Origin of the sequence: Maritimibacter sp. HL-12 (assembly GCF_900177545.1) — a bacterium.
GTDB lineage: Bacteria > Pseudomonadota > Alphaproteobacteria > Rhodobacterales > Rhodobacteraceae > Sinisalibacter.
On record NZ_FXBQ01000001.1, the window covers coordinates 940,773 to 995,968 of the forward strand.

Below are 55,196 nucleotides of genomic sequence, written 5' to 3' on the forward strand. Positions count from 1 at the left end.
TCGAGGGCGACTTCCAGTCTTTCAGACCATGCAATCTTTTCCACATGGTAAAAGTTCGACTTGTCCTGATTGCCCAGGGCATCGAGTTCAGCTTCGCCCACTGAGAAGAGCATTACCTCAAGGCCAGCGCGCAGAAACCGGTTCGCGGCAGCCGACGCATAAAGATCGGTGTAGAAACGGTGTGACATATTGATTTCGAGCACCTTCATCGCGCCGCGCTGAATGACCCTGTAAAACGGAGCATTAGGATGACTTGCGAACTCTACCTTATACGGGTGCTTCGCTTCCTCTTCTTGCGCCTCATTCCGAACCGTCTCCTCGGGGCGTTTCTGCTCCTTTGCTTTCTGCTTGACGTACTGTTCGAATTGCTCCCGTGCCTTGGCTTCACGCTCAGCCGAAGTGCCACCAGCGCGCTTGCGCCGGAATTTCTCGCTTTCCTTCATCGAAGCTTCAGACGCTCGATCTTTCTCGGGGTCCTCGGGCTTTGAGGCATCGGCTTTCTGCATTGCAGACACCTCTTTACGTAGAGTGCGGATGACACGCTCCACGCCCGCGTCCTGCAGCAAATCCCAGATCCGGTCGGACATGACCACGCCTTGCTTTGAATTCGCAATCGTGAATTCTTCATCAAGCTCGGCTGGAAAGTCGATCTCAAGCGCCCAATAGCGGTCATCGTTTCGGAACTTTTCTAATCCCCGCCAAGGCGTGCGCTCAACCACGTCGATCTGGCGTCCCATACGGCACACAATTACGCCACGATGATCATTCGCTACCTTGAAGCGGTTGTTGGAGTTCCCGTGCTGAGCATCTTTATCTTTGTCCCTAGAAAAGAAGCGATGGGGGAACAGCGCATACCGGATAGCGATCTTGACCTTCTTGTCTGGGTTGCGCTTGGACTTCACTTCAATTTCGGCTGGCTCCAACGCTTTCGCACGATCTTCGTCTTCATCGAAGTAGCGGAAACCGGGTGTGAGGAAGAGCGGGTCAAGCGGCTCAATGGAGGTGCCATCAAACTTTAGACCGACTTGCTGGAGGTAGTTCCGAAACATCACCCCGAAGTGCTGCAGGAGGTTGTCGCGCATCCCCTTTGTGGTCTTCCACTTGATCCGGTCCATTTTTTCCCACAGCACGATGGTTCCGTGCGTGAGTTTGCCGCCGGGCATGTGTTCCGAAATATGTTCCATGACCCATTTCGGTGGTTCGGTGCCCTCTACTTCGTCGGGCATGCGCACGGTATCCGTATTGTCCGTATATTTTCCTGCAGCGATGTCATCGAGGTCGACGGTAAGAGACCGCCAGTTTCCGCCCTCTGTGATCGAGAAAATTGAGTAGCGACGGGCTTGGTTAACGGATGCGCTAGGCAAGCCGAAACCAAAGCGCCCGAAGCCACTCCGGTTCTCTTCATTGTGACGATGAGTGCCACCCCACGCGGCAGCCGGCTGCAACATTCCTTTAGGCATGCCATGACCGTCATCGATCACGGCGAGTGCGTCGGGCGTAGCGGTGCTCTTGCCACTATACCCAAGCGCTATGCACACTTGCGTCGCTCCAGCTTCGATTGAGTTGTCGATCAACTCGTCGAGTGCGGTACCAGTGTGTTTGTAGTGAGTGTTCCGCATACTTTCGACAAAGGCCGTGCCGACGGCGAAAGTGTACTTGAAACCCTTTGCCGAAAGGCTCTCGGCATAAGCTTTCTGCTTGTCGAGATCAGATTTCGGGGCTTCAATCTTTGCTTCGATAGTCATGATATGCTGTCCTAAGCTTGTGCAGCCACTGTTCGGCCGCGTTTCAGGTTGGGCGCGTGCCCGGACAACCCGGACACGCCAAGTCGCCTTACGCGACGAACACTTCCAGATGATCGAAAACGATTTCGATCAGATCGCCACCAATCCATACATAACGGATCAGCAACTGCCGGAACACAAAAAAGCGCCCGAAGCCATAATGGCCTTCGAACGCGGTCTGATGCGCCAGTTGGACGAAAAGGTATGCGGTATCGGGGCCGCAAATCCCCATCATGCTGAACAACATGCCAGCCTCCATATGGTTTCAACCAACGGAGGCCCACCAGCTCTAGGTGACCTTCTCTGTCCGCCTTCATTCTGCAGTCGCTATGACCGCGTTGATCCGTCAGACCTCCGGTGCGAATAACATCTGCGCATCACTTGAGCATTTCAAGCCCCCTCGGAAAGAAAATTTCTACTCCCTTGGTCTGGGCGTTCCTTTTACGTGCGCCGAGCATCAGTCAGCAGACCGTCTACAGTGCTACCCAAATGATACCCACACCAACCTGCGCGGCCTCACGAGACCGGAAATCATTGGCTAAAAAATTGATTTAATTGAGTTTTAATGGTGCCCGGGGGCGGAATCGAACCACCGACACGAGGATTTTCAATCCACTGCTCTACCCCTGAGCTACCCGGGCACGGGTGAACGGCGATGCGTTCGGGTGGCGGCTTTCTAGTCGGGCACCGGGCTGGTGTCCAGAGGGAAAAGAGCCGCGGGATCAGTGCGGTTTCGGTGACGGTGTTGCCGATGGCAAAGAGCTGGTGTCGTCGTCATCGACAGGCTCGGCCGGGATCGCGTAGGCCCCCTTGAGCCAGCGGCCAAGGTCGACATCGGCGCAGCGGCGCGAGCAGAACGGGTGGTAGGCTTTCACCGCATCCTTGCCACAGATCGGACAGCTCATCCCAGAGCCTCCTCGAGCGGGCGACGTTCGCGTTTGCGCTGCATCTCGAAATGCCCCAGCGGCGTCCAGCCCGCAAGGGCGGTCTCGATCGGATCGGTACGGAAGGCGGCGCGCAGCGCCTGTTCGAACCCGCGCCGGTCTTTCTTGGGCATCGGTGCCAGATCCAGCGTGATCTGCCCGCCAAGTCCCTTGCAGCGCAGCAGCCTCGGCAGGGCGCGGGCGAGGGCGATGTTGGCCTTGAGACCGGCGGCGGGCGAGGTATCGTCGCCGGTGTTCACATCGACGGCGACGAGTGCACGGGTTGGTTCGATATGGGCAAATGCCCCCCCGGGAAGCGGGGCGAGAGAAGCACGCAATGCAGCAATCATCTCATCCGCGCCATGACGGGCAAAGCTTCCCGGGGTGTCGTCGAATTGATCCGGCGCGGCCCAGTCGCGCCAGGCGAGCAGATGGGCATCGGGGCCATCGACAAGCAGATCGGGCGCGCGCCCGTCGGCATCGGCGGCCACCGCCCGGGCAAGTTCATGCATCGCGGCAATATCGTCGGCGACCGCCGCATCGTCCCCCTCGACAGCCTCCGAGCGCAGGATCAGCCCGGTCTCACCGGCCTCACCCGCGGCCTCGTGCGCGATGTCGAGCAGGCGCACCCGTTCTTCCTCGTCATGGATCCGGCGCGACAGGTTGATCCCCGGCGCGCCGGGGGTGATGATCGCGTAGCGCGACTTGAACAGCACCTTGGCCGTCAGCGGCACCGCCTTGCCCGGCTCGGCCCAGCCGGTGACCTGCACCAGCACGGCCGCGCCCGGCTTCAACCCTTGCGCCTGCCGCAGGTATCCCGAGACTTCCGGCAGACGCACGAACATCCCGCCCTGCCCTTTCACCGGACGGTCGCAGATCGCGCGGTAGATCGCGCCGGGACGCGGGGTGGCATCCTCGGGGGCGGGGTCGATCAGCAGATCGTCGAGCTGACCATCGATGATCCGCGCCGCAGCCTTGCGGCCGGCGATCTCGTCGAGTGCGATCACGCTGCCCTTCATGCCCAGCCCTCGTGCACCGGGTAACCCGCTGCCACCAGAAGCGCGGCGGTCTCGGCCACCGGCAGGCCCATCACGGCGGTGTAGCTGCCCTGGATCCACGGGATGAAGGCCCCGGCCGGGCCCTGGATGGCATAGGCACCGGCCTTGCCGCGCCAGTCGCCGGAGGCAAGGTAGGCGGCAAGCTCGGCATCGCTGAGCCGCTTCATCTTCACGCTGGTCACCACGTCGCGGGCAAAGCTCGTGCCTTCGTTGCGCACAACCACCGAGGTTATTACCCGGTGACGCCGCCCCGAGAGCCCGCGCAGGAATGCTTCCGCCTCGCGTTCATCCCCGGGCTTGCCAAGGATGCGGCGGCCCAGCGCCACGGTGGTATCGGCACAAAGCACCACCTCGCCCGCGCCCACCGCCATCGCGGCAGCCTTTTCGGCGGCGATGCGGCGGCAGTAATGCAGCGGGATCTCGCCCTTGGCCGGGGTTTCATCGATCTCGGGCGGGCGCACCGCGTGCGGCGTTATCCCCAGCGTCAAAAGCAGTTCGGCCCGCCGAGGCGAGCCGGAGCCGAGGATCAGTTTGGACGCAAAGGGCACGCCCACGTCACTTGAAGCGGAAATTGATCCGGCCCTTGGTGAGGTCATAGGGCGTCATTTCAACCTGAACCCGGTCGCCGGCCAGAACACGGATGCGGTTCTTGCGCATCTTGCCTGCCGTATGCGCAATGATCGTATGGCCGTTTTCCAGCTCGACCAGGAATGTCGCGTTCGGCAGGAGTTCCTTCACGACGCCTGGAAATTCGAGCAGTTCTTCCTTGGCCATGGTCACTCCGTTATTGATCGCCCACCATGCTGCGGGCGCGATCTAAATGGCCCCATTGACCCGGATTTTCAAGCTCTAATCACGCCAGCGTCACGCATCGCACCGATTGCAGCCGGGGAGGCTGCTCGGACCAATGCGCCATGGTCAGCACGTTGCCGTCGGCGCGGGCGGCGCGCACGCGGGCAAGATCGACCTCGGCGATGGTCCAGCCCGGCGCGTTCATCGCGCCCTCGGCAAGAATGCCGGTGGCGGGAAAACCCCGGTCGGGCGGGCCATAGATACTGGCAGCGCCAGTGTTTTCATCGACCACCGGATTCCACGGCGCGGCCCCCAGGGTCGGGGCGTGGACCACCACGCATTGCCCTTCGAGCGCGCGCGCCATCGCGCCCACGCGCACCCGGCTGAACCCCTCCAACGCCTCGGTCGCGGAGGGCACGAGGATGATCTCGGCCCCTGCCTCCACCAGCGCCCGGGCCAGCAGCGGAAACTCGGCGTCGTAGCAGATCAGCACGCCGATCCGGCCCAACGCGGTTTCCATCACCACCAGCGGGTCGCCGGGACGCACGTCCATCGGGTCACGCTCCCAGCGGGTCATGATCTGCTTGTCATGCGGCTGGCGCTTGCCGTCAGGGGTGAAGAACATCGCCCGGTTTACCGCGTGATCGCTTGCGAAATACGGGCCGGAGGCCGCGAGAATGTGCACATTGTGGCGCGCGGCAAGCTCGGCGTGCAGATCCCAGGCGCGCGGCAGGGCCACGCTGACGGCCCGCATCGAGCCTTGCGTATCGGCCGCCACCGCGCGCCCGGCGAAAGCGGCCAGTTCCATCGCGCCATACTCGGGAAACACCAGCAGATCGGCCCCCTGTCCTGCTGCATCGGACACCCATGAGGCGAGCTTGTCGGCGTAGCAATCGAAGCCTTCCATCCAGTCGATCGGGTAGCAGGCGGCGGCGAGTTTCATGGTTCGAGCTTTCGTATCCAGAATTGCAGGGGTTTGCGGCTTTGTTCCGTCTCGCCGATGTCTTTCCAGGAAAACTCGGCCATCACACCGGCAAGCGGGTAATACCCGCGTTTGCGCCAGAATCCGTCGAGCGGCAGGTAGTCCTCCGGTCGGTCGGGGTGGTCGTTCGACCGCACCACACCGCAGAAGGCGGCGAAACGGCGCCCCAGCGCGCGGGCATGGGCCTCGCGCTGATCGAAGAAGGCATGGCCGATGCCCTGCCCCCGGTAGTCGGGCAACAGCACCGACTCGGCACAGTAGAAAATCTCGTCGAGCGGATAGCCGGTATCTTCGAAGGCGCGGGCGAAATCCTCGGCGTGGTCTTCCATCGGGGTGCCGGTTGCCGCGCCCACCAGCCGGCCTTCATCGAAAGCCCCAACCACGATCGCCGCGTCCGACTCCCGGTAGCTTTGCAGGTAGCGCTCTTCATAGGCGAGATCGCCATCGTAAAGGTAGGGCCAGGCCCGGAACACCTCGATGCGCAGCCGCGCCACCTCGGGAAGCGCGCGGGCGAGATCGTCGCCGGTGAGCGGGCGGACCTCGATCACGAGACCTGCCTCAGCCAGTCGGCAAGGTTGTAATAGGTTGTCACCCGCGCGATCTTGCCGTCTTCGAGCGTGAAGAACGACCCGGCGGGGAGAACGTAGCCCTGCTCCTGCGCCTCGGGAAGCCCTTCATCGGTGGCGAGGTAGGTGCCGTGCACCACGTATTCCGCCGCCGCCCGGTCGCCTTCGGCGAAAACCACCATGTCGCGCAGCTCTTCGCGGTAACAGCGCGCCATGTGCTCGCAAAAGGCCCGGAAGAGATCCTTGCCGCACCGCACCTGCCCTTCGTTGACGTGATGGGCTACGTCGTCGGAAAGGACTGCCAGCATCCCGTCGATATTACCCCGGTTGAAGGCGTCGAAATAGCGGGCGATCACATCCTTGCTCATAGCGCTCAATCTCCTTCGTAGTCGGTGTCGGGCAGCGGCGGGCCGAAGCGGGCGATCATCCGGTCGCGGATCTGGTCGCGCGCCTGGCGGTAGGCCGAAAGCTTCTCGTCGCGCTTCGTTCCCAGCCCGGTCGGATCGAGCACCGGCCAGTATTCCACCTCGAGGTGATGGTAACGGGTCAGTTCGAGAACCCGGCGCTGGCTTGCCGGGCTGAGTGCCACGATCAGGTCATAGGCCGACAGGTCGTCGCCCCATTCCTGCATCTCGTCGAAGGAGCGCACCTTGTGCTGGTGCAGCGGCACGCCGATCTCGTCGCAGACGGTCACCGAAAACCCGTCCACGTCGAGCTCGCTTTTCACCCCGGCTGACTGCACATAAACCCGCTCACCATAGAACTTCTTCATCATGCCCTCGGCCATCGGCGAGCGCACTGCGTTGTGATCGCAGCAGAACAGCACCGACTGGGGGAGCGCCGCACCCACCGCCTCAACCCCAGTGCAACACGCAGATGAGGGTGAACAGGCGACGCGCGGTGTCGGTGTCGACATCGGCCTTGCCTTCGAGCCGCTCCTGCACCACCCGGGCACCCTCGTTGTGAATGCCGCGCCGGGCCATGTCGATGGTTTCGATCTGGGCAGGGGGCAGCTTCTTCACCGCGTCGAAATAGCTCTCGCAGATCTGGAAATAATCCTTCACCACCTGCCGGAACGGCCCGAGCGACAGGTGAAACTCGCCGGCCTTTTCGCCCGCCTCGGTTTCGATATCGAACACCAGCCGCTTGTCGCGGATCGACAGGCGCAGCGCGTAGGGGCCTTCCGGCAGCACAGCTTCGCTGCGCGCCACGGGTGCGAAACTGTTTTCCTCCAGCAGGTCGAATACCGCCACCCTGCGCTCCTGCTCGATCTCGGGCGTGGGCGCGGCGAGGCCGGTATCGTCTATCTCGATCCTTGCAATGCGGTTCATTGGGCCTTTCCGGTCTGGTCCTGCCGGAAAGGGGTAAACCATGCGCCCCGCGGGCACAATCGCGGCCAGCGCCAACCCTCGGGGTCGCAACCCTGCCCCGGCATCGCGCCGGGGCAGGTGCTGGACTCAGTGCATCTTCTCGCTGAGGTTGATCGACACCACCTGGTTGTCGATCCCGTCGATATGCATCACGCGTCCGGCCGCTTCCGCGTCGAGCCCGCGGCGGCGCGCCCAGCGCGGCCAGTTTGCCGGGATCAGGCCGAGCACCCGGGTGGCCCCAAGGTCGCGGGCGGCTTTGGTCATCTCCTCGATCAGATGCAGATGCACCACCCGGCGCAACTTCTGCGGCGTGTCATGGGCCACGAAGACCCGCGAGCTTTCCCACACGTTCTCCGCCACCGGGGCCTCCTCGTAGAGCAGATCGGAGGGGATCGAGTCGAGCAGCCCGCGCTGGGCATCGCGGATCATGTAGGTGTAGATCCCCACCCGCGCCGTGGTCGGCGTGAGGCGGATACCGGCATAGACGCGACCGAAGTCGTGCACCGCCACCCAGCGGCTTGCAGGGGTGTCGTATTGATCGAACTCCATGCCCATCGCTTCGGGCAGATCCCAGTTGTTCTGGACGATGAAGCTCTGCCGTCTAGCGCGAAGCAGGTTGGCAAAAAGCTCGCCATGGTTGTGCAGATTGGCGAAGGAAAGTGTGGTCGTTTGCATGGTCTTTCTCCAAGTCAGGGTTGAACAGCAGCTATCCGCCGCCCCCGACCTGGGCCCCGCGTACCTTCGAAAGGTTTGACCGGTAGCCTGACAGGCTCAGAGCAACCGGTAATCCTTCGCGCGTTGTATGGCTTCGGCAGAGGTGCGGGCGAATAGCTTCCTGCGCGCCGACGCCAACCGGGCCTTCAGCGCAGACTCGGAAATTCCGAGCCGCGCGGCACCGGCGGCATAGCGCTCCCCTGACGCGACGATCCGCAACGCCTCGATCTCGGCGGGCGTGAGATTGTCGGGGGGTTCGGTCTCGTGGTGCAGGCGCAGAACAATGCCGGTGATCGTCGCGATCTCCTCGTCGCTGAATTCCCGGTCAGCACGCGCCACCGAGGCGATGGTGCGCGACTTCATCGGCCCGCAGGAGATACAAACACCATAAACCAATCCGAATTGCCGGGCCTCGATCATGATGCCGAAGGGATCGGGGAGGTCTATTTCGCTCCAGCGGGTGGCACCAGTCCGCGAGATACCCCAGGCGACAATCGGGTCGCGCAGGGCATAGGCATTCTGGGTATAGTGGTCGATCCAGCGCGGATCATAGGTCTGAAACATCATGAGCGGCGCGGCGAACCTCACGTGCAAGGCGAGATAGTAACCCGACGGGGCCTGATCGCCGAGGTCCACCAGAAATTCATCTATGTTTTGATTCCGACCCATGGTCTTCAGGTAAGATCGCCAGACAAGCGCGCACAACCCCAAATTGCTAACCCGCGAGAAATAATCCCGCCCCATGCGTCTCTCTGTTGCGGAACGGCCAACAGTTTGCCCGGTCGATCGGGTCCAGTTCAGCGCATCGAAAAAGCGGGGTTTCGGCGGCCGGACCAGCATCCCTTCGGTGTGTCGATCAGGATCGGAGTCCGCGCAATCATCGCGTTCGACCTTGCGGCAAGTGCCGTCTCAGCGCGCGAGCCAGCCCCCGTCCACCGGCAGGACCGCGCCGTGAACAAAGTCCGCCAGACCGCTTGCGAGAAACAGAACCGGCCCGACGATGTCTTGCGGCGTACCCCACCGGCCGGCGGGCACCCGGGCCATCAGGGCGGCGCTGCGGGACTCGTCGGCTTTCAGAGCGGCGGTATTGGCGGTATCGACATAACCGGGGGCCACGGCGTTTACATTGACGCCAAAGGGTGCCCATTCGTTCGCAAGGGCCCGCGTGAGTTGAGCGATCGCGCCTTTGCTTGCGGCGTAGCCGGGAACCTGGATGCCGCCCTGGAACGACAACACCGAGGCGACGAATATGATCTTGCCGTGCTTGCGTTCGACCATCTGGCGACCAAGTTCGCGCGCGAGCAGGAACGGCGCGTCGAGATTGACGGCCATCACGTCATCCCAATCCGCGTCCGCATGATCCACAGCCCGCGCACGACGAATGACACCAGCGTTGTTGACCAGGATATCGACCTTCCGCCCTTCCGCCGCCAACCTGCTGATCAGTGCGCGGATCTGGGATCGGTCCGCAAGGTCGCAGTCCACCGCGTGGAATTCCTTCCCCAGCTCTCTGATTTCAGCGCCAAGGCCGTTGTCTTTGGCCTCGATGTTTCTGCCAACCGCGATGATGTTCGCCCCGGCTCGCGCCAGTGTCAGGGCGATCTCGCGTCCGATCCCGCGGCTCGCGCCGGTCACAAGCGCGGTCTGCCCGGCAAGGTCGATATGTATGCCGGTCGTTTTCATAGATCCGTGAGAGTCCCGAGGGCGCGCTCGGCGGAAAACGCCACGGTTTCGGACAATGTGGGATGGGCATGCACCGATAGCGCCAGATCTTCGAGCGTCGCGCCCATCTCCATGGCCAGCACCAGTTCCGCCAGCAGTTCGCCCGCATTGCGACCGACAACGGTGGCCCCCAGCAGGCGGTGCGTGTCGGGGTCGTAGACGATCCTGGTGAGCCCGTCGCTCCCGCCCGAAGCGAGGTTGCGGCCACTCGCCGCCCAGGGGAAGCTCGTGAGCTTGTGGGCGATGCCCGCCTCTTTCGCCTGCGCGGGTGTGAGTCCAGCCCAGGCCAACTCGGGATTGGTGTAGGCGACCGAGGGGATCAGGGCATCCAGCCCCGCGGCATGGCCAGCGGCGACCTCGGCGGCGACGTGGCCCTGGTGGGTGGCCCGGTGGGCGAGCATCGGGTTGCCGGTGACATCGCCAATGGCGAAGATGTCCGGCACCTGCGTCCGGCATTGCGCATCCACCGCTATGACGCCGCGCGCGTCCACCTCCACCCCGGCCGCCTTCGCGTTCACCAGCGATCCATTGGCGCGGCGGCCAACGGCCTGGATCGCGGCGTCGGCCTTGATCTCGCCCTCGAAGGCACCTTCGCATGCGAGCGTCAGCGCCGCCTTGCCGGCCTTCACCGCGGTAACCCTGGTGGCGCTGTGAATCGTGACCCCCTGCCCTTCCATCGCGGCGCGCAGGATTTGCACCGCCTCGGCATCCGCGCCGGGGGCGATCTGGTCGAGGAATTCGATCACCGTCACGGCGCTGCCGAGGGCGGCGTAGATCGTGGCCATTTCCAACCCGATGATGCCGCCTCCGACGATGGCAAGGCGTTTGGGCACCGACCGCAGTTCGAGCGCGGCGGTGGAATCCCAGATCCGCGCATCCTCGGGCCAACCCGGCAACTGCACCGGGGCCGAGCCCACCGCGATCACCGCCCTGTCGAAGCTCCACGTCTCGCCGTCAATCTCAAGGCTCTTCGGCCCGGAAAATACCGCCGCGCCACGCACCACCCGCACCTTGCGACGTCGCGCGAGCCCGGACAAGCCATCGGTCAACTGACGAACAATGCCATCCTTCTTTGCCCGGAGCGCGTCGAGGTCCAGCTTCGGATCGCCAAACCCGATCCCCCAAGCGGCCATATGCGCCGCCTCGCGGATCACCTCGGCGGCGTGCAGCAGCGCCTTTGACGGGATGCAGCCTTCGTTGAGGCAGACCCCGCCGAGGCTCGCGCGCGGGTCCACGAGGGTGACATCGAGGCCAAGATCGGCGGCGCGAAAAGCGCAGGCGTAGCCACCGGGGCCCGCGCCCAGCACGATGAATGGCGCGTGTTTGTCAGCCATGCGGGCCCTCCTCAGACCATGATCCGGCGCGGATCGGCGATCAGCCCGGCGAGGTAGATCATGAACCGCGCCGCATCCGCGCCGTTGATCACCCGGTGATCATAGCTCAGGTCGAGCGGCACCATCGGCACCGGCTGGAAGGCCGCGCCATCCCAGACCGGGGAAATCTCGGTGCGGGTGATGCCGAGGATCGCCAGTTCCGGCGGGTTCACAATCGGTGAGAATGCCGTGCCGCCGATGCCGCCGAGGTTGGTGATCGTCATCGAGGCCCCGCCCATCTCCTCGGGGCGCACCTTGCGCTCCTGCGCCCGACCGGCAAGATCGGCGATCTCGCCCGCGATCTGCCACAGGCCCTTCTTGTCGACGTTGCGCAGCACCGGCACCATCAACCCGTGCGCAGTATCGACGGCGATGCCGATGTGGACGTAATGCTTGAGCACCAGCGTCTCGCCATCGGCCGAGAGCGAGGCGTTGAACCTGGGAAACTCGCCGAGCGCGCGCGCCAGCGCCTTGACCTGAAAGGCCAGCGCCGTGAGCTTGATGCCGCGCGCCTGCGCCTCGGGCTTGAGCTCTTTGCGCAAGGCTTCGATGGCGCTCACGTCGGCGCGGTCGTGATGGGTCACCGCCGGGATCAGCGCCTGCGCTGCGGCGAGGTTCTGCGCCGCCACCTGTGCGAACCGGCTGAGCGGCTCCTCGGTGACCGGGCCGTAGTCGCCATGGTTCACCTGCCAATAGGAGGTGTCGCCTGTCGGGCCGGCCGCGGCGGGAGCGCCCTCAAGATCCTCCCGCGCAATGCTGGTGCGGCCCAGTTCGGCGGCCAGCTTCTCGAGGTCGATACCCTTCTGGCGGGCCAGCGCCCGGACCGAAGGCGGAGCTATCAGATCTGCCATATCCGCCTCCTCACCAGCTTGCCGAGATGTATTGCGTTTCCATGAATTCGAGCATGCCCTCGTGGCCGCCCTCGCGCCCCAGCCCCGATTGCTTGACCCCGCCAAACGGTGCGGCGGGATCGGAGACGAGGCCCCGGTTCAGCCCGACCATGCCGTATTCGAGCCGCTCGCAAACCTGCAACCCGCGCTTCATGTTCTCGGTGAAAACATAGGCGACGAGGCCATATTCGGTGTCGTTGGCCCGGGCGATCACGTCGTCCTGCTCGGTGAAGGTCTGGATCGCGGCGACCGGGCCGAAGATCTCGTCGCGCAGGCAGTCGGCATTTTCAGGCACCCGGGCGAGCACGGTGGGCGGGTAGAAAAAGCCCGGCCCGTTCGGCACTGCGCCGCCCAGCCGCAGCTCGGCCCCCTTTTCCACCGCGTCACTGACGAAGTAGGCCACCTTGTCGCGGGTATCGGCGTTCACCAGCGGACCGACATCGACATCGTTCTCGATCCCGTTGCCCATCTTCAGCGCCGCCATCGCGGCGGTGAAGCGCTCGGTGAACACCTCGGCCACGTCTTCATGCACATAGAAGCGGTTGGCGGCGGTGCAGGCCTCGCCGAGGTTGCGCATCTTGGCCAGCATCGCGCCCTCGACCGCCACGTCGATATCGGCATCTTCAAACACGATCAGCGGCGCGTTGCCGCCCAGTTCCATCGCCGGCTTCAACACCTGGTCGGCAGCCCCGCGCAGCAGCTTGCGGCCGACACCGGTGGAGCCGGTGAAGCTGACCACGCGCACGCGCGGGTCGTGCAGCATGTGATCGACGAGCGGGCCCGACTGCGTGGTGGGCAGCACGTTGACGAGCCCCGGCGGCACGCCCGCCTCGGCCAGCAACGGCATCAGCGCCAGCATGGTCAGCGGGGTCTCCCCCGCAGGCTTGATGATCACGCCGCACCCCGCCGCGAGCGCCGGGGCGATCTTGCGGGTGCCCATCGCGGCGGGGTAATTCCACGGCGTCACCAGCACGGCAAGCCCGGCGGGCTTGTGCTGCACGATGATCCGCGCGCCGGAGGCCGGCGCATGGGTGATCATCCCGTCGGCGCGCACCGCCTCCTCGGCGAACCAGCGGAAAAACTCCGCGGCATAGGTGGCCTCGCCCATCGCATCCGTGCCCGCCTTGCCGTTTTCCAACGTGATCAGCCGGGCGAAATCGGGCAGACGCGCGGTCATCAATTCCCATGCCTTGCGCAGCACTTCCGCCCGCGCGCGCGGCGTCCGGGCGGCCCAGTCGGCCATGGCCGCTTCGGCGGCGTCAAGCGCGAGATCGGCGTCGGCAATCTCGGCGGAAGCAACCGAGGCAAGCACGGTTTCGTCGGCCGGGTTGATCACATCGAAGCGCTGGCCCGCGGCACCTTCGCGCCACGCGCCGTTGATGTAGAGATCTGTGTGGTCCATGTCGTGAGCCTTTCGGGTCAGAGAAGGTGCCTGAGCGGCTCGGCGAGCCGGCCGGCAAATCCATCGATCAGCACGATCGCCGCATCGGCGTCGAGCGCGCCGGGGGCGAAGTCGAGGCTGAGCGCGTAAGCCTCGCCATCTTGGGTGATGGTCAGCACCGGGGCCTCGGCAGCGCCCAGCGCGCCGCCGGTGATGCGGCTGCCGGTGAGGTCGCGCAGGATCAGAGCGGGCGGGCCCGGATCCTCCGCAGGGGCCGTTTTGGATAGCGGTCCGAAGTCGGGATCAGCGAAAAAGACCGTCGTCGCGAGGGTGGGTTGATCGACGCGCACCACGAGCGCCTCGGCCCCGGTCGACGCCCTGAGGCTGGCCCCGGCGAAGGCAGCCCAGACCGCGCCTCGCGTCGCCGCGCCATCGAGGAACGCGGTGAAGCCGGCAAAGCCCTCGGCAGGCACGCGGGCGGTGAGATGCGCCGACGCGGCGCTGCCGGTCGCGGCCTTGGACGGCAGTGCCCGCAGCCTGTCGAGATCGGCCACGTGGTAGGGCATCGGGTGGCCTTCATCCGCAAGACGCGCAAGATCGAGCCCCTGTTCCAGCGCCAGCCGCCGGGCCTTGGGCGATGCGAGGATGCGCCCGCCCGCCTGTTGCGGGGCGGCGGGTCTGGGGGCCGGTCCCGGCTTCGGCCCTGCTTCTTGCCTTGTCGGCGCGGCCGCAGGCTCCGGGGACACGGACACCGACACGGATCGTGCCACCGGGTTTGCGGGAGCCTCATCGCTGATGATGGCCACCGCGCCGCCCACCGGCACCTCTTCGCCTGCCTCGGCAAGGGTCGCGGCAAGGTAGCCGTCACGGCCCGCCTCGACCTCCATGGTGCTCTTGTCGGTCTCGACCTCGAACAGAAGATCCGCAGCCGCGACCGCATCGCCGGGGGATTTCAGCCAGGCAACCAGCACCCCGGTATCCTGCGCCATGCCCAGTTGCGGCATGGTCACCGAATGGCCCCGGGGCAAGGCGTCCTCGTCGGCTTTGGGAGCCTCCGCCGCCCCGGCGGGCGCTGCAGCATCCTCCTCCGCACTGTCCGAGATCCGGGCAATCACCGCGCCCACCGGCACATCGTCGCCTTCAGAGGCGGTCACGCCGGTCAGAAACCCGTCGGCCTGCGCCTCGACCTCCATCGTGGCCTTGTCGGTTTCCACTTCGAACAGAGCCTCGCCCTTGGCCACGGCATCGCCCGGTGCCTTGAGCCAGGACACGATCTTGCCGGCATCCTGCGCCATGCCAAGCTGAGGCATAGTCACGTCATGCGGCATGGATCATCTCCCCCGACATCAGTTTGCGGGCGTACTCCACCACGCCCTCGGGCGTCGGCACGGTGATGTCTTCGAGTGCCGGGCTGAACGGCACCGGCACGTCCATCGCGCCCATCCGCAGCACCGGCGCGTCGAGGTGGTAGAAGGCCTTCTCGTTGATCCGGCTGGCGATCTCGCCGGTGATGCCGTAGCTCTGGTGGCCCTCGTCCACCACGATCACGCGGCTGGTCTTCCTGGCCGAGGCCAGCAGCGTGTCTTCGTCGAGCGGCACGATGGTGCGCGGGTCGATCACCTCGGCGCTGATGCCCTCCTGCGCGAGCATCGCGGCCGCCTTTTCGCAGACCTGCACCATCGAGGACGTGGCGATCAGGGTGATGTCGGTGCCCTCGCGCAGCACATTGGCCACGCCGAAGGGGATCAGGTATTCCTCCTCCGGCACCGGGGCCTTGTCCTGATACATCAACTTGTCTTCGAAAATCACCACCGGGTTGTTGTCGCGGATGGCGGTTTTCATCAAGCCCTTGGCCTCGTAGGCCGACGAGGGCATCGCCACCTTCAGCCCCGGAATATGCGCCACCAGCGCCTGCAGCGATTGGCTGTGCTGCGCCGCCGAGCGGCGGGTCGCGCCCATGTTGGTGCGCAGAACCATCGGCACGGTCAGCTTGCCGCCCGACATGTAATGCTGCTTGGCCGCCTGGTTGCAGAGCTGGTCCATCACCAGGTAGATGAAATCGCCGAACATCAGATCGACGATCGGCCGCGCCCCGGTCATCGCCGCGCCCACCGCCATGCCGACGAAGCCGGGCTCGGAAATCGGCGTGTCGATCACGCGGTCGGTGCCGAACTCCTCGACCAGCCCGGACAACACCTTGAACGGCGTCCCGGCCTCGGCCACGTCTTCGCCGAGCAGGAACACCGTGTCGTCACGGCGCATCTCCTCGGCGATGGCCTCGTTCACGGCCTGCGACAGGGTAATCTCGCGCATCTTGTCTCTCCTCAGTCCGCGTAGACGTGCATGTCCACCTCGGACACGTCGGGGTAGCGGGCGGCCTCGGCATAGGCGACGGCCTCGGTCGCGTCCTGTTCGATCTCGGCATTCATCGCCTCGATCTCCTCCTCGGACGCGAGCCCTTCCTGCACGAGGTAGGACCGGAACCGCACGATCGGGTCGCGGTTGTCCTTCCAGTCGCGCTCCTCGTCCTTCGAGCGGTAATACGCGCGGTTGATGTCGCCGACGTGGTGGCCGTGGTAGCGATAGGTCATCAACTCGATGAAGAACGGGCCTTCGCCCTTGCGGGCCCGCGCAACCAGCTTTTGCGCCAGTTCGTTGACCGCCAGGACGTCCTGCCCATCGACCTTGTGCGCCTCGATTCCGAAGGCTTCGGCGCGTGCGGTGATCGACCCGGCGGCGATTTCCTCGGTCTTGGTGTATTCGGAATAGCCGTTGTTCTCGCAGGCATAGATCACCGGCAGCTTCCACAGCGCGGCCATGTTCATGACCTCGTACATCAACCCCTGCGCGGTCGCCCCGTCGCCGAAAAAACAGACCGTCACATCGTCGGCCCCCTGCAACTTGGCGCGCAGGGCCGAGCCGGTGGCAATGCCCATCGACCCGCCGACGATGGCATTGGCCCCGAGGTTGCCGTGGCTCTGGTCGGCAATATGCATCGAGCCACCCTTGCCGCGGCAATAGCCTTCCTCCTTGCCCAGGAGTTCGCAGAACATCTCCTTGAACTCCGCCCCCTTGGCCACGCAATGGCCGTGGCCGCGGTGGGTGGAGGTGATCCGGTCGCTGTCGGTGAGCGCCTCGCAGATGCCCACCGCCACCGCTTCCTCGCCGGAATACATGTGCGTGAGCCCCGGCATCTTGGCCGAGAGGTAGAGCTGGTTGGCGTTGTCCTCGAAGGTGCGGATGCGGACCATCTGGCGGTACATCCGCAGGTAGTCCTCGGCGTTGGATTTGGTCTTGGCTTTGGCCATGGAACGGTCCTCGATCGGACGGTGGGGACTTTCCACCAGTCAATAACGGTGGGTGATCGGCAGGTCTTCGGCCGGGAACAGGGAGATCACGGTGCAGCCCTTGTCGGTGACCACGACCTCTTCCTCGATCCGGGCCGCCGAGTAGCCGTCGGTGGCAGGGCAATAGGTCTCCAGTGCAAAGACCATGCCGGTCTGGATTTCCATCGGGTTATCCAGACTGACCGCGCGGCTGATGATCGGGCGTTCATGCAACGCGAGCCCGAGACCGTGGCCGAATTGCAGCCCGAAAGCCGAAAGCTCGTCGGGAAAGCCGAACTCGTGGCATTCCGGGAACGCCCGGGCGACCACGTCGGTCGACACGCCCGGCCGGATCAGCGCGATGGCGTTGTCGAGCCATTCGCGGCAGCGGATATAGGCGTCGTTTTGCGAGGGTGTCGCGCGGCCGATGTTGAACGTGCGGTAGTAGCAGGTCCGGTAGCCCTGGTAGCTTTGCAGGATGTCGAAAAACGCCTGGTCTCCGGGCCGGAACAGCCGGTCGGTGAAGTTGTGCGGATGCGGGTTGCAGCGCTCGCCGGAGATCGCGTTGATCGCCTCGACATCGTCCGACCCCATCTCGTAGAGCAGCTTGTTCGACATCGCGACGATATCGTTTTCGCGCACGCCCGGCTTCAGCTCCTCCCAGATCATGTGGTAAACGCCATCGACCATGCTGGCGGCCTGGTTGAGAAGCTGGATCTCGTCGACGTTCTTGATCTCGCGGGCCGAGAGCATGACCTGCTGGCCATCGACGACGTTGAGCCCGGCCTCCTGCAGCGCGAAGAACATCGCGGTTTCGGCGTAGTCCACGCCCACCGGCATGTCGGCCATACCGGCCTTCTTGATCAGCGCCGCAATCTCCTCGGCGTAGCGCTTCATCAGGCCGAATTCCGGCGGGATGGTGCCGCGCATGCCGGTGACACCGGCAAGCTGGCGCTGGGGGTCGAGCCAGTCGCAATATTCGCGGTGATGCACCACGGCCGAGCCGAAATCCCACACATAGGGTTCCTCGTCGCCTGCCAGCAGGCAGAACCGGCACAGCTTGTCGCGCTCCCACTCGCCGATCTTGGTGCCCGAGACGTAGCGGATATTGTTGACGTCGAAGAGCAGGAGCGAGCCGAGGTTCGACTTTTTGAGCGCGTCCTTGGCGCGGCTGAGACGGTAGCGGCGCAGCCGGTCGTGATCGACGCGGCGCTCGAAATCGACGGCGGTGTGGCCGAGGGCGGGAATGTGCTTGTCCCAACGCCAGTTGGGGTCGATGTCGCCCGGCTGCAGGATGCGCGGGTTGAGAGCATTGGTATTCATGGCAGGTCTCCTTGCGCTTGTGGGCGCCGGTGTTTCAAATGCGATGGAAAGGGCTCAGCCCGGCGGCGTCACTGGATGCACCAGCCGCCGTCGATGTGGATCATCTGCCCGGTCATGTAGTCGCTGTCGTCGCTGGCGAGGAAAGAGGCGGTGCCGACGATGTCGTTCGGATAGGACACCCGCTTGATCTGCAAGGCGTCGCGCACGATGTCATCGTAGGCCTGCCCCTCGCGCTCCTTGAAGCCGATGTCGACAAGATCCTTGTCGAGCTGCTCCCACAGCGGCGTGACCACCACGCCGGGCGCGTAGCCGTTGACGGTGATGTTGTGCTCGGCCAGCCCGATCGCGCCACAATGGGTGAGCGCGAGGCAGCCGTATTTCGAGGTGCAGTAGACGGTGACATCCACCAGCGGCTTGCGCGAGGCGATCGAGCCGACGTTGATCAGCTTGTAGGGGTGCCCCTCCATCGGACCCTGGGCGATCATCTGGCGCGCGGTCTCCTGCATCCCGAGCCACATCGCCTTGGTGTTGACGTTCATGATCAGGTCCCAGTTGTCTTCGTCGATATCCATGAAGAACCGGGGCTTGTTCAGACCGGCATTGAACAGGCCGACATTGATGGACCCGAACGCCTCGACCGTGGCGGCGACGGCGGCGGCATTGTCGGCCCGCTTGGTGACATCCATCCGGACCGCAATGGCCTTGCCGTTCCCGGCGGCGTTGATGCGGTCGGCGACGGCCTGCGCCTCGTCCAGCGAAAGATCGCCCAGACAAACATTCGCGCCCTGGTCGGCAAAGCTTTCCGCATTCGCCGCCCCCATGCCGCGCGCGGCCCCGGTGATGAGGATGTTCTTACCTTTCAAGCGACTGGGGTCCATGGTGTCCTCCCTAATTAACCCGTTGATATTATGCGTTCTTCTGATCTGGCCTGGGCGCGTGCCAAGGCTTCGGGCGGGGTTTTGACCCCGCGGAGCATGTCGTGAAACTCTTCCCCGCAGATCGAGATGATCTCGCAGATCTCGGGCACCGGCGGGCGCGGCCAGAACTGCAGCTCGTCGCGCCATGACATCTGGTCGACCGCTTCGAAGATCGGCGACAGGCTGCGCACCTCCGGATCGGCGCCAACCGAGTAGCGCGGCGCCGTGCGGCTGCCGTTCTGGACGTAGAGCTTCTGCGCCTGCGGCGAGGTGAAGGCGATCAGCGCCTCGACGGCATCGTCGATCCGGTCGTCCGGCAGGTTGGCGGGTATGCCCAGCACGTAGCCGCCAACCGGGGCGAGCGGCATGCCGTGCGGCCCGTGCGGATGCGGCAGGTAGCCGGTGTTGCGATGCGCCGGCGAGGCCGGGTCGAGCTCGAAGTAGGGCGCGAGCAGGGTGTAGCCGTAGGCCATCGCCACCTTTCCGGCGGCATAGGGGCGCACCCGCTCGTACCACGACATCGAGAGAATATCGGGCGGCGAATACTCCAGCAGCGCCATCAGGTATTCCGCCGCATCCCGGCCGCGCGGCGTGTCGATCATGGGCACGAGATCGTCGCGGTCGAGATGATCTGCGTCGAAGCCGCCGGCGATCTCGGGCAGATTGAAGATCGGCTGGCCAAAATCGGCGCAGGTCATCATGAAGGTATGACCGAGCGCGGTGCCGCGCGCAGCGTTCCATGCGATGCCGTATTGTCCACGGGTCGGGTCATGGAAATGCCGGGCCGCGGCGAGCAGGTCTGCGCTGGTGGTCGGCGGTTCGATCCCGGCCTCGGCGAACAGGTCGCGGCGGTAGAACAGAAGCTCCGGCGTGGTCTGGCTCGGCACGCCGTAGGGGCGGCCCCCCCAGTGCGCGGCGCGCCAACCCGCGGTGTGAAAATCGCCGGGATCGAGCCGGTCGATATCCATCACCTTGTCGAGCGGCAGCAGCACGCCCTGCTTCACGAATTCTCCAACCCAGGGCAGGTCGACCGCGATAAGATCGTAGCGGCTTGCCGGTCGCTCGGCATTGCGCCGGGCTTCTTCATGCAGCCGATCGATCGAGAAGGCGCGCTGGCTGATCTTGGTGCCGACAATCTGCTCGAACTGGCGCTTGAGGTTGTCCATGACCATGAAGGTCGGATCGCCGTGGACGAGGATTCGCAGACCGCCCGACAGCTTGAGCGGCGACGGCAGCGCCCGCGGCGGCTGAATCTGCGACTGCGCCGGCATGTAGGAACCGCCGAAATAGTAATCGGCGGTCTCCGCCGTCTGGTCGGAGGTGCCGAACCGAACCTCGGCGAAGCGGTGGATCCGGTCGGCAAGCTGGCTCCAGTCGGACAGCAGCGCCCGCGTCGGGTGCAACGAAAAGCTCTTGCCGGTCTTCGACCGCGGGCGCTGGCGGATCAGCCCGGCCTTCTGCATCTCGGCAAGTTTCCGGTTCGCGGTGGCATAGGGCACACCCGAGGCCGCGATCACCGACGAGGCGGTTACCAGCCGTCCCTCGAGGTGGCTCTGGATCAGGTGCAGGCTCATGTTGAGATAGGGGTTCGGGGCGCTCGGCTCGAGCGTGGTTTCGACCTCGGCGCAAAGGTCCTGCATGAATTGCACGACCTGGTGAAGCACATCTCCCCGCTGCGGCTCGGACACGGCCTTGGCGATCACGCCATCGGCATGTTCATTTTGGATAAACTTGTCCACCGCTTTGTTCAAAGGCTTCGCATCCGCTAGGATAGGTTTGAGAGTTTTCGACTCGCGCTTCATCACAGCCTCCTGTTTGTCCAATTTGATATCCGTCCAGTATCGCAAAAAAATCCATATCGGACAGATAAACATCCAGAATGAATATTTTTGGGCAGGTGCCGGAGGCGGTTTTCGGGATGAGTAACTGTCAGATTGTCGCAGGTGATTCCCGGGAGGGGGAACTGCGCAGTCACACAAAGGAATGATTGGGAGGAACCTTAGATGAACTTCACGAAGAAGGCCGTTCTCGCGGCCACAACGACGATTGCCGGGTCCGCCTTCGCGACTTTCGCGATGGCAGACTCTTACGTGATCGGCATCACGCAGAACAACGTCGGTGTCGACAGCTACCAGACCACCTATGAAAGGGCGTTCATCGCTGCCGCCGAAGCCAACGACGATGTCGAAGTCGTCGTGCTGGACGCAGGCGGCGACGTGGCCCGCCAGATCGCCCAGATGGAAGACCTGATCCAGCAGGAAGTTGATGCGATCATCATCTGGCCGACCAACGGCGAAGCGGTGATCCCCGCCGTGCGCAAGGCGCATCAGGCGGGTATCCCGGTCATCGTGACCAACTCGAACATCGCGGAGCAGGGTTTTGACTTCGTCGCGTCATTCTCGGGGCCCGACAACATCACCCAAGGGTCGCGCTCCGCCGAGATCATGTGTGACAAGTTCAAGGACATGGGCATCGAGGACGAAGCCCGCGTCGTGCAGATCTCCGGCCAGCCCGGCTACACCACCGCGATCGAACGGCAGCAGGGTTTCGATGAACGTCTGCCCGAAGTCTGCCCGAATGTGACCCTGGTCGAGACCCAGCCGGGCGACTGGAACCGCGAGAAATCGCAACAGGTGATGGAAGCCTTCCTCGTCAAGTACGACGACATCGACGGTGTCTATGCCGGCGATGACAACATGGGTGTCGGCGCGTTGAACGCCGCCCGGGCGGCTGGCCGCGAAGGGATCATCTTCGTCGGCGCAACCAACTTCTCCGTCGGCTACGAAGCCATGGAAGCCGGGGAATACTGGGGCTCGATCTACCAGTCGCCGGTTGATGACGCCGAGGCCGCGCTGAAAACCGCGCTCGACGTTCTGAACGGGGAAGACGTGCCCTTCCTCAACTACTTCGACACGCCGAAGATCACCCAGGACAACATGGACGAGTTCACCAAGCCGGTGTTCTGATCTCCTCCCGGGACGTGCGGGGCGGGTGCGTCTGCCCCGCGCGTCTCGAGTTTTCAGCAGAGTATCAGTCTCAGGAGGGGCGGCATGTCGCGTGTTTCGGGGCGATCGTGTATCGTGACAGGGGGAGCGCAAGGCATCGGGCGCGCTATTGGCGAAGCCTTGCTCGAAGAGGGCGCACAGGTGTGTTTTGCCGATATCAACGCCGACAAGGTGGCCGAAGTCGCAGACGCCAACGCCGCGCGGGCGGCGGCCGTCGGCAGCAAGGTAACCCATGCGGCGGTCGACGTGACCAACCGCGAACAGGTCCGGGCGATGATTGCCCACACCGTCGAACAATTCGGCCGACTGGACGTCAAGTTCAACAATGCCGGCGTGAACAGGCCGATGAATTTTCTCGACGTCACCGAAGACAACTGGAATTTCATAATGGGAATCAACGGGCTGGGCTGCATGATCGGGATGCAGGAGGCCGCTCTCCAGATGATCGCCCAGGGCCAAGGCGGCAAGATCATCAACACCGCCAGCATCGCCAGCCGGCAGGGCTTTGACAACGTGGCCCCGTATTGCGCGAGCAAATGGGCCGTGGTGTCCTTGACCCAATCGGGTGCCCGCGACCTCGCGAAACACGACATCACGGTGACCGGCTTTGCCCCCGGCGTGGTCGCCACCGAGATGTGGGAGCAGGTCGACCAGGACCTGATGGAGATCGGCGCGGCCGAGAGACCCGGACAGGCGATGGAGGAATTCTCTGCCGAGATCCTCAAGGGCCGTGTCGCAACGCCCAAGGATATCACCGGGACAACCACTTTTCTGGCGTCGCGGGACAGTGACTACATGACCGGGCAGATCATCATGATCGATGGCGGCATGACGTTGGTGTAGCGGCACGGCCGCGGGGAGGATGGAAAAATGACGCTCACGAAACAGGACATCGGCCGACTACTGGCCAAGCAGGGCATATTGATCGCCTTTGCCGTCTTCATGATCGGCTTCGCCCTGGCGAACCAACGCTTCATCGCGATCGACAACATCGCGGGGGTGATCCGGTCGTCCGCCATTCTGGGGGTGATGGCTCTGGGCGTCACCTTCGTCGTGATCGGTGGCAACCTGGATCTCTCGGTCGGGTCGATGATGTCTTTCTCGACGATCGTGGTGCTCGACCTGCACGACAAGATCGGCCCGACGCTCGCGATTCCGGCGATGTTCGGCCTGACCTTGCTTCTGGGGGCGTTCATCGGTTTCCTTGTCGGCTATCTGAAGCTGAATTCGCTGATCGTCACCTTGGGGATGCTGTCGGCCATTCACGGCCTGACCCTGACCTGGTCGGGCGGCAAGAACATGGATATCGCCGACAAGTCCGGCACCTGGTTCTCGTTCTTCGGGCAGGACCGCATCTTCGGCATTCCCATGCCGATCCTGATCTTCGCGCTGCTGGCGGTCTTGCTGAGCCTGCTGCTCGCCCGAACACCCTTCGGGCGCAAGGTCTACGCGGTCGGGGGCAATGGGCAGGCCGCCACCTTCTCGGGCATCCCGCGCGCACGCATCGTGTTCTTCACCTACCTGATCTCGGCCTTCTGCGTGGCAATGGCCGGCCTGTTGCAGGCCAGCCGCAGCCTCGGCAGCCAGAACACCGTCGGGCAGGGCATGGAACTCGAAGTGCTCGCCGCAGTGATCCTGGGCGGCGCGTCGCTGCTCGGCGGGGCGGGCACCGTGTTCAAGACCGTGGTCGGCGTTCTGATCCTCGGATTCATCCAGAACGGACTGCTGTTGGTCGGCCTCGACTTCTACGTCCAGTACATCGTGACCTGGGCCATCATCATCCTCGCCGTCTGGCTCGATGTTGCCGCCAAGCGGGGCCGCCTCTGGTCCCCGATTGCATAAGGAGCGCCGGACATGACGACGGACAACCGCAAGGAAATCCTGAAACGGGGCGCGATCTGGGCCTTTATCCTGGTGGAACTCGCGTTCTTCTCGATCATCGGAGACCGTCTTTCGGTATCCGACAAGGCGTTCATGGATTACGCCAACATGCTGTTGCTGCTGAAGCAATCGGCGCCGATCGGGATCATCGCGCTGGGCATGACCATCATCATGATCAACGGCAATATCGATTTGAGCGTGGGCGCGACCTTCGCACTCGCCGCGATCGTGTTGCTCGACAGCATGACATGGCCGTTCATGCAGGCGCTGGGCGATTGGGCGATCCCGCTGGCCTGGGTCTTTGCCCTGCTGACAGGTGCCACGCTGGGGGCGATCAATGGCCTGATTGTCTGGAAAACCGGGGTCGATGCCTTCATCGTCACGCTTGGCTCGATGCTCGGGTTTCGCGGGCTCGTCTTCATGTTCAACGGCGAACAACCCACGAGCCACCTCAACTGGACCCTGGTGGATTTTGCCGAGGGGCATTTCCTCGGCCTGCACACGCCAACCTGGTTCCTGCTTTGCGCTGCACTGGTGCTGTGGCTGTTGATGACGCGCACCGTGCATGGCCGCAACGCCTATGCCATCGGCAACAATCGCGAAGCGGCCGTGAATGCCGGCATCCGGGTGGGGCCGCACATGTTGCTGAACTTCATCCTGATCGGCTTTCTGGCCGCGCTGTCGGCGGTGGTGTTCTATTCCGAGAGCGGCTCGGTCAATCCCAATGACGGGATGCTCTTCGAGCTTTGGGCAATCACCGCCGTCGTGCTCGGCGGCACCAAGTTGGCTGGCGGCTATGGCTCCATCATCTCGACGCTGGGCGGAGTCATCGCGATCCAGCTCCTGCGCAAGGGGCTGGGCCATATCGGGGCAGATACGCAAACCGTCAACCTTGTGATCGGCCTGATCCTGATCGCGGTGCTGATCCTCGACCGGCAACTGAACCGCAAGGGTCAAGGGGAGTTGAAGATATGACCGATCCAACACCTGTTCTTCGCCTTGAGGGCATCGTCAAATCCTTTCCCGGTGTGCGGGCGCTCGATGGCGTGTCTTTCGATGTGCGCCCCGGCGAGGTTCACGCCCTGATGGGTGAAAACGGCGCCGGGAAATCCACCTTGATGAAGGTTCTGGGGGGCATCCACGCCCCGAACGAAGGCAAGATCTTCATCGCCGAAGAGCCCGTAGTCATGACCTCGCCGATGCAGGCCAAGGCCAAGGGCGTGGTCTTCATTCACCAGGAACTCAGCCTGGCAGATGAACTGACTGTTGCCGAGAACATCTTTCTGGGCGAACTGCCGTTGAAATCCTTCGGCCGGGTCGACTGGGCCAAGCTCTACGCCCGGACCGACGCCATCCTCAAGAAGCTGAACGTGCGCTTCACCGCGAAAACCCGTGTCGGCGATCTGTCCATCGCCAACCAGCAGATGGTCGAGATCGGCCGCGCCCTGACCGTGTCGCCCCGCGCGGTGATCTTCGACGAGCCAACCGCCTCGCTGACCGATGCGGAAAAGGTGGTGCTGTTCGACGTGATAGCCGATCTGCAATCGCAGGGCGTCGGCATCGTCTATATCTCGCACCGCATGGAAGAGGTCTTCAAGATCACTGACCGGATCAGCGTTCTGCGCGACGGACAATATCGCGGAACACTCATCACCGCCGACACCGACGAGGACGAGGTGACCAAGCTGATGATCGGCCGCAGCCTTGATCTGTCGCGCAACGAAAGCCATCACGAGATGGGGGATGTCGCGCTCGAGGTGCGCGGCCTGAGTTGCGGAACCTTGTTTCAGGACGTGGATTTTGCGGTGCGCAAGGGCGAGGTTCTGGGCTTCTACGGCCTTGTCGGTGCCGGGCGCACCGAGATTGCCGAGACGATCTTCGGCCTGCGTAACCCCACCGCCGGGCAGATCTATCTCAACGGGCGCGAGGTGCGCATCCACTCGCCGATCGACGCGGTGCGCATGGGCATTTCGCTGGTGCCCGAGGATCGCAAGGGCCAGGGCCTCGTGCTGAGCATGAATTGCCGCGACAACATGACCTTGCCGCAAGTCGATGACATGACCGCCGGGCCCTTTGTCAGCGACGGGGCAGAGATCGCCATCTTCGACCAGTACCGCGACAAGCTCGATATCCGCACCCCCGGCTGGCGGCAACTCGTCGGCAACCTGTCGGGCGGCAACCAGCAGAAGATCGTGATCGGAAAATGGCTGTCCATGCGCCCGGATGTGCTGATCGTGGATGAACCGACGCGCGGCATCGACGTCGGCTCCAAATCCGAGATCCACAGCCTGATCCGCGATCTTGCCGCGCAAGGCTTCGCCGTGATCGTCATCAGTTCGGAAATGCCCGAGGTGCTGCATGTCTCCGATCGCATCGTGGCGATGTACTCGGGCAAGGTGATGCGCGAATTCACCTCCGAGGAAGTGACCGAGGACAACCTGATCCAGGCCATCTCCGGGATCACCGAGAAAGTTGCCTGACATGCGGATCGGCTTCGCAGGCCTTGGCCGCATGGGCGTCGAGATGGCCGCCAACCTGGTGGCCGCCGGGCATGACGTTGTGGTGTGGAACCGCACCATCGACAAGGCGCGCGATTTCGCCGCACAGCATCGGTGCGGCGTGGCCGAAACCCCCGCGGAACTGGCGCAAGCGGTGGATATCATCGTCACGATGCTGGCCGACGATGCTTCGTCGGAGGCCGTGCATCTTGGCGACGCTGGCCTGTTCACGGCCCCGCGCGCGACGGTGTTTCTGCAAATGGGCACCCTGTCGCCCGATCATGTCGCAGCACTTGCCCATGCCGCGCCGCCGGGATGCCGCGTGATCGACGCCCCCGTTTCCGGCGCGACCGGCGCGGCAAGGGCCGCGACGCTGACCATCATGGCCGGCTGCAGCGAAGCCGAGGCTGCGCCGCTCCGCCCGGTGCTCGAGGCGATGGGACACCCCGTCCTGTGTCTTGGCTCTGTCGGCGCAGGGGCGGTCATGAAGCTCGCGGTCAATTCCATGATCCACGGGTTGAACCAGAGCCTTGCCGAGGCCCTGACTCTTGCCGAAGCTGCGGGCATTGCGCCCGAGCGCGCCTTCGACGTGATCGAAAACAGCGCCGCCGCGGCACCGATGCTGTCCTACCGCCGCCCGCTCTATCTCGACGAGACCAGCCACGACGTGACCTTCACCGTCGCGCTGGCCCGCAAGGACATGGACTTGACCGCAGCCCTGGCAAAACGCTTCGGCGTGGCCATGCCGCAGGGAGGCGTCACGCTCGACAATCTCAAAGAGGCCGAAGCCGCCGGCTATGCGGCGCGAGACATGGCCTCGATCCTGACATTCATGAGGGAGAAGTTACCATGAAAGCGGCGCTATTCGTCGGCGGCTGGCAAGGCCACGCACCGACCGATTTCAGCACCTGGTATGCCGACCTGCTGCGGCAGAACGGCTTCGATGTCGATATCTATGACACGCTGGAGCCGCTGGAGCACCCCGACACGCTCGCAGATCTCGACCTGATCACCCCGATCTGGTCTTCCGCCCGCTCCGGCCACAAGGACAAGTACGGCAACATGACCAAGCTGCAGGAAGACGGGCTCCTGCAACTGATCTCGAACGGCTGCGGCATCGCCGGTTGGCACGGCCACATGGGCGATGCCTTCCGCGACCGGCCGACCTACCATTTCCTGATCGGCGGCCAGTTCGTCGCCCATCCGCCGGGCTGGCCCGACAATCTCCAGCCCCGCGAAGACTACATCGACTACGACGTGACGATCTGCCGGCCGGCCGATCCGATCGTCAAGGGCATCAGGAGCTTCCGGCTGACCTCCGAGCAGTATTACATGCTGGTGGACCCCTCGAACGAGGTGCTGGCAACCACCACCTTCTCCGGCGAGCATCTGTGGTGGATCGAGGGTACGGTGATCCCGGTCGTGTGGAAGCGGCGCTGGAACAAGGGCCGGGTCTTCTATTGCTCGATCGGCCACGAACTCGACGACCTCAAGGTGCCGCAAGTGACCGAGATCATACGACGCGGCGCGATCTGGGCCGCCGAGGGACGCACCAAAGCGGCGCTTGCCTCCTAGGGGCACCAAGGCGGTATCCCGCCACTGAGGGATCCTGGCCGTGGCGGAACGGAGCGACCGGGACACCTCGGTCGGACCGTGCCTTTGCGCGGATGTTCAACGGCAGAAAGGGCGGGAGCGGGCGTTCACGTCAGCCTGCACGGCGGCCGGAACTGCAGATGTTCACTGCGACGGCGAAGTTTGGTGATCGGCGAACGCACATAGTGCAGGGCGATCCTGCCATTCGCTTTGGGCATTCGGCCCCACCACATCGGGTCACGTCGCGCGCCTGTCGCGGGCCGACGGCACGCGGGTCGAGCAGCCTTGTGCGCACTCACCTGCCATGCAGCGCGTCGAAAAAAGCCGCGCCAAGCACCCGAGGCTTTCGGTGGTGCGTCTCGTTTACCGGCGGTTTTCAGCAGGTTCGCACCGGCTGGGACAATCCGGTTTGCATCCTGTTAGGGGTTTGTTAACGTCAACGAGATCCGCTCGTGAACAAACACGCGAAAGCCCCTGCCAAGCAGGGGCGGGGAGGCAGCATTGTCAGATCGACAAGCCACCGAACCCGGAATACGACCGGAACGACCCAGTCGCCGCACCGAGTTGACCCGTTTTCTGGTGCTGGCCTTCGGTGTATGGCCTGTCATCGCAGTCGGCGTCGTCGGTGGCTACGGGTTTCTCGTCTGGATGTATCAGATGATCGCCAGTCCGCCCGGGCCGCCGGGACATTGAGGCGGGGTGGCGCGGCCGCCCACCATATCCCGCCGCGCTCTGCTGCGTGGCAAGCCGCGCCCGGCAGCGTTCAAGCCGCGCCCGCCCGGGGTCTTGCTCGGCTCCCTGGATGCCTGCACGAGGTGTGGCCTCTGCGTGACCGCATGCCCCGAACGAATTCTTGTTGTCTCTGGCGACGGGGTGGACCTGCATCCCGATCTGGGTGAGTGCACCTTCTGCGGTGCCTGCTCGGCGGCGTGTCCGGAACCCGTATTCGAGGCCTCCGCCGATATGGCGCACGTCATGGAGATCACCACGGATTGCTTCGTTCAGGCTGGCATCGCCTGCATGTCTTGCCGCGATTCCTGTCCCTATGACGCGATTACCCTGCAACCACGGATCGGCGCACCCTTCCTGCCGCGCCTCGACCCCACCGCCTGCACCGGTTGCGGAGCCTGCGTCGCATGTTGTCCGGCCGATGCCATCCGCGCGGTCGAGAGGGAGGTCGAAGATGCCTGAGGGTCGCTGGCATGTCTCGTCGGCCGTGGTGAACGTCGCCGCGGAGGAACGCGAACCCGTGCGCGCCCGCGTAGAGGCGCTGGACGGGGTGGAGGTGCATGGCGGCGACGCCACACGGATCATCATCACCATCGAGGGGACGAGCACCGGAGAGTTGGGCGACCGGCTCACCGAAATCAACCTGATGCCAGGCGTGCTGGTGGCCAACATGGTCTTCGAGCATGCGGAGGAAACGGAGGACTAGCCATGCCACTTGATCTCACGCGTCGCCAGCTTCTCAAGGCTCATGCCGCAGCGCTTGCCGCGTCCGCGGTCGGGCTCCCGCAGGATGCCCTCGCACAGCCCGTGCCGGGCGGGGTCGACGCGCTGGAAATCAAGTGGTCCAAGGCACCCTGCCGGTTCTGCGGCACCGGTTGCGGCGTGATGGTCGGCGTGAAGGAGGGCAAGGTCGTCGCGACCCATGGCGACATGCAGCACGAGGTCAACCGCGGGCTGAACTGCGTCAAGGGCTATTTCCTGTCGAAGATCATGTATGGTGAGGATCGGCTGACCACGCCGCTCATGCGCAAGTCGGGCGGCGAGTTCGACAAGAACGGCGCCTTCGAGCCGGTAAGCTGGGACGAGGCCTTCGACGTGATGGCCGCGAAGGTCAAGCAGGTGCTGGCCGAGAAGGGGCCGGAAGGCATCGGCATGTTCGGCTCCGGCCAGTGGACCGTGATGGAGGGCTATGCCGCGTCCAAGCTGATGCGCGCCGGGTTCCGCTCCAACAACCTCGATCCCAACGCGCGACATTGCATGGCCTCGGCCGCCACGGCCTTCATGCGGAGCTTCGGAATCGACGAGCCGATGGGCTGCTACGACGATTTCGAACACGCCGACGCCTTCGTGCTCTGGGGCTCGAACATGGCCGAGATGCACCCGATCCTTTGGACGCGGCTGGCCGACCGCAGGCTCGGCACGCCCGGCGTGAAGTGCGCGGTTCTCTCGACATTCACGCATCGGTCGATGGACCTCGCCGACATCCCCATCGTGTTCAAGCCGGGCACGGATCTCGCGATCCTCAACTACATCGCCAACTACATCATTGAGACCGGCCGGGTGAACCAGGAGTTCGTTGACCGGCACACGGTCTTCAAGAAGGGTGCCACCGATATCGGCTACGGGCTGCGGCCCGAGCACGAACTCGAGGCGGCGGCCACCGGTGCCGGCAATCCCGGCCTGATGGAGGACAGCGATTTCGCCGCGTTTCGGGACCATGTATCAACCTACACGCTCGATTACGTGAGCGAGCTTTCCGGAGTCGAGCCGGGGTTCCTCGAGGAACTGGCGGAGCTCTACGCGGATCCGGACAAGAAGGTCATGTCGCTCTGGACCATGGGCTTCAACCAGCATGTGCGCGGCGTCTGGGCGAACCAGATGGTCTATAACATCCACCTTCTGACCGGGAAGATTTCCGAACCGGGCAACTCCCCGTTCTCGTTGACCGGCCAGCCCTCGGCCTGCGGCACGGCTCGGGAGGTGGGCACCTTCGCGCACCGGCTGCCGGCCGACATGGTGGTGACCAATCCAGACCACGTGGCCATCGCCGAGAAGCTGTGGAAGCTGCCGAACGGCCTCTTGAACACCCGACCGGGGTTTCACGCGGTGCAGCAGGACCGGATGCTGAAGGACGGGGAGCTCAACTTCTATTGGGTGCAGGTGAACAACAACCTCCAGGCCGCGCCCAATTCCCAGAACGAGACCTACATCGGCTATCGCAACCCCGACAACCTGATCGTGGTCTCGGACGCCTATCCGACAGTGACGACCATGGCCGCCGACATCATCCTGCCGGCGGCGATGTGGGTGGAGAAGGAAGGCGTCTACGGAAACGCCGAACGACGCACACACTCCTGGCACCAACTGGTCGATGCGCCTGGCGAGTCCCGATCGGACCTTTGGCAGCTCGCCGAGTTTTCCAAGCGCTTCACCACTGACGAGGTCTGGCCGGCCGAGGTTCTGGAGGCCAATCCGGATTATCGCGGCAAATCCCTGTTCGACGTGTGCTTCGCCAACGGGGAGGTGGACCGCTATCCGCTGGAAGACGTCGATGCGGACTACGCCAACCAGGAGGCGGAGCATTTCGGGTTCTATATCCAGAAGGACCTGTTCGAGGAATACGCGGCGTTCGGGCGCGGCAAGGCGCACGATCTCGCGCCCTACGACACGTATCACCAGAACCGCGGGCTGCGATGGCCGGTGGTTGACGGGCAGGAGACGAAATGGCGCTTCCGCGAGGGTCATGACCCCTATGTCACCGAAGGCGCCGGCGTCGAATTCTACGGCCGGCCGGACGGGCGCGCAGTCATCATCGCCGTGCCCTACGAGCCGCCGGCCGAAAGCCCCGATGACGCGTTCGACATGTGGCTGGTCACTGGCCGGGTGCTGGAACACTGGCATTCCGGTTCGATGACGATGCGGGTGCCGGAACTCTACAAGGCGTTTCCCGGTGCCATGGTGTTCATGAATGCGATCGACGCGCGCAACCGCGGACTGAACCAGGGGATGGAGGTGCGGGTAATCTCGCGCCGCGGCGAGATCCGCAGCCGGGTGGAAACGCGGGGGCGGAATCGGATGCCCTCGGGTGTGATTTTCGTGCCGTGGTTCGACGCGAGCCAGCTCATCAACAAGGTGACGCTGGACGCGACCGACCCGATCTCGAAACAGACTGACTTCAAGAAATGCGCCGTGCGCGTGGAGCCGGTATGATGAGACAGTTTCGCCTTTCCGCAATCCTCGCCGCCTGCTTCGCCGCAACGGTCGTGCTGGCACAGACCGTGCCGGAACTGTCGGGCCCGCAGCCCGACCCGATGGAATCGGTCCCGGCCGAGCCGCTGGAGCGTTACGTGACCGACGACGAGCGCCAGATGCGGGCCTACCCTGAGCAACCGCCGATCATTCCGCACTCGATCGAGGGCTATCAGTTGTCGGTCAACGCCAACCGCTGCATGACCTGCCACCGGCGGGAGCATGTGCAGGGTTCCGGCGCGCCGATGATCTCGATCACCCATTACATGACGCGCGAGGGGCAGATGTTGGCCGACGTCTCGCCCCGCCGTTACTTCTGCACCCAATGCCACGTGCCGCAAGCCGACACCGCCGCCCTGATCGGCAATACCTTCACCGACATGTCCGAAATGGGTGCTGTCGGCGCGGGGAGCGAGTGACATGCGCTGGATCACGAGACCTTTGCGCTGGTTCTGGAACGTCCTCTGGGCTCCGGCCGGCACACTCGGCCTGGGGTTCCTGACGCTCGGTGGCTTCATCGGCGGCGTCATCTTCTGGGGCGCCTTCAACACAGCACTGGAAATCACCAACACCGAGGAGTTCTGCATCTCATGTCACGAGATGGAGGCCAACGTTTACGAGGAGATGTCGCGCACCATCCATTTCTCCAACCGTTCCGGCGTGCGCGCGAGCTGTCCGGCCTGCCATGTGCCGCACGAATGGACAGACAAGATCGCCCGCAAGATGCAGGCCTCCAAGGAGGTCTGGGGTCACGTCTTCGGCACGATCAGCACACGAGAGAAGTTCCTCGATCATCGGCTGGTCATGGCAAAGCGGGAATGGGCGCGGCTGAAGGCCAATGACAGTCTGGAATGTCGCAACTGCCATTCCGACGTGGCAATGGACCTCAGCCGACAGGCGCCTCGCGCTGCGGAAATCCACACCGAATACCTGCTGAGCGGCGAGCGCACCTGCATCGACTGCCACAAGGGCATCGCGCATGACCTGCCGGACATGACCGGGGTCGAACCGGGATGGACCGTGCCCGAGGAGCTTCGGGGCGACACCCAGCCGGGTCTGGCCGAGGCCGAATGACTCCATCGCCTTCTGTTGAATCTCTCGTCGGGAGGCAGCTTCTGACCCCCTGGTCGATCCGGTGGTGCAGCGCCGGGATCAAGTGACCGTGCACCTCGAACAGGTAGCTTGGCTTGCCGGGGTCGCCGTGATCACCGTGTCACGACCAAGACCGCGCGCCCCCGACACGTTGCAAACGATGGCATCCTGAGCGGCATGGTCTTGCAACACGGCCCTTCGTCCGGTGGGCGGCTGCCTAGTCCACGAAGGCCAGCATCCGCCCGCAGACCAACACGGCAAGCCAAATCAGGAGCGAGAGCAGACCGACACGCCAGAGGCCGATGTTCGGGCGCGCGAAGCTGTTGGTGGAATGAAACCACAGGGCGTGGACGGTGCCGAAGGCGATCAGCGTCAGTTTCAGCAAGAACAGCCGCATCTGCAGGTAATCGGCGGGTCCGGCCAGAAACAGAAGCACCCCGGTCATGATGGCCAGCGTCAATCCGAAGGCAGCAACCGGCACCAGCACCCGCGCCAATCCGGGCACGGGAACGGTCGGCCACAGCCCAATCAGCCGCAGATCGAGGCTGGCGATCGCACCGACCAACAGGGCAATACCCAGCACATGCCCGCCGCTGACGGCGGCATAGATCCAGCGGCCAGTGCGCATCATCTGGGCGGGAGCGCTGGCCGCGAGAACCTCGATCAGCGACTCCACGCCCTAGCCGCGGTCGGGATAGAGGTCGTGCAGATTGCCGTCGAACCAGATACGCTCGGCCTTGAGCAGCCGCTCCTCCACATCCGCCGAGGGCTCACCCTCGATGACGATCTCCCGGCCCTCGGCGAAATCGGCATCACTCAGGCCAGCGCTTTCATTGCGCCAGGGCTGGCCGATCTCGACCTCCCAGATTTCTCCCTCGACATCGACCTGCAACACGCCATGCGGATTGCCAAGTTGCGCCGATTGAATGATTCCGGTGAGCTCGATGTTTTCGCCGCTGGTCCAGCGCCAGCCATGATGGGCAAGCGCGGGTGCGGCAAGTCCTGCAATTAGTATCGAGAGGGTGAGTCTGCGTCGCGTCAGCATTGGCTTCTCCTTTCTCTGGGGCAAGGTTAGGCCATGCTGCCATGGCGCGGCAAATCACGGCTTGCGGCGCGAGATACTGGCGCTGCATCCAGAGCAAGACCCGTGGCGAGGAGCCAAGTCGAAGGAGAGGCCTTATGACAACCTCGAAATGCCGGCTTGCGGTATTCTCCAGTCCTTCGATCTTGTTGTGCAGAAGGTCTGCACCCAGCGCGGTTCGCCGTAGCGAGCCGTCTGAATGGTGCTGAGCCGTTTTTCCCTGCCATCAGGCGAGTTGGGGGAGATCCGCGCAAAAGGGAGGCACGAGTTCAGGCAATAGCGCGTTCGGCCGGCGATCGGGATCGTTGGTCTTTTCCGCACGCGGCAATCGCGTGCGCTTCCTGCTGTTGTCCCGGGTCATTGGCCCGAGGGAACTCGCGCCAATGACCCGGGGCAGCAATACTACGCCCTTCTCGCCGTGGTTCTGTCGGGTCGCGGGTTCCTGTATCATCTGCATTTCTTGATGATTGCAGTGAGCCCGGTATCCTCCCCTGTTGCATCTCCTTGAGCTGTCCCTTTGGCGCTGCTGTCAGATCCCGGTGCCTTTTACACTATCCAGCCAGGTATTGCGGCGTCGACGCCAGAAATCTTCCGTAGGCATCGGCGTCGGGATACGAGAATTGCTCTGCCAGCGGGTTCGACCGCTTGGTTTTTCTCGCCCCCATGTCCGCAAGCAATTCATCGAAATGCTTGAAGTGGAACGGAGCGGAGCACAGACCGCCATAGACCTGTGCGGCCGGACGTTCCTTGCGCCGCCAGTTCAGCATCATCTCGATATTCTCGCTCATCTCTGCTTCGCTTGGCTGATGTGCCAGTTGGCCGTCCGCATAGCGAACCAGCCAGTTGGCGATCATCTCGGCCGCGAGAACGGTGCAGAAGCTCGAGTTGAACCCGACGAAGCCCATATCGGGCAGGTCCGGATTGACCGACAGCCGGTAAACCCGGTACTGCCCATCGTCCTCGATCAGCTTCTCGCGGTATTCTTCCGGCAGGACCGGAACACCCAGTTTCCAGCCAACTGCCAGGACCGACACATCGCATTTCACCCGGTCACCGTTGGTCAGGACAACGGCGTCACCGTCATAATGGTCGTAGCTGCCCTGAACCAATTTGATCCGGCCGGTCTCGAGGTTTTCGAAGAACCCGGGCGTGACCAATGGCAGTGAGCAGCTGGCCTCCTTCTCGATCGGCGTTTCGGGCACCATGTTCCATTTCTTCAACCCGAGCTGCATCTTCAGCATGGTTTCCAGCCCACGGAAATTGGCCCAGACCAGCGGCTTGGTGATCGTCGCAACCGCTTTTTTCAACGGGCTACGGCCCCAGCTGTTGAACTGCATCTCCTGCGCCCGCATGTAGAGCAGCCGCTTGAAGTTGATCCCCCCGATGAAATACGGCAAGCGCCAGACGTTCTTGCGGTAGACCATCGTCACCTGTTTGGCACCGTTTTCGGCAGCGTTCACGGCGATATCGGTCGAGGATTTCGACCCGCCCAGCACCACGACATGTTTGTCCCGCGCGATCTCCGGGTCGGTGTATTCCGACGAATGCATCACCCGTCCGCCCTGCGCGATGAATTCGTCCTTCCCGGGGTGGGAGACGATGTTCTTGTAGGAAAACTGCCCGGTGCAGATCGCGACGAAATCAAAGTCCTCCTTGCGCGTGCGGCCCGCGCTTTCCAGTGTCAGCGTCCAGCCCGGCTTTCCGTCGGCACGACGTTCCATCCCGGCAACATCCGTGTTGAGCTGATAGAGCCGACCCAGCTTGTGCTTGTCGGCATAGGCGTGGAGATAGGCATGGACCTGCGGGCCCTTGGGCCATTGCGGATACTCGTCCGGCATCGGCAGGTCGGTGAACCTGTACAGGTCCTTCGGGCTTTGCGTCTGAACCCCGGGATATGAGCGTGACAGCTCCCATACGCCGCCGAAGTCATGGCTGCGTTCGAAGCCGATGACACGGTGGCCCTTTTCGTCGAACGCCTTGGCTGCAGCCAAACCGGCGACACCGCCGCCGATCACGGCGACCTTCTTTCTCGTAACCATGTTAGGTTCTCCCTACGCGTCGGGCGGGGGCGGCAGGAAATCGACCTCGTGCAGCGCCGAGAGACGCACAAGCTCTTCGGGATCGGTGACGCCATCCAGGGCGCAGAACAGATCAAAGAGCTTGCGGGACGGGGCGACTCCAAAGACGCATTTCGCCTCTGCGCCAGAGCGGTTGAAGACCCCGTGCGCCACGCCCATCGGCATCCGCACCAGATCGCCCGGACCGGCCTTGTTGGGTTTCACATCCCCCGTCTCATAGCCGAAATCCACTTCCAGTTCGCCCTCGGTGACCAGAATCCACTCATCCTGCGTGGGGTGCACATGCGGCGGCACGAAGGTGTCGGCCGGCACGAGGGCTTGCCAGATCATGGCGTTATCGGAATGCAATTTCGGTGTGTAGATTTGGCCGACAACGTTCCAGGCAAACCCGCCAAGCCCGGCGTCGGCTGCGGTTACTCCAATCGTTTCTTTCATTTTCTCCTCCCTGAGTGACAAATTGTCGCAGGGAGCCTAGCGCCGCGGACGCAATTGCCTTATCCAGAAAACGCAAGAAAATAGGCCACCGGCAAAAGGCTTTGGTTTCCGGGCAAAACCTACCTACACTGGCCAGGATGAGTGTTGGAGACCTCCAAGACCACGCCGAACCGCTCAGCGCGCACCGTCTGTTTCAGACCAAGGAAGTTGACGTTGCCCGCAATGTGGTTGCGCAGAAATTTTGTCCGCACGACCTGATCCCGGCGCGGAACCACGAAGCCTTTGCGGTTGCCCACAATCATGCGGCGGGCAAGACCCTGTCGTTGAACTACCTGCGCTACGGCTGCGAGGTGACGATCAATCCCGGGGAACTGACCGATTTCTACCTCGTGCAGATCCCGGTGCGTGGGCGGGCAACGGTCCGCAATGGGCGCAAGACCGTTGCGGCGGGGCGCGAAACAGCCTCGATCCTGAACCCGACTCGTGACACGGGCATGACCTGGGGCCAAGGCTGTGAAAAGCTTCTGCTCCAGATTGACCGCGATGCCCTGTGTCAGGTCGCGGAACAGCTCGTCGGACGCGCCCTGCCGCACCCCGTTCTGTTCGATCCCGAAGTGACACTTTCGTCCCCGGCTCTGCGGGCTTGGAAACGAAACCTGCTGGCAACCGTCGAAGTTGCGGGCAAGGGCGTTGCGTTCGGCCCGACCGCCCACAAACATCAGGCGTTTTTCGAAGAACGCCTGATCACCGGGTTCCTTTTGGCACAGCCAAGTGCCGTCAGCCACATGCTTTCCGGGTCGGCGAGGCAGTGTTCCTCCGGCCAGGTTCTGCGGGCACGCGCGTTCATGATGGAAAACCTGTCGGAGCCGATCACGATCGCGCAGATTGCCGCCGAGGCAGATTGCAGCATCCGCAGTCTGCAATTGGGTTTTCAGAGTCACTTCAACTGCACCCCCACCCAATACTTGATGCGTCAACGCCTGAACCACGCCCATTTCCTGCTTCAGACCTGCCCGCCCGAGACGCTTGTCCAGTCGATTGCGTTCGACTCGGGATTTTCCCATCTCGGCCGGTTTTCCGGTGCCTACCGTGACACCTTCGGGTGCTCCCCCCGCGAGACATTGTTTGGCAACGCGTTCGCGTAGCCGGGCCAGACCGGCCCCGGCCTGGCCAGAACCCGTATCCGTGTCGCGCTGCCCGCGCGGCGAGGTTCAGCCTCCAAGTCGGAGGCGCCGCGTTTCTTCGATTGGCGCAGTTTGCTCAGCGCCTGTCACAGGCCCCAGTCGCGACCAAGCTCGCGCGGCCGGAGAGCGATTGAAGGTTTTTAAATCCTTCGCGAAGGCTGTCTGCGCCGCGTCCGGCGTCGCATGGGCCGTCAGATCATTCGGAAAGGCCGCCTGCACTGCCTCTATCGCCGCCCTCGCCCGGCAAGCGCAGACGGGGGGAGGCTGGCTGCCGCCAGGGCACCCCGGCTCAGGCCGGCGCCGCGCCCAGCACGGCCGTGGCCTCGATCTCGACAAGGGCCGCGTCCTCGATCAGGGCGCTGACCACCACCATCGTCATAGCCGGGAAATGCCGGCCCAGCACCCGGCGATAGGCTTCGCCCACCTCGCGCTGGCGCGCCAGGTATTCCGACTTGTCGGTGACATACCAGGTCAGGCGCACGATGTCGGTCACGTCTCCGCCGGCGGCGCGGACGATTGCGCGGATATTGAACAGCGCCTGCTCCATCTGGCCGACGAAATCATGGGAGCGGAACACCTGTGACTCGTCCCAGCCGATCTGGCCGCCGATATACAGCGTGCCGTCCTTTGCGAACACGCCGTTCGCATACCCTTTCGCCGGGGCCCAGCCGTCCGGTTGAATGATGTCATGCGTCACTTTTGCGGTCCTTTCACGTATGAATTCAGCTTGTCTCTCACCGCCTCGGGCCACCGGGCCGGCTTTCCTGAACGGTCAACGAAGACGAGTGTCGAGGTAGACTCGAAACGGGCTTCCCCGTCGCAGGTCCCGACAATCGACAGCCCGAGGCTGCTGCGTCCGAGCCTTTCGAAGCCCAGCGAGATCGTCAGCATGTCGCCGTGCCGGCTCGGGGCCCTGAACCGCGTGCTGATCTCCGCCGTCGGCACGCCGCCGATCTCGAGCAGTTTTTCGAAGGGAAATCCGATCGCCTCGTCGAAGAAGCTTTCGACACAATCGTTGATCATTTCGAAATATCGCGGGAAGAACACGATCCCGGCCGGATCGCAGAACTTGAAGAGCACCTTTTGCGCAAACACGTACTGCACGCCTAGACCCCCAGATACCGGTCACGCACGTCGGCACCCAGTTCGCCGAACGCCCCCTGCCAGACGGAGCGGCCCTTTTCAAGGATCACCGCCCGGTCAGCCACGCGCGACAGTTCCCGGATCGACTTGTCGATGACGAGGATGGCCATCTCCGTTTCCGCCTTGAGGCGGGCGACGGCGGCCCAGATTTCGTTGCGCACGACCGGGGCGAGCCCCTCGGTGGCTTCGTCGAGGATCAGCAGGCGCGGATTTGTCATCAGCGCGCGGGCAATGGCCAGCATCTGCTGTTCGCCGCCCGAGAGCGACGCCGAAAGCTGGTCCTTGCGCTCTTCAAGCCGGGGAAACAGCCGCGCCACGGCTTCAAAGTCCCACACGCCGGGCCGCGCGGCGGCGATCAGGTTCTCGCGCACGGTCAGGTTGGTGAAACAGCGCCGCCCCTCGGGCACCAGCCCGATCCCCATCCGCGCCGCGCGGTATGACGGTAACGGCGCAAGGTCATGGCCATCGAACATGACCGAGCCGCCGCGATGCCTGAGCAGCCGGCAGATCACCTTCACCGTGGTCGACTTGCCCATGCCGTTGCGCCCCATCAGCGCAAGAACCTGCCCGTCCTCGAGCGACAGGTGCACGTCGAACAGGGCCTGGCTGGCGCCGTAGAAGGCCGAGACATGCGAAAGCTTCAACAGGCTCATCAGGCATCCTCCTCGCCAAGATAGGCGCTGCGTACCTCTGGATTCTCGCGGATCTCGCCAACCGTTCCCGTGGCGATGATCTCGCCGTAAACCAGCACGCTGATCCGGTCGGCGAGTGCGAAGACGGCATCCATGTCATGTTCGACCAGCAGGATCGGCGCCTGTGAGCGCAGCCCGTCGAGAAACCCCATCAGCCGATGCGATCCCTCGCCGCCCAGCCCCGCCATCGGTTCGTCCATCAAGAACACCTTGGGCGACAGGGTCAGCGCGACGGCGACTTCGAGCTGGCGGCGCTGGCCATGCGACAATTCTGAGGTGCGGACGGCGTGAAACTCCTCGAGCCCGACGGTTTCCAGCGAATCCCGGGCCCGGTCGAGCAACTCGGGATCAGTCATCGCCGGTCGGAAGAAGCGAAAGACATCGCCGCGATGACCGAGCGCGCCCAGAACCGCGTTCTGCAGCACGGTGTAATCCATCGCCAGCGACGAGATCTGGAAGGTCCGCCCCATGCCGAGCCGGGCGCGCGCAGCGGTCGACAGATCGGTCACGTCGCGCCCGGCGAAATGCACCCGGCCGCTGTCGGGCCGCAAACCGCCCGAGATCTGTTTGATGAGCGTCGATTTGCCCGCACCGTTCGGACCGATCAGGGCATGGATCTCGCCCGGGTACAGATCGAGGTTGATGTCGTTGCTGGCAATGAGCGCCCCGAAGCTCTTGCTCACGCCGCGCACTTCGAGGACGGGATCAGTCATGCGCCACCTCCCGCCCGGCGATCAGGCCGAACAATCCGCCGCGCGCGAACAGCACCACGCCCAGCAGGATCGCGCCGAGGTAGATGTGCCAGTAGTCGCTCACGCCGCCGAGGCTGTGTTCCAGAAGGATGAACAACGCTGCGCCCGCCACCGGGCCAAGCACGCGCCCGACGCCGCCGAGGATGACGAAGATCATGATCTCGCCCGAGGTATGCCAGTCGAACATCACCGGGCTGACGAAACGGTTGAGATCGGCGAAAAGCGCACCGGCGAGCCCGGTGATCGCGCCGGAAATCACGAAGGCGGTCAGATACATGCGGTAGGGAACCTGCCCCAGCGCCTGGACCCTGTCCTCGTTCTGTCGCGCAGCGCCGAGCATCAGCCCGAAGGAGGAGCGCGACAGGCGGAACACGAAGAACAGCATGACCAGCAGGATCACGTAGCAGATGGCGTAGAACTGGATCGGGTCCATCGTGTTGAGGCCGGGGAACTCGTTGCGCACGTAGATCGACAGCCCGTCCTCGCCGCCGTAGGCCGACCAGGAGATTGCGAAGTAGTAGAACATCTGCGCGAAGGCCAGGGTGATCATGATGAAATAGACGCCGGAGGTGCGCAGGCTCAGCGCCCCGACCCCGAGCGCCACGAGCGCCGAGACGGCGATGGCCGTGAGCCAGATGATCGGCATGGAGGTCGTCCCCTCGATCACGAAAGGCCAGGTGAACATCGGTACATAGGTCTGGGCGTGATGGGCGAGGATGCCCATCGCATAGCCGCCCAGCCCGAAGAACAGTGCATGGCCGAAACTGACCAGCCCGCCGAAGCCGAGGGCGAGGTTCAGCCCGACACCGGCGATGGCGAAGATCACCGCCCGCGTCGCCAGGGTGATCAGGAACGGCTCGTCGGCAACCCAGGCCCAGAGCGGGAAAAGGAACAGCAGGCCGAGCAGGCTGAAGTTGAGGATGGTTTCTCTTCGCATGTCAGGTCCCTCCGAACAGGCCCTTGGGGCGGAACAGGAGCACGCCGGCCATCAGGATATAGATCGACATCGAGGCGAGAGACGCCCCGACGGAGGTGGCGGCGGCAGGGTCCATGAACAGCCCGAACAGCGCCGGTAGCAGCGAGCGCCCCAGCGTGTCGGTCATGCCGACGAGGATGGAGCCGATGAAAGCCCCCTTGATCGAGCCGATCCCGCCGATCACGATCACCACGAAGGCGAGGATGAGCACCGGCTCGCCCATCCCAACCTGCACCGACTGGATCGCGCCGATCAGGGCACCAGCAAAGCCCGCCAGCGCCGCGCCGAGGGCGAAGACCAGCGTGTAGAGCAGCGAGATGTTCACGCCGAGCGCGCCGATCATCTCGCGGTCGTTTTCGCCCGCCCGGATCTGGATACCGATCCGGGTGCGCGAAATCATGAGGAACAAGGCGGCGGCGACGGCAAGGCCGACGAGGATGATCGCCAGCCGGTAGAGCGAATACCGGATGCCGAAGGGCAACATGACCGAGCCCGAGAGCCAGTCGGGCCGGTCGAGGAACAACGGGAAGGACCCGAACACCCAGCGGGTGCCTTCGGAAAAGATCAGGATCAGCGCGAAGGTCGCCAGCACCTGGTCGAGGTGGTCGCGATCGTAGAGCCTGCGGATCACGACGACTTCGACGATCACCCCGGCAACGGCCGCCGCCGCGAGGCTCGCCGCCAGCGCCAGCAGGAAGGACCCGGTCGCCGCCGCGACGGTCGCCGCCGCGAAGGCGCCGATCATGAACAGCGAGCCATGGGCAAGATTGATCAGCCCCATCACGCCGAAGATCAGCGTCAGGCCCGCCGCCATGAGGAACAGCATGACCCCGAACTGGAGCCCGTTCAGGGCCTGCTCGATCAGGAGAATGGACGACATCGGTGCGTCACCTGCAGCAGGCGCCGCCCCGGCACGAAGCCCTGGGCGGCGCAGGTTTCAATCACATGCCGCACTCGGCCGCGTAGGCGTCGGCGTGGTTCTCGATGGCGACGCCGATCGTCTTGTTGGTGTAGATATCGCCCTCCTTGATCACCTCGCGCACGTAGATGTCCTGGATCGGGTGGTTGTTCGGCCCGAAGGCGAAATCACCCCGCGTGGAGGCAAAATCGGCCGCCTTGAGCGCGGCGCGGAAACCCTCCACGTCCGACACCTCGGCCTTGTCCAGCGCGCTGATCATCAGGTTGCCGGTGTCGAAGCCCTGGGAGGCGTAGAGCGAGGGCAGACGGCCGTATTCGGCCTCGAAACTCTCGACGAAGGCCGCGTTGGCCGGGTTGTCGAGGTCTTTCGCCCACTGGCTGGTGTTGACCACGCCGAGGGCGGCATCGCCAACCGCCTGCAGGATGCCCTGGTCGAAGCTGAAGGCCGGGCCGATCAGCGGGATATCGACGCCCGAGTCGGCATATTGCTTGAGGAAGGAAATCCCCATCCCGCCGGGCAGGAAGAAAAACACGCTGTCGGCCCCCGAGGCGCGGATCTGGGCGATCTCGGCGGCGTAATCGGTCTGGCCGAGCTTGGTGTAGACCTCGCCCGAAAGCTCGCCCTCGTAGAACCGCTTGTAGCCGGTGAGCGCGTCTTGCCCGGCCGGGTAGTTCGGCGCGAGGATGAAGGAATTCGTGTAGCCGGCCGAATTGGCGTAGGCCCCCGCCGCCTCGTGCAGGTTGTCGTTCTGCCAGGCGACGTTGAAGTAGTTCGGATGACAGCCCTTGCCCGCCAGCGCCGAGGGGCCGGCATTGGGCGAGAGGTAGATCTTGCCCTGCGCCACCGCGCCCGGCACCACCGCCATCGCGAGGTTCGACCAGATGATGCCGGTCAGCACGTCGACATCCTCGGCCTGGATCATCCGGTCGGCGATCTGCACCGCCACGTCGGGCTTTTGCTGGTCGTCCTCGATGATCATCTCGATATCGTCGCGCCCCGATTGCTTGAGCGCGAGCAGGAACCCGTCGCGCACGTCGAGCCCGAGCCCCGCGCCGCCGCCCGAAAGCGTGGTGATCATCCCCACCTTCACATCCGCCTGCGCACCGCCGGCCAGCGCCGCAAACGCCGCCGCCGCGATCATTGATTTCAGTGTCATGTCTTCCTCCTGTTGGGTTTCGATGTTCGGACCGCTTTGCGGATCCGTTTTTTATTGCGCCCAATCTCGTCCGCATCGCGCTTGGGCTCGGCGCGATCCGCCCTGCCGGGTTCGGCTCGCGGCATCACCGCGCGGCCCCCGGTAATCACCCTAGTCGGTCTGCGGACGCAGTTCACGCAGAACGAAGCGTTGGATCTTTCCGGTGGCCGTCTTCGGCAACGCGGTGTGAAACCGGATCGATCGCGGGTACTTGTACGGTGCGATGCTGTCCTTGACGTGGTCCTGAAGCGCCTTGATCAACTGGGCCGATGCCTTGTGACCCGGCGCCAGCACCACATGCGCCTCGACGATCTGGCCGCGCTCCGGATCGGACGCCCCCACGACCGCGCATTCCGCGACCGCCTCGTGGGCCAATAGCGCGGCTTCGACTTCCGGGCCGGCGATGTTGTAGCCCGAGGACACGATCATGTCGTCGTTGCGCGCGGCGAAATGGAAGTAGCCGTCCTCGTCGCGCCAGAAACTGTCGCCGGTGATGTTCCAGCCATCCCGCACATACTCGCTCTGGCGATCGTCGTTGAGATAGCGGCAGCCGGTCGGGCCGCGCACCGCGAGGCGGCCCACTTCGCCATCGGGCAGATCCATCATCTCGTCGTTCACGATCCGGGCCTCGTAGCCGGTGACCGGGCGCCCGGTGCAGGCCGGCTGCGCATCCTCGAACCGGTTGCTCACGAAGATGTGGAGCATTTCCGTGGCGCCGATCCCGTCGAGCATCGGCTTGCCGGTCTTGGCCATCCACTCCTCGTAGACCGGCGCCGGCAGGGTCTCACCCGCCGAGACCGCCGCGCGCAGGCTGGACAGATCAGCGCCCTCGTCCATCGCGCTCAACATGACCCGGTAGGCGGTCGGCGCGGTGAAACAAACCGTCGCGCCGTAGTCCTCGATGATCCCGATCATGTTCGGCGGCGAGGCGTTCTCCAGCAGCGTCGCAGTGGCGCCGAAGCGCAGCGGAAACACCGCGAGCCCACCCAGGCCGAAGGTGAAGGCGAGCGGCGGCGAGCCCACGAACACGTCGTCCGGCGTGACCTGAAGCACCTCGCGGGCATATCCATCGGCAATGATCAGGAGATCGCGGTGGAAATGCATCGTGGCCTTCGGGTTGCCGGTGGTGCCGGAGGTGAAGCCCAGCAAGGCGACATCGTCGCGTCCGGTGCGGACGGCCTCGAAATGCACCGGTTTCTGCAGCGCCAGCCGGTCAAGCTCGGCATCGTGGTTCGAGGTGCCGTCGAACCCGACCACCGTCTTGAGAAACCGGCTGGTCTTGGCGCAGGCGGCGAGGTCGTCCATCAGCCGGGTATCGCACAGCGCATGGCTGATCTCGGCCTTGTCGACGATCTTGGCCAGTTCGCCCGCCCGCAGCATCGGCATGGTATTGACGACGACCGCCCCCGCCTTGGTGGCGGCAAGCCAGCAGGCCACCATCGCGGGATTGTTGGCCGACCGGATCAGGACGCGGTTGCCGGGTTTGACCCCGAGATCCTCGACCAACGCCCGGGCAAGGCGGTTGGTCCAGTCGGCCAGTTCCTTGTAGGTTCGTCGGCGTCCGTTGCCGATCAGGGCAGTGCGGTCGCCGAAACCTCTCTCGACGATTGCGTCGGTCAGTTCGACCCCGACATTCAGGTGCTCGGGGTAGTCGAAGCCGTCGAGCAGGAAGTCGGGCCACTGCGCCTGTGGCGGCAGCCCGTCACGGGCAAACGTGTCGATATGCGCACTCGGTCCAAGCATTCATGTCTCCCCTTCGTGTTGGGCCATCACCTGGCGGGCAATCACCACGCGTTGCACATCCGATGCCCCTTCGTAGATCCGCAGGGCCCGGATTTCGCGATACAGTTTCTCGACCGTCTCACCCGACTTCACCCCGTCGCCGCCGTGCAGCTGAACGGCCCGGTCGATGACCTGCTGCGCCTGTTCGGTGGAGAAGAGCTTGGCCATCGCCGCCTCGCGCGTGACCCGCGCGGCGCCCGTGTCCTTGGCCCAGGCCGCGCGGTAGACCAGCAGCGCGGCGGCATCGACGTCGAGCGCCATGTCGGCGATGTGGCCTTGCACCATCTGCAGATCGAACAGCGGCGCGCCCTGCACGTGCCGGGCCCGGACCCGCGTCAACGCTTCGTCGAGCGCGCGCCGCGCGAAGCCGAGCGCCGCCGCGGCCACGGTCGAGCGGAACACGTCCAGCACCGACATGGCAATGCGGAACCCCTGCCCCGACGCCCCGAGCATGGCGCTGGCGGGCACCCGGCAATCGCTGAACCGCAAGGTGGCCAGCGGGTGGGGCGCGATGGTTTCGAGCCGTTCGACGATCTCGAACCCGGGCAGACCGGCGGGCAGAACGAAGGCCGACAGACCGCGCGCGCCCGGCGCATCGCCGGTCCGGGCAAACAGGGTGAAGACATCCGCGATGGCGCCGTTCGAGATCCAGGTCTTCTCGCCGTTGAGCACGTAAGATTCGCCGTCGCGCACCGCCGTCATCGTCGAATTGGCGACGTCCGAGCCCGATTGCGGCTCGGTCAGGGCGAAGGCCGAGATCGCCTGGCCACTGCGGGTGAGGGGCAGCCATTCGGATTGCTGTTTCGGGGTACCGAACAGCGAGATCGCGCCGGTGCCAAGTCCCTGCATGGCAAAGGAAAAATCGGCCAGCCCGTCGTGGCGGGCCAGGGTTTCGCGGGCAAGGCACAGGCGGCGGACATCGAGGCTTTCGCCCGCCTCCGCGGCGGTGTGCACGAGCCATCCCGCCTCGCCCATCCGGCGCACCAGCGCGCGGCAGGCGGCCTCGGTGTCGCCGTGGTCGATCGCCGCCAGCTCCCGGCCTGCCCAATCGTCCAGCGCCCCGGCGAAGGTGGCATGGTCAGGCGTGAAGAACGGCCAGTCGAGAAAGCTTCGGTCGGCCATCAGTCGCCCTCGAACACGGGTTTTTCCTTCCCGACGAAGGCGTGATAGGCCCGCTCGAAATCGCGGGTCTGCATGCAGATCGCCTGGGCCTGGGCCTCGGCCTCGATCGCCTGGTCGAGCCCCATGTTCCATTCCTGGTTCAACTGGGTCTTGGTGATGCCATGGGCGAATGTCGGCCCGGCCGCGAGCCGTTCGGCGAGCTTGCGCGCCTCCGCTTCGAGATGGTCGGCGGCATGCAACGTGTTCCAGAAACCCCAGCGCTCGCCCTCTTCCGCCGACATCGTCCGCCCGGTGTAGAGCAGTTCGGCCGCGCGCCCCTGCCCGACGATCCTCGGCAGCATCGCGCAGGCACCCATGTCGCAGCCGGCGAGCCCGACGCGGGTGAACAGGAAGGCGCATTTGGCCTCCGGGGTGGCGAGCCGCAGGTCCGACGCCATGGCGACGATCGCACCGGCACCAACGCAGACCCCGTCGACCGCCGCGATGATCGGCTTGCCGCACCCGATCATCGCCTTGACCAGGTCGCCGGTCATGCGGGTGAAGGCCAGCAGGTCTTTCATCTCCATGCCCACCAGCGGGCCGATGATATCGTGCACATCGCCGCCGGAGCAGAAATTGCCGCCGTTGGACGCGAAGATCACCACGTCAACATCCGTGGCATAGGCCAGCGCCCGGAAGGTATCGCGCAGCTCGGCGTAGCTTTCAAAGGTCAGCGGGTTCTTGCGGTCCGGGCGGTTCAGGCGGATCGTCGCGATCTGCCCGGTGCAACTCCATTCGAAATGCCGCGGTTTCAGGTCAGCCATCTTGGTCATCGTTTTCTCCTTCGACGCGATGCAGAAGATCACGGATGGTATCGAGTTCGGCGTGGCCGAGCCGCGCGAACAGCCTGTCGATCTCCGCCTCGTGCGCCCGCGCGACCTCCTCGAACCATGTCCGGCCGTCGCCGGTCAGCTCGACGAGAACCACCCGGCGGTCGATCTCGCTCGGAATGCGGCGCGCGATCCCGTCCTTTTCGAGGCGCTCGACCACGGCGGTGGCATTGCCGTTCGACACCAGCAGACGCTGGCTGAGATCGCTCATCTTCATCGGGCCAGCGCTGCGATACAGCGCGGCGGCGACATCGAAGCGCGGCAGGGTGGTGTCGAAGTTCAGCCGCAGGAATTCGCGCAGATGGTTCTCGGTGCGGCGGGTGACGCGCAACAGCCGGAGCCATGTCCGCAGGCGGCGGCGGTCGAGCGGAGCCAGTGCGTTCATACCTCGCCCCCCGCGATCGCGACCGCCTGGCCGTTGATCCCCTCCGAGCCCGGCCCGCACAGCCACAGCGCCGCGGCGCTCACCTCGGCGGGCCGGATCAGCCGGCCCTGCGGGTTGTGCTTGGTCAGCGCGGCGCGGGCCTCCGCCTCCGACATCCCGGTTTTTGAGACGATATTGGCGATCGACTGGCTGGTCATCTCGGTGTCGAGGAACCCGGGGCAAAGCGCGTTGGCGGTGATCTCGCGTCGTGCCACCTCCAGCGCGACGGAGCGGATCATCCCGACAACGCCATGCTTGGCCGCCGCATAGGGCGCCACGTATTCATAGCCCTTCAGCCCGGCGGTCGAGGCGACGGCGATCAGCCGCCCCCAACCATCCATTTGCGCCAGGCCAGCCCGCAAGGTCAGGAATGCCCCCGTGAGGTTGACCGCCAGCATCCGGTTCCACCGTTCGAGCGAGGTCTTGGCGAAAGGCGCACTCTCGGCCGCACCCGCATTGGCGACGACGATATCGACCGGCCCCGCCGCCTCGAACAGCGCCGCAACTGACGCCTCGTCGGTCACGTCGGCGGGGATCGCCCGGATCGCCGGCGACTGCGCAGCCACTGCCTCGAGCGGACCGGCGCGGCGCCCCGAACAGATCACCTCGGCACCGGCCGCGGCAAAGGCCAGCGCCATGTCGGCGCCGACACCGGTGCCCCCGCCGGTGATCAATACGCGGTGCCCTTCGAGCGTCATACCCGGATCGCCTCCTGTTGCTTCTCGCGCAGGCGATAGGCCTGGTCGCGGCCCGCCAGATAGGGATCGGGCCATTTGACATGGGTGTCGCCCAGCTCCACGGCGGCGTGCAGGGTCCAGTAGGGATCGGCCAGGTGCGGCCGCGCGAGGCAGACCAGATCGGCACGACCCGCCAGCAGGATCGAGTTGACGTGGTCGGTCTCGTAGATGTTGCCCACGGCCATGGTCGGCATGTTCAGTTCGTTGCGGATCCGGTTGGCAAACGGTGTCTGGAACATCCGGCCATAGACCGGCTGCGCCTCCACGCTGGTCTGCCCGGCCGACACGTCGATGATATCGGCGCCGGCTGCGCGGAACATGCCCGCGATCTCCACCGCATCTTCCGGGGACACGCCATCCTCGCCGACCCAGTCATGGGCGCTGATGCGCACCGAGATCGGCTTGCCCTCAGGCCAGGCCGCCCGCATGGCGCCGAACACCTCCAGCGGGTAGCGCATGCGGTTCTCAAGGCTGCCGCCGTAGTCATCATCGCGCCGGTTCGACACCGGCGAGATGAAGGACGAGATCAGGTAACCGTGTGCGGCGTGCAGTTCGACCATGTCGAACCCGGCGCGCGCGGCCATTTCAGTCGCGGCGACGAACTGGTCGCGCACTTCGTCCATGTCGTCCCGGGTCATCGCGCGGGGCGGGGCGTTGCGCTTCGACCACGGGATCGCCGAGGCCGAGATCAGCTCCCAGTTTTCCGCCGCGAGCGGCGCGTCCATCTCCTCCCAGCCAAGCTGCGTCGAGCCCTTGCGCCCGGAATGGCCGATCTGCGAACAGATCTTCGCCTCCGTCTCGGCATGGACGAAATCCACCAGCCGCTTCCAGGCCGCCTCGTGTTCGGGGGCGTAGAGACCGGGGCAGCCGGGCGTGATCCGCCCCTCGGGCGAGACGCAGGTCATCTCGGTATAGACCAGCCCAGCTCCGCCCTTGGCGCGCTCGGCGTAGTGGACGAAGTGCCAGTCGGTCGGGCAGCCATCGACCGCCTTGTACTGGGCCATTGGCGAGACGACGATGCGGTTCTCAAGCGCCATGTCGCCAAGTTGGAACGGCGCGAACATCGGCGCGCGCACCGGCGCATCGGGGGCAACGCCGGCCTGGGTCTGGAACCAGCGCTCGGCGCTCTCCAGCCAGTCGGGATCGCGCAGCCGCAGGTTTTCGTGGCTGATCCGCTGCGACCGGGTCAGCAGGTTGTAATTGAACTGGACCGGGTCCTGATCGAGATAGCGCTCCACGTCCTCGAACCATTCCAGCGAGTTGCGCGCCGCCGATTGCAGCCGCAGAACCTCGAGCCGGCGTTCGTCCTGGTAGCGCTCAAATGCCCGCTCCAGGCTCGGCTCCGAGTGCAGGTAGTCGGCCAGCGCGATCGCGCTGTCGAAGGCCAGGCGCGAGCCAGACCCGATCGAGAAATGCCCGGTCGCCGCCGCGTCGCCGACCAGAACGACATTCTCGTGATACCACTTCTCGCAGATCACGCGCGGGAAGTTCATCCACACCGCCGAGCCGCGCAGGTGACTGGCGTTCGACATCAGGTCATGGCCGCCAAGGTATTTCTCGAACACCTTGCGGCAGGTCTCGACCGTTTCTTCCTTCGTCATGTGCTCGAACCCCCAGGCATCCCAGGTGGGCTGCAGACATTCGACGATAAAGGTCGCCGTGTCGTCGTTGAACTGGTAGACATGCGCCCACATCCAGCCGTGCTCGGTCTTCTCAAAGATGAAGGTGAAGGCGTCGTCGAATTTCTGGTGGGTGCCGAGCCAGATGAACTTGCACAGGCGGGTGTCGATATCGGGGCGGAACACGTCCTCGTATTCCTTGCGCACCAGCGAGTTGATCCCGTCGGCGGCGACCACGAGATCGTAGTCCGCGCGGTATTCCTCGGCCGATTTGAACTCGCTCTCGAATTGCAGGTTGACGCCAAGCGCGCGCGCTCGCTCCTGCAGCAGGATCAGCATCTGCATCCGCCCGATCCCGGCGAAACCGTGCCCGCCCGACACGGTGCGCACGCCGTTGTGCTCGACTGCGATATCGTCCCAGTAGGCGAAGTGATCGCGGATCGCCTGGGTGCTCTCGGGATCGTTCTTCTGCATCCGCTCCAGCGCGTCGTCCGACAGCACGACCCCCCAGCCGAAGGTATCGTTCGCGCGGTTGCGCTCCAGCACGGTCACGTCGTGGGACGGATCCCGAAGCTTCATGGAAATGGCGAAATAGAGGCCCGCCGGACCGCCCCCAAGACAGATGACTTTCACGAACGAACCCTCCGAAGCGCATGAAGCAGGGCGCATAGCCCCTCGCGATCAAGGCTAGAGAAGCTCCAATTATGTTTCAAGCTTAAACTTTCATACTTGAAGTAATTTGCCCTGCCAGCTAAGACGATCCCGAGACACAACGGAGCTTGTCATGACCAGGAACACCCCCGAACATGCGCGCCAGAAGCCGCCCGCGATGACCTGGGATGACCCCTTCCTGCTGGATAACCAGCTTGAGGAAGAGGAAAAGATGATCCGCGATTCGGCCCGGGCCTATTGCCAGGACAAGCTTCTCTCCCGCGTCGTCGAGGCGAATCGCAACGAGGTTTTCCACCGCGAGATCATGACCGAGATGGGCGAACTGGGACTGCTCGGCGCGACCATTCCCGAGGAATACGGCGGCGTCGGCGCGAATTACACCTCCTACGGGCTGATCGCGCGGGAAGTGGAGCGGGTCGACAGCGGCTACCGGTCGGCGATGTCGGTGCAATCCAGCCTGGTGATGCACCCGATCTTCGCCTACGGCAGCGAGGAGCAGCGGCAGAAATACCTGCCGAAGCTGGCCAGCGGCGAATGGGTCGGATGTTTCGGCCTGACCGAACCCGACCACGGGTCCGACCCCGGCGGCATGGTCACCCGGGCAAAGCCCGTCGATGGCGGCTACCTGGTCTCGGGCGCGAAGAACTGGATCACCAATTCACCGATCGCAGATGTCTTCGTCGTCTGGGCCAAGTCCGACGCCCACGAGGGCAAGATCCGTGGCTTCGTGCTGGAAAAGGGCATGAAAGGGCTGAACGCGCCGAAGATCGAGGGCAAGTTCTCGCTGCGCGCCTCGATCACCGGCATGATCCAGATGGACGAGGTCTTCGTGCCCGAAGAAAACCTCCTGCCGCATGTCTCGGGGCTCGCCGGCCCCTTCGGCTGCCTCAACCGGGCGCGGTTCGGGATCGCCTGGGGCGCCCTCGGCGCCGCCGAAGCCTGCTGGCACGCGGCGCGCAGCTACACCATGGACCGCACCCAGTTCGGCCGCCCGCTTGCTGCCACCCAGTTGATCCAGAAGAAGCTGGCCGACATGCAGACCGAGATCTCGCTCGGCCTGCAGGGCTGCCTCCGGCTCGGCCGGCTGATGGACGAGGACGCGGCCTCCGCGGAACTCATCAGCATGATGAAGCGCAACAATTGCGGCAAGGCGCTGGCCGTGGCCCGCGAAGCGCGCGACATGCACGGCGGCAACGGGGTGAGCGATGAATACCCGGTGATCCGCCATGTCATGAATCTCGAAGCGGTCAACACCTACGAGGGCACCCACGATATCCACGCCCTGATCCTCGGCCGGGCCCAGACCGGGCACCAGGCCTTTCAGTGAAGCCGGCCCGCGGCCGATCCGGGACGGCACCATTTCGATGTGACTGACGGGCACGAGCGCCCGCCATGTACGCTGTTTCAAACCTTGCTGGGGGCGCCGGAATGAGCGTTTCGATCACCACCGAAAGCGGCATGGCCACCGTCACGATAGACAATCCTCCTTGCAACGCCCTGAACCGCGCGGTGCGCGAAGGGCTGGTTCGGGCGGTCGATGCGATCGAAGGCGACCCGGGCGTGGAGGCGGTGGTGCTGCGGTGCGCCGGCGAGACATTCGCCGCCGGGGCCGATATCGGCGAATTCGGCCAGCCGCTCCGGACGCCGCACTTGCCCGACGTTCTGCACCGCATCGAGACCTGCCCGAAACCCTGGGTCGCCGCGATTCACGGCACCGCCCTCGGGGGCGGGCTGGAACTGGCGATGGCCTGCCACCTGCGGGTGGCCGACCGGCAGGCGCGCCTCGGCCTGCCCGAGGTCACGCTCGGCCTGATCCCGGGGGCGGGCGGCACGGTGCGCCTGCCACGCCTCGTGCGCGCCGAACTGGCGATGGACATGGCGGCCGGCGGCAAGCCGATCCCTGCCGTGATGGCGCAGGAAGCGGGTCTGGTGGATGCGCTTGCCGATGGCGACCTGCTCGAACAGGCGAGGCGTCGGGCCGCGCAGGCCGCCCGCGACAGCGCCTGGACCGCAACGCTGGCACGGGCGGTGCGGCAACCCGACGACAGGGCTGCGCTGGACGCCAGGGCCGCGAAGATCCGGGCCCGGGCGGGCGGGCAGACCTCTCCCGGCGCCGCCGCCGCGGCGATCTTCAATGCCCTTGATCTGCCAGCCGAGCAGGCGCTCGACGCCGAACGGGCAACCTTCCTCGCCCTCAGGGACGACCCGCAGGCGGAAGCCCTGCGCCACGTCTATCTCGCCGAGCGCGACACCACCCGGATCGACCGGCTGAAAAACGTCGCGCCGCGCCCCTGCACAAGCATCGCCGTCATCGGCGGCGGCACGATGGGCGCCGGCATCGCCGCGGCCGGGCTGCTGGCGGGCCTCGGCGTGATCATGGTGGAACGCGATACGGCCGCGGCCGAGGCCGGGCGCGCCAGGGTCGCGGGCATTCTCGACGGCTCGCGCCAGCGCGGCGTGATCTCCGACCGGCAGCACGCCGCGATGATCTCCGCGTTCCGCGCCACCGCCGGCTATGATGTCCTCGACCGGGCCGACATCGTGATCGAAGCGGTGTTCGAGGACATGGAGGTCAAGAAACAGGTGTTCCGCGCCCTTGATGCGTCGACGCGCCCCGACGCGGTCCTCGCAACCAATACCTCCTACCTCGACGTCGACGAGATCGCCTGCGCGGTCGCGAACCCGTCGCGCGTGCTCGGGCTGCATTTCTTCTCGCCCGCCCACATCATGAAACTCCTCGAAATCGTCGTGCCGGCCAAGGTCGCCGACGATGTGCTTGCCACCGGGGTGGCCCTAGCCGGCCGGCTGAAGAAGATCGCCGTGTTCGCCGGCATTTGCGACGGCTTCATCGCCAACCGGATCATGTCGGCCTACCGGCGCGAGTGCGAATACATGCTGGAGGATGGTGCCCTGCCCTGGGAGATCGACGCCGCGATGACCGGTTTCGGCCTGCCGATGGGCATGTTCCAGATGCAGGACCTCGCCGGGCTCGACATCTCCTGGGCCATGCGCAAGCGGCAGGCCGCGACGCGCGACCCCGCGCAGCGCTACGTGGAAATCGCCGACAAGCTGTGCGAACGGGGCCATTTCGGCCGCAAGACCGGGCGCGGCTGGTATCTCTACGAGAATGGCACAGCGCTTCCCGATCCGGAGGTCGAGGCGCTGATCCTGTCGGATTCCCGCCGCAAGGGGATCACCCGAAAGGCGTTTTCGGCCGATGAGATCATGGATCGGATTCTGCGCACGATGCAATCCGAGGGCGAAAAGGTGCTGGCGGAGGGGATCGCCCGCAACGGGGCCGATATCGACGTGGTCATGGTGAATGCCTACGGCTTCCCCCGCTGGCTGGGCGGGCCGATGTTCCTCGCCGGTCGCGCCGGCACCACGCCGGCATAACCGCCGCACCGCGGTGTTCGACCGGCAATCCACCGAAGGGCCCTTGGACGGATCAAGTCTCTGAATGTGGCGGAGGAGACGGTCCTCAGCCCGGATTGACGAGACCAGTTGTCGTGCTGCTGAACCTATGAAGTTGGCTATTCTGGTCGCAACCGAGAATGCGGCGCGACGGCGAGCTGGTTCACAAGGCGAAGGGTGGTCAAAAGGGCGTGTGGGGATATGAATACCCGACACCAGCCATTGAAAAACAGGGACGATATCGGATCAAATGGTGCCGCAGGGGAGGATTGAACTCCCGACCTCACCCTTACCAAGGGTGCGCTCTACCACTGAGCTACTGCGGCGAACCGTGGGCGGCTGATTAGACGCATTTCGCCGAGGGCGCAAGCGCAATCTGGACGCCTTTTGCCCAACGGGTTAGAGAGAGCGGCATGAACCGCAAAGCCGCCTCCGACCAACCGAAGAAGAAGCCCGCTCCGCGCGAGGAACGGCTGAAATCGGCGCTGAAGGCCAACATGGCCCGGCGCAAGGCGCAGGTCAGGGCGCGCGACGACGCAACAAGAACAAACAAAGAAAAATAGAGAGGCGGCATGGATTCTATCGTGGTTACGGGCAATGGCCCGCTGAACGGGGAAATCCCCATTGCGGGCGCAAAAAACGCCTGCCTCGCATTGATGCCGGCCACGCTGCTCTCGGAAGAGCCGCTGATCCTGACAAATGCGCCGCGCCTGTCCGACATCGCAACGATGACCGTGCTCCTGCAATCGCTTGGCGCCGATGCCGCCAGCCTGCAAAACGACAAGGTGCTGGCGCTGTCGAGCCATGATCTGACCTCGACGCGGGCCGACTACGACATCGTGCGCAAGATGCGCGCCTCCAACCTCGTGCTCGGGCCGCTGCTGGCGCGCGCGGGGCACGCCGAGGTGTCGCTCCCCGGCGGTTGCGCAATCGG

58 protein-coding genes and 2 tRNA genes (2 of these 60 cut by a window edge) are annotated in these 55,196 nt (G+C 64.5%); 18 read left to right on the plus strand and 42 right to left on the minus strand.

All coding sequences use genetic code 11. The features are described from left to right. The 24 genes from B9Y97_RS04785 to B9Y97_RS04900 form a co-directional block, all read right to left on the minus strand. Positions 1 to 1,745, minus strand: the 5' portion of a protein-coding gene (locus B9Y97_RS04785; protein ID WP_085525675.1) for an ATP-binding protein. The gene continues 70 nt to the left of window position 1, outside the view; 1,745 of the gene's 1,815 nt are visible here — the first part of the coding sequence; its start codon is at positions 1,743 to 1,745; its stop codon lies off the left edge, out of view. Between the two features lie 88 nt (positions 1,746 to 1,833). Further along, positions 1,834 to 2,031 carry a hypothetical protein gene (locus tag B9Y97_RS04790; RefSeq protein WP_085525676.1) on the minus strand — a complete coding sequence of 66 codons (198 nt, stop codon included), beginning with the start codon at positions 2,029 to 2,031 and terminating at the stop codon, positions 1,834 to 1,836. 319 nt (positions 2,032 to 2,350) lie between these two features. After that, positions 2,351 to 2,425 (minus strand) — tRNA-Phe (locus B9Y97_RS04795). An 81-nt stretch (positions 2,426 to 2,506) separates the two neighbouring features. Further along, positions 2,507 to 2,689 (minus strand): DNA gyrase inhibitor YacG, encoded by a 183-nt coding sequence (locus tag B9Y97_RS04800; RefSeq protein ID WP_085525677.1) that lies wholly within the window; start codon positions 2,687 to 2,689, stop codon positions 2,507 to 2,509. Then, entirely contained in the window at positions 2,686 to 3,726 is a 1,041-nt protein-coding gene (locus B9Y97_RS04805; protein WP_085525678.1) for a ribonuclease E/G, read from the minus strand. Before B9Y97_RS04805 ends, B9Y97_RS04800 begins: the two co-directional genes overlap by 4 nt. Continuing rightward, entirely contained in the window at positions 3,723 to 4,313 is a 591-nt protein-coding gene (locus B9Y97_RS04810) for a Maf family protein (protein WP_254900853.1), read from the minus strand. The genes B9Y97_RS04805 and B9Y97_RS04810 overlap by 4 nt, the downstream gene beginning before the upstream one ends. Positions 4,314 to 4,320: 7 nt before the next feature. Continuing rightward, positions 4,321 to 4,539 (minus strand): translation initiation factor IF-1, encoded by a 219-nt coding sequence (gene infA / locus B9Y97_RS04815; RefSeq protein WP_085525680.1) that lies wholly within the window; start codon positions 4,537 to 4,539, stop codon positions 4,321 to 4,323. A 79-nt stretch (positions 4,540 to 4,618) separates the two neighbouring features. Next, a complete protein-coding gene (locus B9Y97_RS04820) occupies positions 4,619 to 5,500 on the minus strand; it encodes a carbon-nitrogen hydrolase family protein (RefSeq protein ID WP_085525681.1) in 882 nt (293 codons plus the stop codon). Continuing rightward, on the minus strand, positions 5,497 to 6,084 hold the full coding sequence (locus B9Y97_RS04825) for a GNAT family N-acetyltransferase (RefSeq protein WP_085528108.1): 588 nt from the start codon (positions 6,082 to 6,084) through the stop codon (positions 5,497 to 5,499). The genes B9Y97_RS04820 and B9Y97_RS04825 overlap by 4 nt, the downstream gene beginning before the upstream one ends. After that, the gene (locus B9Y97_RS04830; RefSeq protein WP_085525682.1) at positions 6,084 to 6,473 is read right to left on the minus strand and encodes a ketosteroid isomerase-related protein; all 390 of its coding nucleotides are present in this window, start codon (positions 6,471 to 6,473) and stop codon (positions 6,084 to 6,086) included. Before B9Y97_RS04830 ends, B9Y97_RS04825 begins: the two co-directional genes overlap by 1 nt. A gap of 5 nt (positions 6,474 to 6,478) precedes the next feature. After that, a complete protein-coding gene (locus tag B9Y97_RS04835) occupies positions 6,479 to 6,955 on the minus strand; it encodes an arsenate-mycothiol transferase ArsC (RefSeq protein ID WP_139828228.1) in 477 nt (158 codons plus the stop codon). A gap of 4 nt (positions 6,956 to 6,959) precedes the next feature. Then, positions 6,960 to 7,436 (minus strand): UPF0262 family protein, encoded by a 477-nt coding sequence (locus tag B9Y97_RS04840; protein WP_085525684.1) that lies wholly within the window; start codon positions 7,434 to 7,436, stop codon positions 6,960 to 6,962. A gap of 126 nt (positions 7,437 to 7,562) precedes the next feature. After that, positions 7,563 to 8,150 (minus strand): acyl-homoserine-lactone synthase, encoded by a 588-nt coding sequence (locus B9Y97_RS04845; RefSeq protein WP_085525685.1) that lies wholly within the window; start codon positions 8,148 to 8,150, stop codon positions 7,563 to 7,565. 96 nt (positions 8,151 to 8,246) lie between these two features. After that, complete coding sequence (locus B9Y97_RS04850) at positions 8,247 to 8,858, minus strand: helix-turn-helix transcriptional regulator (RefSeq protein ID WP_085525686.1); 612 nt, start codon at positions 8,856 to 8,858, stop codon at positions 8,247 to 8,249. Between the two features lie 240 nt (positions 8,859 to 9,098). Continuing rightward, entirely contained in the window at positions 9,099 to 9,872 is a 774-nt protein-coding gene (locus tag B9Y97_RS04855) for an SDR family NAD(P)-dependent oxidoreductase (RefSeq protein ID WP_085525687.1), read from the minus strand. Continuing rightward, positions 9,869 to 11,245 (minus strand): dihydrolipoyl dehydrogenase, encoded by a 1,377-nt coding sequence (gene lpdA / locus B9Y97_RS04860; protein ID WP_085525688.1) that lies wholly within the window; start codon positions 11,243 to 11,245, stop codon positions 9,869 to 9,871. The genes B9Y97_RS04855 and lpdA overlap by 4 nt, the downstream gene beginning before the upstream one ends. A gap of 11 nt (positions 11,246 to 11,256) precedes the next feature. After that, complete coding sequence (locus tag B9Y97_RS04865; protein WP_085525689.1) at positions 11,257 to 12,135, minus strand: 2-oxo acid dehydrogenase subunit E2; 879 nt, start codon at positions 12,133 to 12,135, stop codon at positions 11,257 to 11,259. A 10-nt stretch (positions 12,136 to 12,145) separates the two neighbouring features. Next, a complete protein-coding gene (locus tag B9Y97_RS04870; protein WP_085525690.1) occupies positions 12,146 to 13,576 on the minus strand; it encodes an NAD-dependent succinate-semialdehyde dehydrogenase in 1,431 nt (476 codons plus the stop codon). A 17-nt stretch (positions 13,577 to 13,593) separates the two neighbouring features. Further along, positions 13,594 to 14,883 carry a biotin/lipoyl-containing protein gene (locus B9Y97_RS04875; RefSeq protein ID WP_085525691.1) on the minus strand — a complete coding sequence of 430 codons (1,290 nt, stop codon included), beginning with the start codon at positions 14,881 to 14,883 and terminating at the stop codon, positions 13,594 to 13,596. Continuing rightward, positions 14,873 to 15,868 carry an alpha-ketoacid dehydrogenase subunit beta gene (locus tag B9Y97_RS04880; RefSeq protein WP_085525692.1) on the minus strand — a complete coding sequence of 332 codons (996 nt, stop codon included), beginning with the start codon at positions 15,866 to 15,868 and terminating at the stop codon, positions 14,873 to 14,875. The genes B9Y97_RS04875 and B9Y97_RS04880 overlap by 11 nt, the downstream gene beginning before the upstream one ends. An 11-nt stretch (positions 15,869 to 15,879) precedes the next feature. Beyond that, on the minus strand, positions 15,880 to 16,863 hold the full coding sequence (locus B9Y97_RS04885; protein ID WP_085525693.1) for a thiamine pyrophosphate-dependent dehydrogenase E1 component subunit alpha: 984 nt from the start codon (positions 16,861 to 16,863) through the stop codon (positions 15,880 to 15,882). 39 nt (positions 16,864 to 16,902) lie between these two features. Beyond that, the gene (locus tag B9Y97_RS04890) at positions 16,903 to 18,204 is read right to left on the minus strand and encodes a M24 family metallopeptidase (protein WP_085525694.1); all 1,302 of its coding nucleotides are present in this window, start codon (positions 18,202 to 18,204) and stop codon (positions 16,903 to 16,905) included. 68 nt (positions 18,205 to 18,272) lie between these two features. Then, entirely contained in the window at positions 18,273 to 19,082 is an 810-nt protein-coding gene (locus B9Y97_RS04895) for an SDR family NAD(P)-dependent oxidoreductase (RefSeq protein WP_085525695.1), read from the minus strand. 14 nt (positions 19,083 to 19,096) lie between these two features. After that, a complete protein-coding gene (locus B9Y97_RS04900) occupies positions 19,097 to 20,824 on the minus strand; it encodes an ABC transporter substrate-binding protein (RefSeq protein ID WP_254900966.1) in 1,728 nt (575 codons plus the stop codon). A 300-nt stretch (positions 20,825 to 21,124) separates the two neighbouring features. On the opposite strand from B9Y97_RS04900, the gene B9Y97_RS04905 reads away from it, so the two are divergent. The 13 genes from B9Y97_RS04905 to B9Y97_RS04965 all read left to right on the plus strand — a co-directional run bounded on the left by B9Y97_RS04905 (position 21,125) and on the right by B9Y97_RS04965 (position 33,150). Next, positions 21,125 to 22,087 carry a sugar ABC transporter substrate-binding protein gene (locus B9Y97_RS04905; protein ID WP_085525696.1) on the plus strand — a complete coding sequence of 321 codons (963 nt, stop codon included), beginning with the start codon at positions 21,125 to 21,127 and terminating at the stop codon, positions 22,085 to 22,087. Positions 22,088 to 22,171: 84 nt separating this feature from the next. Beyond that, complete coding sequence (locus B9Y97_RS04910) at positions 22,172 to 22,969, plus strand: SDR family NAD(P)-dependent oxidoreductase (protein ID WP_085525697.1); 798 nt, start codon at positions 22,172 to 22,174, stop codon at positions 22,967 to 22,969. A 27-nt stretch (positions 22,970 to 22,996) separates the two neighbouring features. Then, entirely contained in the window at positions 22,997 to 23,968 is a 972-nt protein-coding gene (locus B9Y97_RS04915) for an ABC transporter permease (RefSeq protein ID WP_085525698.1), read from the plus strand. 12 nt (positions 23,969 to 23,980) lie between these two features. Then, positions 23,981 to 24,982, plus strand: a complete 1,002-nt coding sequence (locus B9Y97_RS04920; RefSeq protein WP_085525699.1) for an ABC transporter permease — start codon at positions 23,981 to 23,983, stop codon at positions 24,980 to 24,982. Beyond that, a complete protein-coding gene (locus B9Y97_RS04925; protein WP_085525700.1) occupies positions 24,979 to 26,487 on the plus strand; it encodes a sugar ABC transporter ATP-binding protein in 1,509 nt (502 codons plus the stop codon). Before B9Y97_RS04920 ends, B9Y97_RS04925 begins: the two co-directional genes overlap by 4 nt. Position 26,488: 1 nt before the next feature. Continuing rightward, positions 26,489 to 27,358, plus strand: a complete 870-nt coding sequence (locus B9Y97_RS04930) for an NAD(P)-dependent oxidoreductase (protein WP_085525701.1) — start codon at positions 26,489 to 26,491, stop codon at positions 27,356 to 27,358. Beyond that, positions 27,355 to 28,080: a ThuA domain-containing protein gene (locus tag B9Y97_RS04935; RefSeq protein ID WP_085525702.1), complete on the plus strand. Its 726-nt coding sequence runs from the start codon at positions 27,355 to 27,357 to the stop codon at positions 28,078 to 28,080. The genes B9Y97_RS04930 and B9Y97_RS04935 overlap by 4 nt, the downstream gene beginning before the upstream one ends. A 519-nt stretch (positions 28,081 to 28,599) precedes the next feature. Continuing rightward, positions 28,600 to 28,791 (plus strand): periplasmic nitrate reductase, NapE protein, encoded by a 192-nt coding sequence (gene napE, locus B9Y97_RS04940; protein WP_085525703.1) that lies wholly within the window; start codon positions 28,600 to 28,602, stop codon positions 28,789 to 28,791. A 6-nt stretch (positions 28,792 to 28,797) separates the two neighbouring features. Then, positions 28,798 to 29,289 carry a ferredoxin-type protein NapF gene (locus tag B9Y97_RS04945; protein ID WP_085525704.1) on the plus strand — a complete coding sequence of 164 codons (492 nt, stop codon included), beginning with the start codon at positions 28,798 to 28,800 and terminating at the stop codon, positions 29,287 to 29,289. Further along, on the plus strand, positions 29,282 to 29,533 hold the full coding sequence (locus tag B9Y97_RS04950; protein ID WP_085525705.1) for a chaperone NapD: 252 nt from the start codon (positions 29,282 to 29,284) through the stop codon (positions 29,531 to 29,533). The genes B9Y97_RS04945 and B9Y97_RS04950 overlap by 8 nt, the downstream gene beginning before the upstream one ends. A gap of 2 nt (positions 29,534 to 29,535) precedes the next feature. Beyond that, positions 29,536 to 32,037 carry a periplasmic nitrate reductase subunit alpha gene (gene napA / locus B9Y97_RS04955; RefSeq protein WP_085525706.1) on the plus strand — a complete coding sequence of 834 codons (2,502 nt, stop codon included), beginning with the start codon at positions 29,536 to 29,538 and terminating at the stop codon, positions 32,035 to 32,037. Next, positions 32,037 to 32,495, plus strand: coding sequence for a nitrate reductase cytochrome c-type subunit (locus B9Y97_RS04960; protein ID WP_139828229.1), 459 nt, complete (start codon positions 32,037 to 32,039; stop codon positions 32,493 to 32,495). The genes napA and B9Y97_RS04960 overlap by 1 nt, the downstream gene beginning before the upstream one ends. Position 32,496: 1 nt before the next feature. Then, a complete protein-coding gene (locus B9Y97_RS04965) occupies positions 32,497 to 33,150 on the plus strand; it encodes a NapC/NirT family cytochrome c (protein WP_085525708.1) in 654 nt (217 codons plus the stop codon). A 235-nt stretch (positions 33,151 to 33,385) separates the two neighbouring features. Here the strand turns inward: B9Y97_RS04965 and B9Y97_RS04970 are convergent, their stop codons facing one another. From B9Y97_RS04970 to B9Y97_RS04985, 4 genes are all read right to left on the minus strand, one after another. Continuing rightward, on the minus strand, positions 33,386 to 33,844 hold the full coding sequence (locus B9Y97_RS04970; RefSeq protein WP_085525709.1) for a hypothetical protein: 459 nt from the start codon (positions 33,842 to 33,844) through the stop codon (positions 33,386 to 33,388). A gap of 3 nt (positions 33,845 to 33,847) precedes the next feature. Continuing rightward, positions 33,848 to 34,213, minus strand: coding sequence for a DUF6152 family protein (locus B9Y97_RS04975; RefSeq protein WP_085525710.1), 366 nt, complete (start codon positions 34,211 to 34,213; stop codon positions 33,848 to 33,850). A 587-nt stretch (positions 34,214 to 34,800) separates the two neighbouring features. Beyond that, positions 34,801 to 36,288, minus strand: a complete 1,488-nt coding sequence (locus B9Y97_RS04980; RefSeq protein ID WP_085525711.1) for a flavin-containing monooxygenase — start codon at positions 36,286 to 36,288, stop codon at positions 34,801 to 34,803. A 12-nt stretch (positions 36,289 to 36,300) separates the two neighbouring features. After that, entirely contained in the window at positions 36,301 to 36,762 is a 462-nt protein-coding gene (locus B9Y97_RS04985) for a cupin domain-containing protein (RefSeq protein WP_085525712.1), read from the minus strand. Between the two features lie 137 nt (positions 36,763 to 36,899). On the opposite strand from B9Y97_RS04985, the gene B9Y97_RS04990 reads away from it, so the two are divergent. Then, positions 36,900 to 37,907: an AraC family transcriptional regulator gene (locus B9Y97_RS04990; protein ID WP_085525713.1), complete on the plus strand. Its 1,008-nt coding sequence runs from the start codon at positions 36,900 to 36,902 to the stop codon at positions 37,905 to 37,907. Between the two features lie 328 nt (positions 37,908 to 38,235). Here B9Y97_RS04990 and B9Y97_RS04995 read toward each other — a convergent pair whose 3' ends face one another. The 13 genes from B9Y97_RS04995 to B9Y97_RS05055 all read right to left on the minus strand — a co-directional run bounded on the left by B9Y97_RS04995 (position 38,236) and on the right by B9Y97_RS05055 (position 50,809). Next, positions 38,236 to 38,643 carry a RidA family protein gene (locus B9Y97_RS04995; protein WP_085525714.1) on the minus strand — a complete coding sequence of 136 codons (408 nt, stop codon included), beginning with the start codon at positions 38,641 to 38,643 and terminating at the stop codon, positions 38,236 to 38,238. Continuing rightward, positions 38,640 to 39,050, minus strand: coding sequence for an acyl-CoA thioesterase (locus tag B9Y97_RS05000; protein WP_254900854.1), 411 nt, complete (start codon positions 39,048 to 39,050; stop codon positions 38,640 to 38,642). Before B9Y97_RS05000 ends, B9Y97_RS04995 begins: the two co-directional genes overlap by 4 nt. Positions 39,051 to 39,052: 2 nt before the next feature. Beyond that, the gene (locus B9Y97_RS05005) at positions 39,053 to 39,742 is read right to left on the minus strand and encodes an ABC transporter ATP-binding protein (protein ID WP_085525715.1); all 690 of its coding nucleotides are present in this window, start codon (positions 39,740 to 39,742) and stop codon (positions 39,053 to 39,055) included. Beyond that, positions 39,742 to 40,494, minus strand: coding sequence for an ABC transporter ATP-binding protein (locus B9Y97_RS05010; protein ID WP_085525716.1), 753 nt, complete (start codon positions 40,492 to 40,494; stop codon positions 39,742 to 39,744). Before B9Y97_RS05010 ends, B9Y97_RS05005 begins: the two co-directional genes overlap by 1 nt. Beyond that, the gene (locus B9Y97_RS05015) at positions 40,487 to 41,470 is read right to left on the minus strand and encodes a branched-chain amino acid ABC transporter permease (RefSeq protein ID WP_085525717.1); all 984 of its coding nucleotides are present in this window, start codon (positions 41,468 to 41,470) and stop codon (positions 40,487 to 40,489) included. The genes B9Y97_RS05010 and B9Y97_RS05015 overlap by 8 nt, the downstream gene beginning before the upstream one ends. A 1-nt stretch (position 41,471) precedes the next feature. Then, positions 41,472 to 42,389 carry a branched-chain amino acid ABC transporter permease gene (locus B9Y97_RS05020; RefSeq protein WP_085525718.1) on the minus strand — a complete coding sequence of 306 codons (918 nt, stop codon included), beginning with the start codon at positions 42,387 to 42,389 and terminating at the stop codon, positions 41,472 to 41,474. 61 nt (positions 42,390 to 42,450) lie between these two features. Continuing rightward, positions 42,451 to 43,584: an ABC transporter substrate-binding protein gene (locus tag B9Y97_RS05025; protein ID WP_085525719.1), complete on the minus strand. Its 1,134-nt coding sequence runs from the start codon at positions 43,582 to 43,584 to the stop codon at positions 42,451 to 42,453. A 150-nt stretch (positions 43,585 to 43,734) separates the two neighbouring features. Next, positions 43,735 to 45,366, minus strand: a complete 1,632-nt coding sequence (locus B9Y97_RS05030; protein ID WP_085525720.1) for an AMP-binding protein — start codon at positions 45,364 to 45,366, stop codon at positions 43,735 to 43,737. Further along, the gene (locus tag B9Y97_RS05035; protein ID WP_085525721.1) at positions 45,367 to 46,527 is read right to left on the minus strand and encodes an acyl-CoA dehydrogenase family protein; all 1,161 of its coding nucleotides are present in this window, start codon (positions 46,525 to 46,527) and stop codon (positions 45,367 to 45,369) included. Then, entirely contained in the window at positions 46,527 to 47,339 is an 813-nt protein-coding gene (locus tag B9Y97_RS05040) for an enoyl-CoA hydratase family protein (RefSeq protein ID WP_085525722.1), read from the minus strand. The genes B9Y97_RS05035 and B9Y97_RS05040 overlap by 1 nt, the downstream gene beginning before the upstream one ends. Next, positions 47,323 to 47,781: a MarR family winged helix-turn-helix transcriptional regulator gene (locus tag B9Y97_RS05045; RefSeq protein ID WP_085525723.1), complete on the minus strand. Its 459-nt coding sequence runs from the start codon at positions 47,779 to 47,781 to the stop codon at positions 47,323 to 47,325. Before B9Y97_RS05045 ends, B9Y97_RS05040 begins: the two co-directional genes overlap by 17 nt. Next, positions 47,778 to 48,518 (minus strand): SDR family NAD(P)-dependent oxidoreductase, encoded by a 741-nt coding sequence (locus tag B9Y97_RS05050; RefSeq protein ID WP_085525724.1) that lies wholly within the window; start codon positions 48,516 to 48,518, stop codon positions 47,778 to 47,780. The genes B9Y97_RS05045 and B9Y97_RS05050 overlap by 4 nt, the downstream gene beginning before the upstream one ends. Beyond that, positions 48,515 to 50,809 carry a bifunctional salicylyl-CoA 5-hydroxylase/oxidoreductase gene (locus B9Y97_RS05055; RefSeq protein WP_085525725.1) on the minus strand — a complete coding sequence of 765 codons (2,295 nt, stop codon included), beginning with the start codon at positions 50,807 to 50,809 and terminating at the stop codon, positions 48,515 to 48,517. The genes B9Y97_RS05050 and B9Y97_RS05055 overlap by 4 nt, the downstream gene beginning before the upstream one ends. 151 nt (positions 50,810 to 50,960) lie before the next feature. On the opposite strand from B9Y97_RS05055, the gene B9Y97_RS05060 reads away from it, so the two are divergent. Both B9Y97_RS05060 and B9Y97_RS05065 read left to right on the plus strand, forming a co-directional pair. Beyond that, positions 50,961 to 52,175 (plus strand): acyl-CoA dehydrogenase, encoded by a 1,215-nt coding sequence (locus tag B9Y97_RS05060; protein ID WP_085525726.1) that lies wholly within the window; start codon positions 50,961 to 50,963, stop codon positions 52,173 to 52,175. 101 nt (positions 52,176 to 52,276) lie between these two features. Further along, on the plus strand, positions 52,277 to 54,244 hold the full coding sequence (locus B9Y97_RS05065; RefSeq protein WP_085525727.1) for a 3-hydroxyacyl-CoA dehydrogenase NAD-binding domain-containing protein: 1,968 nt from the start codon (positions 52,277 to 52,279) through the stop codon (positions 54,242 to 54,244). Between the two features lie 269 nt (positions 54,245 to 54,513). On the opposite strand, the gene B9Y97_RS05070 is transcribed toward B9Y97_RS05065, so the two are convergent. Next, a tRNA-Thr gene (locus tag B9Y97_RS05070) sits at positions 54,514 to 54,588 on the minus strand. A gap of 87 nt (positions 54,589 to 54,675) precedes the next feature. Here B9Y97_RS05070 and B9Y97_RS18075 point away from each other — a divergent pair. After that, on the plus strand, positions 54,676 to 54,825 hold the full coding sequence (locus tag B9Y97_RS18075; protein WP_176224305.1) for a hypothetical protein: 150 nt from the start codon (positions 54,676 to 54,678) through the stop codon (positions 54,823 to 54,825). A gap of 9 nt (positions 54,826 to 54,834) precedes the next feature. Then, a protein-coding gene (gene murA / locus B9Y97_RS05075) for a UDP-N-acetylglucosamine 1-carboxyvinyltransferase (protein ID WP_085525728.1) crosses the window boundary here: on the plus strand, positions 54,835 to 55,196 show its beginning. 907 nt of this gene lie beyond the right edge of the window; the window shows 362 of its 1,269 coding nt (coding positions 1-362); it begins with the start codon at positions 54,835 to 54,837; the stop codon falls past the right edge of the window.

What these genes read in the sequence shown, in the direction of transcription:
- B9Y97_RS04790 (WP_085525676.1), bottom strand. Translation starts at nt 2,031, where the DNA reads ATGTTGTTCAGCATGATGGGGATTTGCGGCCCCGATACCGCATACCTT.
- B9Y97_RS04800 (WP_085525677.1), bottom strand. Translation starts at nt 2,689, where the DNA reads ATGAGCTGTCCGATCTGTGGCAAGGATGCGGTGAAAGCCTACCACCCG.
- B9Y97_RS04805 (WP_085525678.1), bottom strand. Translation starts at nt 3,726, where the DNA reads ATGAAGGGCAGCGTGATCGCACTCGACGAGATCGCCGGCCGCAAGGCT.
- infA (WP_085525680.1), bottom strand. Translation starts at nt 4,539, where the DNA reads ATGGCCAAGGAAGAACTGCTCGAATTTCCAGGCGTCGTGAAGGAACTC.
- B9Y97_RS04820 (WP_085525681.1), bottom strand. Translation starts at nt 5,500, where the DNA reads ATGAAACTCGCCGCCGCCTGCTACCCGATCGACTGGATGGAAGGCTTC.
- B9Y97_RS04830 (WP_085525682.1), bottom strand. Translation starts at nt 6,473, where the DNA reads ATGAGCAAGGATGTGATCGCCCGCTATTTCGACGCCTTCAACCGGGGT.
- B9Y97_RS04840 (WP_085525684.1), bottom strand. Translation starts at nt 7,436, where the DNA reads ATGAACCGCATTGCAAGGATCGAGATAGACGATACCGGCCTCGCCGCG.
- B9Y97_RS04845 (WP_085525685.1), bottom strand. Translation starts at nt 8,150, where the DNA reads ATGCAAACGACCACACTTTCCTTCGCCAATCTGCACAACCATGGCGAG.
- B9Y97_RS04850 (WP_085525686.1), bottom strand. Translation starts at nt 8,858, where the DNA reads ATGGGTCGGAATCAAAACATAGATGAATTTCTGGTGGACCTCGGCGAT.
- B9Y97_RS04855 (WP_085525687.1), bottom strand. Translation starts at nt 9,872, where the DNA reads ATGAAAACGACCGGCATACATATCGACCTTGCCGGGCAGACCGCGCTT.
- lpdA (WP_085525688.1), bottom strand. Translation starts at nt 11,245, where the DNA reads ATGGCTGACAAACACGCGCCATTCATCGTGCTGGGCGCGGGCCCCGGT.
- B9Y97_RS04865 (WP_085525689.1), bottom strand. Translation starts at nt 12,135, where the DNA reads ATGGCAGATCTGATAGCTCCGCCTTCGGTCCGGGCGCTGGCCCGCCAG.
- B9Y97_RS04870 (WP_085525690.1), bottom strand. Translation starts at nt 13,576, where the DNA reads ATGGACCACACAGATCTCTACATCAACGGCGCGTGGCGCGAAGGTGCC.
- B9Y97_RS04875 (WP_085525691.1), bottom strand. Translation starts at nt 14,883, where the DNA reads ATGCCGCATGACGTGACTATGCCTCAGCTTGGCATGGCGCAGGATGCC.
- B9Y97_RS04880 (WP_085525692.1), bottom strand. Translation starts at nt 15,868, where the DNA reads ATGCGCGAGATTACCCTGTCGCAGGCCGTGAACGAGGCCATCGCCGAG.
- B9Y97_RS04885 (WP_085525693.1), bottom strand. Translation starts at nt 16,863, where the DNA reads ATGGCCAAAGCCAAGACCAAATCCAACGCCGAGGACTACCTGCGGATG.
- B9Y97_RS04890 (WP_085525694.1), bottom strand. Translation starts at nt 18,204, where the DNA reads ATGAATACCAATGCTCTCAACCCGCGCATCCTGCAGCCGGGCGACATC.
- B9Y97_RS04895 (WP_085525695.1), bottom strand. Translation starts at nt 19,082, where the DNA reads ATGGACCCCAGTCGCTTGAAAGGTAAGAACATCCTCATCACCGGGGCC.
- B9Y97_RS04905 (WP_085525696.1), top strand. Translation starts at nt 21,125, where the DNA reads ATGAACTTCACGAAGAAGGCCGTTCTCGCGGCCACAACGACGATTGCC.
- B9Y97_RS04910 (WP_085525697.1), top strand. Translation starts at nt 22,172, where the DNA reads ATGTCGCGTGTTTCGGGGCGATCGTGTATCGTGACAGGGGGAGCGCAA.
- B9Y97_RS04915 (WP_085525698.1), top strand. Translation starts at nt 22,997, where the DNA reads ATGACGCTCACGAAACAGGACATCGGCCGACTACTGGCCAAGCAGGGC.
- B9Y97_RS04920 (WP_085525699.1), top strand. Translation starts at nt 23,981, where the DNA reads ATGACGACGGACAACCGCAAGGAAATCCTGAAACGGGGCGCGATCTGG.
- B9Y97_RS04925 (WP_085525700.1), top strand. Translation starts at nt 24,979, where the DNA reads ATGACCGATCCAACACCTGTTCTTCGCCTTGAGGGCATCGTCAAATCC.
- B9Y97_RS04930 (WP_085525701.1), top strand. Translation starts at nt 26,489, where the DNA reads ATGCGGATCGGCTTCGCAGGCCTTGGCCGCATGGGCGTCGAGATGGCC.
- B9Y97_RS04935 (WP_085525702.1), top strand. Translation starts at nt 27,355, where the DNA reads ATGAAAGCGGCGCTATTCGTCGGCGGCTGGCAAGGCCACGCACCGACC.
- B9Y97_RS04950 (WP_085525705.1), top strand. Translation starts at nt 29,282, where the DNA reads ATGCCTGAGGGTCGCTGGCATGTCTCGTCGGCCGTGGTGAACGTCGCC.
- napA (WP_085525706.1), top strand. Translation starts at nt 29,536, where the DNA reads ATGCCACTTGATCTCACGCGTCGCCAGCTTCTCAAGGCTCATGCCGCA.
- B9Y97_RS04960 (WP_139828229.1), top strand. Translation starts at nt 32,037, where the DNA reads ATGAGACAGTTTCGCCTTTCCGCAATCCTCGCCGCCTGCTTCGCCGCA.
- B9Y97_RS04965 (WP_085525708.1), top strand. Translation starts at nt 32,497, where the DNA reads ATGCGCTGGATCACGAGACCTTTGCGCTGGTTCTGGAACGTCCTCTGG.
- B9Y97_RS04975 (WP_085525710.1), bottom strand. Translation starts at nt 34,213, where the DNA reads ATGCTGACGCGACGCAGACTCACCCTCTCGATACTAATTGCAGGACTT.
- B9Y97_RS04980 (WP_085525711.1), bottom strand. Translation starts at nt 36,288, where the DNA reads ATGGTTACGAGAAAGAAGGTCGCCGTGATCGGCGGCGGTGTCGCCGGT.
- B9Y97_RS04985 (WP_085525712.1), bottom strand. Translation starts at nt 36,762, where the DNA reads ATGAAAGAAACGATTGGAGTAACCGCAGCCGACGCCGGGCTTGGCGGG.
- B9Y97_RS04990 (WP_085525713.1), top strand. Translation starts at nt 36,900, where the DNA reads ATGAGTGTTGGAGACCTCCAAGACCACGCCGAACCGCTCAGCGCGCAC.
- B9Y97_RS05005 (WP_085525715.1), bottom strand. Translation starts at nt 39,742, where the DNA reads ATGAGCCTGTTGAAGCTTTCGCATGTCTCGGCCTTCTACGGCGCCAGC.
- B9Y97_RS05010 (WP_085525716.1), bottom strand. Translation starts at nt 40,494, where the DNA reads ATGACTGATCCCGTCCTCGAAGTGCGCGGCGTGAGCAAGAGCTTCGGG.
- B9Y97_RS05015 (WP_085525717.1), bottom strand. Translation starts at nt 41,470, where the DNA reads ATGCGAAGAGAAACCATCCTCAACTTCAGCCTGCTCGGCCTGCTGTTC.
- B9Y97_RS05020 (WP_085525718.1), bottom strand. Translation starts at nt 42,389, where the DNA reads ATGTCGTCCATTCTCCTGATCGAGCAGGCCCTGAACGGGCTCCAGTTC.
- B9Y97_RS05025 (WP_085525719.1), bottom strand. Translation starts at nt 43,584, where the DNA reads ATGACACTGAAATCAATGATCGCGGCGGCGGCGTTTGCGGCGCTGGCC.
- B9Y97_RS05030 (WP_085525720.1), bottom strand. Translation starts at nt 45,366, where the DNA reads ATGCTTGGACCGAGTGCGCATATCGACACGTTTGCCCGTGACGGGCTG.
- B9Y97_RS05035 (WP_085525721.1), bottom strand. Translation starts at nt 46,527, where the DNA reads ATGGCCGACCGAAGCTTTCTCGACTGGCCGTTCTTCACGCCTGACCAT.
- B9Y97_RS05040 (WP_085525722.1), bottom strand. Translation starts at nt 47,339, where the DNA reads ATGACCAAGATGGCTGACCTGAAACCGCGGCATTTCGAATGGAGTTGC.
- B9Y97_RS05045 (WP_085525723.1), bottom strand. Translation starts at nt 47,781, where the DNA reads ATGAACGCACTGGCTCCGCTCGACCGCCGCCGCCTGCGGACATGGCTC.
- B9Y97_RS05050 (WP_085525724.1), bottom strand. Translation starts at nt 48,518, where the DNA reads ATGACGCTCGAAGGGCACCGCGTATTGATCACCGGCGGGGGCACCGGT.
- B9Y97_RS05060 (WP_085525726.1), top strand. Translation starts at nt 50,961, where the DNA reads ATGACCAGGAACACCCCCGAACATGCGCGCCAGAAGCCGCCCGCGATG.
- B9Y97_RS05065 (WP_085525727.1), top strand. Translation starts at nt 52,277, where the DNA reads ATGAGCGTTTCGATCACCACCGAAAGCGGCATGGCCACCGTCACGATA.
- B9Y97_RS18075 (WP_176224305.1), top strand. Translation starts at nt 54,676, where the DNA reads ATGAACCGCAAAGCCGCCTCCGACCAACCGAAGAAGAAGCCCGCTCCG.